Source organism: Alkalicoccus chagannorensis DSM 18086, from assembly GCF_000429725.1.
In the GTDB taxonomy this organism is placed as follows: Bacteria; Bacillota; Bacilli; order Bacillales; family Salisediminibacteriaceae; genus Alkalicoccus; species Alkalicoccus chagannorensis.
Window position 1 is genome coordinate 1 of sequence record NZ_AUCK01000032.1, and the last position, 46,966, is coordinate 46,966.

Genomic DNA, 46,966 nt, shown 5'->3' on the forward strand with positions numbered 1-46,966 from the left:
CTCAGAGATGATGAGGTAGATAGGTCTCGTGTGGACGCGTGGCGACACGTGAAGCTGAGAGATACTAATCGATCGAGGACTTAACCAAGTGATTTTGGACGCGGAAGACTAAGACACCGATCATGCACGATTCGCGGCGCGTTATCCAGTTTTGAGCGGACAGCTCAAGATTCAGCAGCAACAGCGGAGAGGTCACACCCGTTCCCATGCCGAACACGGAAGTTAAGCTCTCCAGCGCCGATGATAGTTGGGGGCTCTCCCCCTGCGAAAGTAGGACGCTGCTGGATACCGAAGGCCGTTGGGCCGCCCGGAAGGGCGGTGCAGCGGTCTTTTTTTTAGTATAGGAATGTATAAGTTTTCATACAGTGTGACGGCGGCTCCATGCGCTGCTCGGGAAGAAACAAAGAACGTTTTCTTCCCTCAAAAAGCTTGCAGCGCTTCCGCACGCCGTTCCGGCCAAAAGGCGCTTTGCGCTTTTGTTCTGCTTCTAAGATAGAAATGTAGACGTTCTCATCCAGGGGTTTCGGCGTGCGTCGACAAGGTTCCGCGCATACCGCGATGTACCTATCGCCTCGTATGGCGGGAGAAAGCCATTTAACGCACTTTTTCCCCGGGACGACAGGCTTTCGCCACAGGGCGTCGAGGTTTAGGGGTTCGGGCGACCATTGTTTCCTGTCGCGTAGACCAGTTTTTGCCCGCCATCGGCCCGGAGACCAAGACACCAGGCCGACATCCGTAAAAACGCTCCCGGTAGTCCATGGAGGACCGCCGGGAGCCGTTATTTGTTGATATGAATCATGAAAGCAGCACACAGCGGGGAACGTAAAAACGTTGCCCGCTGTCAATCTGTTTCATGCGGGAGGGGCACTGCCTGAAGCGGAGCGATCCAGAGGCCCTTCTTGTCTACAGGAGCCCGGTTCGTTGCAGCAGCCCCTATAATAACTGCATAATCAGAGACGCTGCTACGACAACGACGATGATCAGGGCAATGGATTTAATGAGGCATCCGATGCCCTGCATGATCAGCGGGAAGAAAAAGATAACGAGTACAATAACAAGAATAAGTGTGAGCGGATCCAACGCGGTCCCTCCTTTCGATAAACAACGTGTGTCCGGTGCCGGGCATCTTTTCTACTCTTTCCCTTCCGGCAGGGGGACGCAAACAATCGGCTCATGCTGCACGTTTCTGCCGGCGGCTGAACGTATGCCATAATAAGAGCAGTACTGGTCCGAGCACGGGCAGTAGGGCCGGCCAGACCGGGCGGATATTCCAGTCCCGGCGCAGAATGTCGTACGTCAGCCACAGCACGACGAGCAGATCAATGCTCATGACGCTGACAAAATGGCTGGCGGTAAAGGCGCTGGTAAAAGCCCCCCAGCTGCCGGCGAGAGCCGTCAGCCAGGTGAGCAGCCCGAGCAGCAGAATCAGGATGTAGAACAGCCGGTTCTGCAGGGCCTGCTGCAGAAAGCCCGGTCCGCGCGGGGTGTCTCGTTTTCTTTCTCCCCGGAATGCCAGGTACGGGAGGATGCTGAAAGCACCGAGCCCGAAGGAAATCAGCACAAACGGCCACGCCGGCAGCCAGTACCGGTCGTTCGGCAGCAGCAGCAGAGCGAAAATGACGGGATAGATCCCGAGGGAAGCAAAGACAGCCGTCACGAGCGGGTCCACTTCATGGAACTGTCCGGTCACCAGCTGTATTAAATAAGGATCTTCGTTGTTCGCCGCGCCGGGAGCGAAAAAAACGGCATAGGCAGTGAGGAGCAGAAAAACAATGATATAACGTGTCACGGGAAACGCCTCCTGTCTTCTGCTTTTAGTATTTCAGAGCCTGGACTGTAATTCAAGACTCAGCTGTGTGTGATTTTTCGTTATAATGAAACGAGAGAGGAAAGGAGTGCCGATGTGTTGGATCAAACGCGGATGCCAGTGGTAGACGGACTGCGGCAGCATCAGGAAACGCTGTCGCTGCATGTCCCCGGTCATAAAAATGGACGAGTGCCGGCCCCCGGGCTCGATTGGTGGAGCGCGGCTGCGGCCTGGGACCTGACAGAAGTAGAAGGATTGGATGACCTGCATGCTCCTCACGGCATGATTCAGGCAGCGCAGGAGCTGCTCGCGGATCTGTATGGTGCGAAGCGGAGCTGGTTTCTCGTCAACGGGTCGACCGCCGGCAATCAGGCGGCCATTCGTGCAGCGGTGGCTCCGGGCAGGTGCGTGCTCGTTCAGCGCAGCTGCCACCAGTCCGTTCTCGATGCACTGGAGCTCGCTGGTGCGGAGGTAGTCTGGCTGGAACCCGACCGGGAAGCAGCGACGGGGATACCGCTCGGTGTTTCGGCCGACGTGCTCACAGCAGCACTGCGGGCGCACCCGGAAGCCGAAGCGGTCCACCTGACATCGCCTTCGTATGAAGGCTACGTCACGCCGCTCCGGCTGCATGCCGCACTCTGCCGCCGTCATGACGTCACGCTGATCGTCGATGAAGCTCACGGGGCACATCTGCTGCCGGGAAGCAGAGAGGCTTTTCCTGAAGGAGCCGTGGAGGCTGGTGCGGACCTCGTCGTGCAGTCGGCGCATAAAATGCTGCCGGCACTCACGCAGGGCGCGTGGCTGCACGGCGTCTCCGACCGGGTGGAGCCGGATCGGGTCCAGCGGATGCTGCGGGCTGCACAGACCAGCTCGCCTTCCTATCTGCTGCTCGCGTCGCTCGACAGTGCACGGGCCTACGCAGCGGCATTTACGGAATGGAAGGCTCTTGCAGCCGCCGCCGCTCGGGATGCGCTGATGCCGACCGAACTCGGAGGCTATCGACGTGATCCGCTGAAATGGACGGTGCGTACGGACGAGGTACAAGCAGTCACCGCCGGCCTCCGGCGCGCCGGGCTTTATCCGGAATTGACCGGCGCAGCACACGTGACGATGACGCTGCCCCTGCACGTGGCCGAAGCGGTGCGCACGGCAGACGTTCTCACCCGGCAGGAGCTTCTGGAGAAAGCAGGCGCCTCCCTTGTCACCCCGACGGTACCATGGCGGAAGCCGGTGCTTTCTCCAGCGGAGGCGGCCCGTCTCCCTGTAGAGGAGGTCGACAGGCATCAGGCTCCGGGCCGCACGGCGGCAGTGGACTGGATTCCGTACCCGCCCGGCATCCCCCTTTTTACGAGTGGCGAAGAGGTGACCGAGGCGCACATGGCGCAGGCGGCAGCGCTGGAGCAGCAGGGCGTCCGCGTGAAGGGTGCCGGGGCGCGGGTACGGGTGTTTCGAGATCATGAATGAGGATAAAGGAGACGAGGTACATGTTTATTACGTTTGAAGGTGGCGAGGGTGCCGGGAAATCGACGGTGCTGCGCGCACTGGCAGAAGAGATGGAGCAGGCAGGAAAGCCGGTGCTCGTGACGCGGGAACCGGGCGGAAATGCCGTCGCGGAGCGCATCCGCGGGATTGTGCTGGACCCGGCGCATCCGGAATTGGAGGCACGGACGGAGGCACTGCTGTATGCAGCAGCCCGGCGGCAGCATTTGGCAGAAACGATCTGGCCGCACCTGGAGGCGGGCGGTGTCGTTCTGTGCGACCGGTTTGTGGACAGCAGCATCGTGTATCAGGGATTCGCGCGCGGCCTCGGCGTCGACGTTGTACGGGAGATCAACCGGTTCGCGACGGAGGATACGGCCCCTGATGTGACGCTGTATTTCGATATTGCTCCCTCGGAGGGACTGGCGCGTATTGCTGCGGATGGAAAACGGGAGAACAACCGCCTGGATCAAGAGTCGCTCGATTTTCATGAATCGGTCCGGCAGATGTATCTGCAGCTGCAGCAGGAGGAGCCGGAACGGATTGTGCGGATTGATGCTTCCGGGACGCTGGCGGACGTGACCGATGCGGCACGAAACGCGGTGCAGAAGGCGGTCCGGAAGAAATAGACGGAGGACCCACACACCGCGTTTTCCTGTTATAATACATATAACCCCTTTTTAAAATGGAGGAGATGAAGATGAAGCTGATCGTTGCGGTCATTCAGGATAAAGATAGTGCCAGACTGTCCGATGCCCTTGTAGAGAAAGAATTTCAGGCGACTAAGCTGGCAAGCACCGGTGGGTTTCTGAAAGCCGGGAACTCGACGCTCATGATCGGTGTGGAGGATGACAAAGTCGAACAGGTACTGGATATTATCAGGGAGAACTGCCAGGCGCGGGAGCAGCTGGTCGCGCCGATTTCGCCGATGGGGGGCAATGCGGACTCCTACGTGCCCTATCCGGTGGAAGTCCAGGTCGGCGGTGCAACGGTGTTTATTCTACCAGTTGAACAGTTTGAAAAGTTTTAAGGAGATGGCATCATGAACCACTGGCAGGACCTTGAAAAGACGCAGCGGACGATCGCCCGCGTCCTGCAGAACAGCGTCATGCGGGAGCGTCTGGCACATGCGTACGTATTCGAAGGGGGCCGCGGAACTGGCAGACAGGAGGCAGCACTGCTCTTGTCGCAGGCGTTTCTCTGCAGCCACCGGGACGGCGCGGATCCGTGCCGTGCCTGCTCCGACTGCCGACGGGCTGCGAGCGGGAATCATCCGGATGTGCATCGTATAGAACCGGACGGCGCATCGATCAAGGTGGATCAGATCCGGGCGCTGAAAAAAGAATTCAGCATGCGCGGGATGGAGACGCAGAAGAAAGTGTATCTCGTACGCGAAGCCGATAAGATGTCGGCCAGCGCGGCGAACAGTCTGCTCAAGTTTCTGGAAGAACCGGAAGGAGAGGCGCTGGCGGTACTGATGACGGTCAATGCGCATCAGATGCTGCCGACGATTCTCTCCCGGACGCAGGTAATGAGCTTTCAACCGCTCTCGCCGGAGAGGGTCATCCGTCACCTGAAGGCGGAAGGATACCCGGAAAAAGAGGCCGCGACGGCGGCCCGTCTCACCTCGGACCTGGAAGAAGCCGCCGCCTTATTTGAGGAGGAATGGATTTCACAGGCCCGGGCGAAAGTGATACAATTGATGAACGACGTCATGCACCGGCCGTCTGACGCCTACATTACGCTGCATGAAACGGTGATGCCGTTTTTTCCCGGCAGAGAACAGGTGGAGCGTGCGCTCGATCTGATCATGCTCTGGTACCGGGATGTGCTGCGCATGCAGGTAGGTCAGTCAGAGGCCATTGTTTATATAGACCAGGAAGACCGTCTGGCTGAACAGGCGTTCCAGCTCTCTCAAGGCAGGCTCGGCAGAAACCTCCAGGCAGTGATGGACGCGAAGCGGCGCGTACACGCAAACGTGGCGCCCCAGCTGTTGATGGAACAGCTGCTTCTTCGTTTACAGGAGGGATAAGATGCATCGGGTCATAGGAGTACGATTCAAGAAAACCGGGAAAATCTATTATTTTTCCCCTGGTGATCTTTCGATAGAAAAGGACGATTATGTTGTGGTGGAGACCGCCCGCGGTACCGAGTTCGGCAAAACGGTCATCGGCGTGAAAGAAGTCGGTGAAGACGATGTCGTGCTGCCTCTGAAGAAGGTACTGCGTAAAGCGGATGACAAGGACAAACAGACGATCTTAGAAAATAAAGAAGAAGCGCAGGAAGCGTTTGACGTCTGCCTGAAGAAAATCTCCGAGCATAACCTTGAGATGAAGCTGGTGGATGTGGAATATACATTCGACCGCAGCAAGATCCTGTTTTATTTTACAGCGGAAGGACGAATTGATTTCCGCAGTCTCGTGAAGGATCTGGCTTCGGTGTTCCGAACCCGGATTGAACTGAGACAGATCGGCGTGCGCGACGAAGCGAAGATGCTCGGCGGTATCGGTCCATGCGGCCGGATGCTCTGCTGTTCGACGTTTCTCGGCGATTTTGAGCCGGTGTCGATCAAGATGGCAAAAGATCAGAACCTGTCGCTCAATCCGACGAAGATTTCCGGACTCTGCGGGCGGCTCATGTGCTGCCTGAAGTACGAGAACGACATGTACGAAGATGCGAAGAAAGAACTGCCGGATCTGTATCAGAAGCTCGATACCAGCTACGGCAGAGGCAAAGTAGTAGGACTGAACATGCTGGAGCGTCTCGTTCAGGTAGAGATTTTCGAGACGAAACAGGTGATAGAATATACGCTGGATGAACTCCTGGAAGAAGGAGCGATCGCCGCCGAAACAACGAAGTAATGAGGTGGAGGGACCGTGAATAAAAACGAACTGTTTTCCCGGGTGAGTCAGATGGAGGAGCGGATCGGCGGTCTTCATCACGAACTCGGCGAGCTGAAGGACCAGCTGGCGCAGCTGCTGGAAGAAAATACACACCTGCAGCTCGAAAACGAACATCTGCGGGAGCGGATGAACCGGGAGGCCCCGGTGGAAGAAGTCAAAGCAGAAGAGGGCCCCCGGGTGAAAGCAGGGTTCGGGGAAGGGTACGACAACCTTGCCCGGCTGTATCAGGAAGGATTTCATATCTGCAACCTGCATTACGGCAGCATCCGCAAAGACGGGGACTGCCTGTTCTGCCTCTCCTTCCTGAACCGGTCTGAATAACGCGGAAACCAAGCACGTGCCGTACCGGTGAAATGCCGGCTGCACGTGCTTTTTCCTGCAGGGAAAGAAGCGTCGGCCTGCCGCTGCGCACGTTCTTCACGGCAGAGAAGGGATCCCTGAGGAACAGAAAAAGAACGAAGGACAAGGAGGGACTACGATGACGGAGCTGAGACTGGATGACCTGCCGGGGTTCGAACGGCGTATTTATCAGCACAGCGGGATTTTTGCCTATTCGATGGATGCCGTGCTGCTCGGCAGATTCGCACGCGTGGACGGGGCGCGCCGGATGCTGGATCTCTGTGCCGGCACCGGTGCCGTCCCGCTTGTCCTCAGTACGCGGACGAAGACACCGATCGATGCCGTGGAAGTGCAGGAGCAGCTGTGCCGGCTCATGGAGATGTCGGTGGAAGAAAACGACCTGCAGACGCAGATCCATCCGGCGCAGGCCGATCTGCGGACGCTCTCCCCGGACACGTGGGGACGCTACGACGTCATCACCTGCAACCCGCCCTATTTTCCGGTCCAGGAAAAGGAGAAGTACCGGGAGGACGCCAAAGCGATTGCCCGGCATGAGCTGCTCTGCACATGGGAGGATATCGCCCGTGCCTGCCGGGTGCTGCTCCAGTCAAAAGGACGTGCGGCGTTTGTCCACCGTCCGGAGCGGACGGCGGAGTTGACCGCGGTACTCCAGGCGCATCAGCTGGAGCCGAAACGGCTGCAGTTCTGTCATCCGCACGCGGAAAAAGAAGCCAACATGGTTTTGATCGAAGCGGTAAAAGACGGAAAGCCCGGACTCCACGTGGAAGCCCCGCTGATCGTCTACGATGAGCACCGGCAGTATACAAAAGCATTCGAAGCCCACTATACGGGAAAGGAAGAGACGCATGCGTGAACAGAAAACGTACCATGAACCGGGAGGACGACTAACGATGGTGCCGACACCGATCGGCAACCTGAATGACATGACCTACCGCGCCGTGACAACCCTGCAGGAAGCAGATATTATTGCAGCCGAAGACACCCGGCACTCGAAGAAGCTCTGCCAGGTGTTCGACATTCATACTCCCCTCATCAGCTATCACGAGCACAACGAGCAGAGCCGCGGGGAAGAACTGCTCGGCCGCCTGGAAGAGGGAGCGCACATCGCGCTCATCACGGATGCAGGAACGCCGGGCATCTCGGATCCGGGAGCAGTGATTGCGTCACGCGCAGCCGAAGCAGGGTTTACCGTGACGGCGCTGCCCGGTGCCAGTGCTTCGGTTACCGCTCTCAGTGCCTCCGGTCTCCCATCCGACACGTTCGCTTTTATCGGCTTTGTCGAACGAAAAAAGCAGAAGCGGCTCGAGGAACTGCAGCGATGGAAGCAGACACCGGCCACGCTGCTTTTTTATGAATCGCCGCACCGGACGGCGGTGCTCGTGCAGGCTGCGCTGGATGTGTTCGGCAACCGCAGGGCTGTCGTCGTCCGGGAACTGACGAAGCAGCACGAAACGTTCCTCCGTGGAACCCTCGAGGAACTGGCGTCGTCGCTGGAAGGCGTGACGTTAAAGGGAGAGTGCATGCTGCTGGTCGAAGGGGCTTCCGCTGCAGACATGGGAAGTGAAACGACGTGGTGGCAGGAGCTGACGATGAAGGAACACGTCGAAGCCCTCGTTGCGGAAGGAGAGAGTTCGAAGGAGGCCGTGAAAACGGCCGCGAAAGAACGCGGCGTCCCGAAGCGGGATGTGTATCAGGCGTATCACGTGGAAGACGGGGAATAATCGAGGCGCCCATACAGAAAAGCCCGCCAGAAGATACATGCTTCTGGCGGGCTTTTGCTGAGGAGGAGAAGAATCTCCCCGTTTTTCCAGGCGTTTCGCGCTGCTTAGTTTTCCTGCTTGGAAATATACTCTTCCAGTTCTTTGACGATTTCCTTCGCACCCATTGGGCTCAGGATGATTTTGCCGTTGGCGAGGGAGAGGTTATCATCGGATACTTCGCCTGTCACCTGGCACGTCATGTTCGGCTTGTACTTCTTGAGGACGATGCGGTCGTCGTCGACATAGATCTCCAGGGCATCCTTTTCAGCGATGTCCAGCGTACGTCGGAGTTCAATCGGGATAACAACCCGGCCTAGTTCGTCGACCTTTCTTACAATACCAGTAGATTTCATAATGACAATCTCCTTTCGTTTATACGTGTATTTTTTGAACGTCAGAAGCTCTCGAAACGTCATGATTCGACAAATTTCTGTTATTAATAGGATACCAAGGCTTCCAAAAGAAGTCAATTAGAAAGTTGTAATATTTTCTACTTTTTTCAAATTGCCTTCATGACAGTGTTTGCAGCATGCGAGAGCAGAAACGACCGGACAGACAAGGGTTTCCAGACATGGACGTCATTCGACTTTCTACGACAAAGATGTCGATTTACTAGCAGTATACCCGATTCCGTCAATATTGTAACAATAATACAGAAATTTTTTTGTTTTATATAATGTTTGTACATGTTTTGTCCACATTTCACGAGCGCGGCGCAAGTCGCTTCCGGGCCCCGTACTCCGTTGACAATTCCCGATTTCTTCGGTATATTGCTTGGTGGACAGATAAATCGACAGGCTTCAATGACAGGATGAGTAAAAAGGAGCGCGCATCGACAGAGAGCCGGGGGAGCTGAAAACCGGCATGACGCGGACTTTTGAATATGGTCTTTGTGGAAGCTGCCCTGCGAGCGCCCGGCGCGTAAGCAGCGGCACGGCTGCAGCCCGTTACGCTGCCTGAAGCGGCCGGCTTTCTGCCGGCAACACAGGGTGGTACCGCGTGAGCTGCGCTCTCGTCCCGGATTGGGATGGGGGCTTTTTTTAGGTGATAAGAAAGGATGAGTTTTCATCAAGGGAGACGGCGGACTCGTGCGCTGCACGGGAAGAAAGCTTGCGGCACACGCCGTTCTGATCAAAAACCGTAATGGAGGGAATACAGGATGACTGAGAAGAACAACACGTTCTATATTACAACCCCGATCTATTACCCGAGTGCGAAGCTGCATATCGGGCACGCCTATACGACCGTAGCAGGGGATGCGATGGCCCGCTACAAGCGGCTGCGCGGCTATGACGTCCGCTACCTGACTGGAACCGATGAGCACGGCCAGAAAATCGAAACGAAAGCGAAAGAGGCCGGGGTGTCTCCTCAGGCGTTCGTCGACGATATCGTAAAAGACATTCAGAGTCTATGGGAGAAACTCGATATTTCCTACGATGACTTCATCCGTACAACGGAGGAGCGGCACAAGAAAGTCGTCCAGAAAATTTTCGACCAGCTGCTGGAGCAGGGCGATATTTACCTGGATGAATATGAAGGCTGGTATTCGATTTCAGACGAAACGTTCTACACCGAACTGCAGCTGGAGGATAAAGAATTCGACAGCGACGGCACCGTCATCGGCGGCAAAAGCCCGGAGAGCGGGCATCCGGTGGAGAAAGTGCGCGAGGAATCGTATTTCTTCCGTATGAGTAAATACGCGGACCGTCTGCTGCAGTACTACGAAGAGAATCCGGAGTTCATTCAACCGGAATCACGTAAAAATGAAATGATCAACAACTTCATCAAACCAGGGCTGGAGGATCTGGCCGTATCCCGGACGTCGTTTGACTGGGGCGTCAGTGTGAAGAGCAATCCGGAGCACGTCGTCTATGTGTGGATCGATGCGCTCTCCAACTACATTACCGCGCTCGGCTATGGGACCGATGACGACCGGCTGTACCAGTCCCACTGGCCGGCGGATGTCCACCTGGTCGGAAAAGAAATCGTCCGGTTCCACACGATCTACTGGCCGATCATGCTGATGGCACTCGACCTGCCGCTGCCGAAAAAAGTATTCGGTCACGGCTGGCTGTTGATGAAAGACGGGAAGATGTCGAAGTCCAAAGGCAACGTCGTGGACCCGGTTCCGCTGATCGACCGGTACGGCCTCGATGCGGTCCGCTACTACCTGCTCCGCGAAGTGCCGTTCGGCTCGGACGGCGTCTTCACACCGGAAGCGTTCGTCGACCGCATCAACTATGACCTCGCCAATGATCTCGGCAACCTCGTGAACCGGACGATTGCCATGATCAACAAGTACTTCGACGGGGAGCTCCCGGCGTATGTGAAAGACGCGACCTCCTACGATGCTTCCCTGATCGAACTGATCGAAGCGACAGTGGACAAAGTCGAAGACGCGATGGAAGACATGCAGTTTTCCATTGCGCTGACGGCGGTCGGACAGCTTATCAGCCGCACGAACAAGTATATTGATGAAACCCAGCCGTGGATTCTCGCGAAAGACGGAGAAGCCCGCGAACAGCTCGGCTCCGTGCTGCACCACCTCGTCGAATCGATTCGGCAGACGGCTGTCATGCTGCGCCCGTTTTTGACGAAAGCACCGGACCAGATGGCCGAACAGCTGCGCCTGCCGCAGGAGCTGCAGACGTGGGAATCGCTGAAGAAGCCGGGGCAGCTCCAGCACGGCACGAAGATCATTGAAAAAGGGGAGCCGATTTTCCCGCGGCTCGATGTCGAAGCAGAAGCAAAAGCAATCGTCGAAATGATGGGCGGCTCCGTGAAAGCGGAAGAGGAAGAAAAAGCCGAGACGGAAGCGCCTGACGTCGATGAAATCACGATCGATGATTTCTCGAAAGTAGACCTCCGCGTCGCGCAGGTCATCGAAGCGGAAAAAGTGAAGAAAGCCGATAAACTGCTGAAGATCCAGCTCGACCTCGGCTACGAGAAGCGGCAGGTCATCTCCGGCATTGCAGAGCACTACGCTCCAGAAGAGCTCAAAGGGCAGAAAGTCGTCTGCGTAGCCAACCTCAAGCCGGTCAAACTCCGCGGCGAACTGTCGCAGGGCATGATTCTTGCCGCTTCACACAAAAAAGAACTGACGCTGGCGACCGTGGCGGAAGGACTGCCGAACGGCGCCCAGGTAAAATAAAGGAGACCGACGTATGCTCATCGACACACACGTGCATTTGAACGCCGACCAGTTTGCCGAAGATGCAGAAGAAACGATCGAACGCGCCCGGGAAGCGGGTGTGGAGAAGATGGTGGTCGTTGGATTCGATACGAAAACGATCAACCTGGCGATGGACCTTGTCGAAAAACATGAGGATCTCTATGCAGCAGTCGGCTGGCATCCGGTCGATGCCGTTGACTGCGACGACGAGAAGCTGGCCTGGATCGAAGAACTGGCGGGCCACCCGAAAGTCGTCGCTATCGGGGAAACCGGGCTCGACTATCACTGGGATAAGTCGCCTGCCGACGTGCAGAAAGACATTTTCCGAAAGCAGCTGCACCTCGCCCGCCGTGTCCAGCTTCCGATCATCATTCATGACCGGGAAGCGCACGAGGATATCGTGGAGGTGCTCCAAGAGGAAAACGCTGGAGACATCGGCGGCATTATGCACTGTTTTCAAGGTGATCAGAAGATGGCAGAAGCCTGCCTCGATATGAATTTCTATATTTCTTTCGGCGGGCCGGTGACGTTCAAGAATGCGAAGCTCCCGAAGGAAGTAGCCGTCACGATTCCAGACGACCGGCTGCTCGTGGAAACCGACGCCCCGTTCCTCGCGCCGCATCCTTACCGCGGCAAACGAAACGAACCGGCCTACGTCAAACTGGTGGCGGAACAGCTGGCCGAACTGCGAGGGGTTTCCTACGAGACGCTCGCCGGACAGACGACAGCCAACGCAGAAGCGCTCTTCCAATTTGACCGCCGCTGACAATCGCTTGATGATAGAGGAACTGAACTACGCCTGCCGGCAGGAGCGGGAACGTCTCAGGAATCGCTGAGACGTTCCTGCTTCTGTCGGCTTCTTTTTTTACATGATAGGAATGGACGCGTTTTCATGTAGGGTAACCGCGCAGACGGCTGCGCGGGAAGAAAGAAAACCCTTTTCTTCCCTCGAAGAGCATGCAGCGACGCCACACGCCGTTCCGACCTAAAGGCGCTCCGCGCTTTCGTTCGCCAAGCAAAGATCAAATGGCACAGGAGAAGTCGGCGGCTTCGTGTGCTGCAGCGGCAGCGAAACGTCTTCTGCTGTGCCCGGTGCAGTGCCTCTTTCCGGCTGGAGGCATGAAGCAGCCCTCTCCCTTCTTCGCCCGGGATGCGTTTGTGACCGCCTGTCATGAAAACGTAATGATTTGTAATGTGGATGCATCGAACGGCACTCCCATGGGATTTTCGATGCATACAGAGGAGTGATGGACGCCAGAATCAGGAGATAAGGCGGGAGGGACGTTGACATAGGCAAAGGGCGTGGGTATAATTTCGTTCTTGAAGGAGAGTGAGCAATATGACATCAAGGATCAAAGCCTGGTTTTCGTACATGACGCAGAGACCGGTGCTTGCATCCAATCTGGGGCTCCTCCTTACCTCCGTTGTATTGGCTTTTGTCATTTATGACGTCACGAAAGCAGAAGTAACGCTTCATGCTGAAGATGACGAAATGACGTTCGCCACCCATGCAGCGACGGTAGAGGACGTACTGGAAGAACAAAATGTAGACGCAGACGATCATGATTTGGTCATCCCCGCCCCTGAGACTCAGGTAGACAGTGAAATCATCATACATTATACGCCTGCCCAGCAGGTCAGCTTGTCCCTCAACGGGGAAGACGAAGAGATCATGACAACAACCGAAACGATCGACGAACTCATGGAGGAACTGGCGGTTGATGTGGCCCCTCATGACGAGGTGGAGCCGCCGCTGGAAACGGCGATCGAAGACGAGATGGAAGTGTCCTATCAGGAAACGTTCCCGGTCACGGTGGAAAAAGCAGACGAAACAACAGAACTCTGGACCGTTCCAGCAACAGTGGAAGACGTTCTGGAAGAAGAAGACATTGAGCTGGATGCATTGGACCAGGTGGATCCGGCGCTGGAAGAAGTCATCGAGGAAGAAACCGAGATTGGCATCGTCCGCGTCGAAGAAGAGACAGACGTGGTCTCTGAAGCCATCGAGTACAGCACCATCACGGAAGACGACGATACGATCCTCGAAGGCGAGGAAGAAGTTCGTCAATCCGGATCGGAAGGCACGCTGGAGAAGCATTACGACGTGGTCTATGAGAACGGCGAAGAAGTCTCCCGCGAGCTCGTGAAAGAAGAAACGACAGAAGAGAGCAGCGACCGCATTGTGGCGGTCGGGACGAAAGAGCCGGAGCCGGAACCGGAACCAGAGCCGGAGCCGGCATCGGAACCGGATCGAGAGGAGAGCACATCCTCCGCGAGCAGCAGTGGAAGCAGTTCATCCGGCGGAGACAGCGGCGGCAGCTGGATGACGTTTGAAGCAACGGCCTACACGGCCCACTGCACTGGCTGTTCCGGTGTCACTGCTACCGGCGTAGATCTGCGGGCGAACCCCGACAGAAATGTGATTGCCGTGGATCCATCGGTTATTCCGCTCGGCTCCCGCGTGGAAGTGCAGGGGCACGGCGTCTTTACCGCAGCGGATACCGGCGGTGCCATCAACGGCCGTATCATTGATATTTTCATGGCGGACCAGGGCGCGGCCGAGTCTTTCGGACGACAGTCCGTCCAGGTGCGGATTCTCGATTAATCCAGGCAGGCCCGGGAAAAGGAGTGTCGCTCCATGCGCGCTCCTCCAGGGACACAGGCAGACGTCTCAGCAACCAGCTGGGGCGTCTTTTTTTCTTTGGCAGGAAAGCAGGATAAAGGCGGCGTCGCGCCCTGCGCGGGGAGGTGTTGCGTAGTGGCGGGATTTTGGCCTGCGCCGACACGGGTGGGAACATTCCTCAGCGGAACTCCAGCATCTGCCGGAAATCCTGCCGAACCGGCCAGCCGCAGGTGGGATGACAGCCGCTTCTGCAGTGTGTATGATAAAACAAGCAGCAGGAAAGGAATGGGACGCTTGGAGCAGATACAAGAAGTGATCGTCGTGGAAGGCAAAAACGACACCCACGCCCTCAAGCGGGCCGTGGACTGCGATACAATAGAAACGAATGGATTCGGCATTACGAAGGCTACCATGGAGAAGATCCGCCTCGCTCAGGAGCGGCGCGGGGTCATCATTTTTACCGACCCGGACTTTCCCGGTCAGAAAATCCGCCACGAAGTCGATCAGACCGTGCCCGGATGCCGGCATGCGTTTCTGCCGAAGCATGCTGCGGTGGACCGCAGGCGGAAGAAGGTCGGCATCGAGCATGCCTCGGTGCACGATATCCGGGAGGCGCTCGCCGGCGTGCAGACCTCGATGCCGGAAAAAATCACAGAAGAAGTCCCGGACTGGATGGAACTGCACGAAGCCGGGCTGCTGGCAGGCCCCGGTGCCCGTCAGAAGCGGGAGAAGCTTGGAGAAGAGCTGCATATCGGATACGCCAATGGCAAGCAGCTGATCAAACGCCTGCAGCAGTTCCATATCCGTCGACGGGAATTTTATGAAGCGATGCAGAGAGTGGAGGAAAAAGAATGAAAGATATCGCCTCACCAGCAAGGACGAAAGCAATATTAGAGAAGTACGGGTTCCGGTTTAAAAAAAGCCTCGGACAGAACTTTTTGATAGACCCGAACATTCTCCGAAACATTGTCGAAGCGGCCGGGGTCACGAAAGACAGCGGCGTCATTGAAATCGGTCCGGGCATCGGTGCCCTGACAGAACAGTCTGCCCGGCAGGCCGGCCGCGTGCTCGCTTTTGAGATCGACCAGCGGCTGCTGCCGATTCTGGAAGAGACGATGGCTCCGTACGAGCATGTGGAAGTCGTGCATGAAGATGTCCTTCAGGCAGATCTTCATGAGAGAATCCGTCGTCATTTTGAGCCGGGGCAGGATCTGGCGGTCATTGCGAATCTGCCTTACTACGTCACGACGCCGATTTTGATGAAGCTGCTGGAAGAGGAGCTTCCGATCCGCACGATGGTGATGATGATGCAGACGGAAGTAGCAGAGCGCATCAGTGCGGCACCAGGCTCCAAAGCCTACGGCTCCCTTTCCATTGCGGCCCAGTATTACGCCGAGGCGGAGACGGTCTTTACGGTGCCGAAAACAGCCTTCGTGCCCCAGCCGAACGTCGGTTCCTCGATCCTCCGGCTCACCCGCCGTGCTCACCCGCCTGTCTCGACGAAGCAGGAAGCCTTGTTTTTCGAGCTGGTGCGCGCGTCTTTCGTCCAGCGGCGCAAGACGCTTCATAATAACCTGGCTGCCTACTGGAAGGACACGTTCACGAAAGAAGCCATAGGCGGAAACATCCGTGAAGCGGGAGTGGAGCCGTCACGCCGTGCCGAGTCCGTCACGATGGTAGAATTCGCTGCGCTGGCAGACGTATTCGCGGCTGCGCTCGAGCATGCGGACAGCAGTCATGACGTCTGACTTCTCTCGTAAAGCGGTTTTTTTGCGAAAATCGACTGCAGACTAATTGACACCGTTCACGTTCGTTGCTATAATTTTAAGTTTTCCTTGACAAAACCCGTCACGCCGCGTATACTTGGGGTTAAGTGAGGTGTCGTGGATGGCGAAAACGCTGGCAGAAATCAAACAAGCTCTAGAAGCTAATGTTGGGAAACAAGTCACGATTCAGGCAAACGGCGGACGAAAGAAAACGATTGAACGTTCTGGTCTGCTGGAAGGTATTTATCCTTCTGTATTTACCGTGAAGCTTGATAAGGAAGAGTACTCCATTGAGCGGCTCTCCTACAGCTATACGGATGTACTTACTGAGACTGTCAAGTTGACCGTACCCGAAGACACTGTTGATGCGGTGCAAGCACCGTAACCGAAAAAAAGAGCCTGCTCAGAAGCGCGTGCTGAGCAGGCTCTTTTTCATTCGTTCGAAAGAAAGGGGTTACAGGAAGAAGGCGTCGCGGCCCTTCCCTCCTGAGAAGGGTTCGTTTTTTCTTTTCAAAGAAAATCCCAGATGCCATGTGAAAAGCGTCTGAGCCTGCCTGAGGCTGTTCAACGTGTGAATGAAAACCAAGAAGACAGCGGCTCTATCTGACGCGCGCTGCCGGGGAGCATCGGGAAATTGCGGCCGGAAAACCAGGCGGTTATTCTTTTTTTTCTGCACAAGTGGTAGAATAACCAGAGCATAGTCGAACAAAGAGGTGACAATCGTGAATGGAATGATCGTGAAAGCTCCGGCTAAAATCAACTTGACGCTCGACGTGATCCGCAAGCGCAGCGATGGCTATCATGAAGTCGAGATGGTCATGACGACGGTGGATCTGGCGGACCGGGTGTATCTGGAAGAGCGGGAGCACGGAATACATATAGAATCGGATAATGGCTTTCTGCCGCTGGACCGGTCCAATCTGGCCTGGCAGGCAGCGTCTCTTCTCATCAAGCGGTGTGGGGTGAAGAAGGGGGCGGATATTTATATTGAAAAACGTATTCCGATGTCGGCAGGCCTTGCCGGGGGCAGTACGGATGCAGCAGCCGTGCTGCGCGGACTCAATGAACTGTGGCAGCTGGGGCTGACGCTCGATGAGCTGGCGGAGCTCGGTGCTGCCATCGGATCGGACGTTCCTTTCTGCGTCTACGGAGGAACAGCGGTAGCCCGCGGGCGCGGCGAGGAATTGGAATTTCTTCCGGCCCCGCCGGCCTGCTGGGTCGTTCTGGCAAAACCGAAGAACGGCGTGTCGACGAAAGAAATCTACAAACGTCTCCGCTTCAACCAGATGACACATCCGGATACACAGGGGATGATCGACGCGGTCAAAGCAGCGGATCTGGACGGCATCTGTTCCCGGCTTGCAAATGTAATGGAGCCGGTGACGTTTGAACTGGAGCCGGAAGTCCGTATGATCAAAGACCGGCTGGCGCAGTATGGTGCGGACGGCACCGTGATGAGCGGCAGCGGTCCGACGGTGTTCGCGCTCTGCCGTTCGGAAAGCAGAGCAGAACGGCTGTACAACGGCCTGAAAGGATTCATGGATGAGGTGCATATCGTCCGCATGCTCGGGGAAAGAAGCAGCGAGCACATCTAAAACGGACAGGACGGGGATCTGACTGCCACACACCTTGTTAAATCCGTATAAAAGTGATATATTACTGGTTGAACATTCGGATTTAGAGGAGGTCCTTGCATGAAATACCGCCGCAGCGGGCGGCTGGTGGATATGACGGAGTATCTGCTGCAGCATCCGCATCAATCGGTTCCGCTCACCTACTTTTCGGAAAAGTACGGGTCGGCGAAATCGTCCATTAGTGAAGACATCGGAATCATTAAAGAAGTATTTGAATATAAAGGCATCGGCCGGCTGGCGACCTCAGCCGGAGTCAGCGGTGGTGTGACGTACGTCCCCACGACGAGCCGATCGGATGCCGGGCGGATGGTGGACGACCTCTGTACACTGCTGGAAGAGCCGGACCGGCTGCTGCCGGGCGGCTATCTGTACATGATGGACATCATCGGCGATCCGGCGCTGATGCAGCGGATGGGCCGCATCTTCGCTTCGGTGTTTCAGGAGGAAGGGGTGGATGTTGTCATGACGATGGCAACGAAAGGGATCCCGCTCGCCTACGCTGTCGCCTCGCATCTGCATGTCCCCGTCAGTATCGTCCGTCACGAGCAGAGGGTGACAGAAGGATCGCTCGTCAGCATCAACTACGTATCCGGATCCTCCCGACGAATCCAGACAATGTCGCTCTCGAAACGGAGCCTGAAGCCAGGATCCAGGGTGCTCATCATCGACGATTTCATGAAAGCCGGCGGCACGCTGCGCGGCATGATGGATCTGATTGAGGAATTCCAGGCAGAAACCGTCGGCGCGGGTGTTCTTGTCGAAGCGGTTCATGAAAAGAAAAAACTCGTGCAGGATTATGTTTCGCTGATGAAACTGAGTCAGGTAGATCCAGAAGCCCGCAGAATCAGTGTAGAAAAAGGAAGTTTGTTCGCTGATAAAAATGTATAAGCTTTCCTACAGGGGGACGGCGCAGCCGGCTGCTCGGGAAGCAGGAAGCATCCATGCTTCCCTCAAAGAGCCTGCGGTACACGCCGTTCCGACCAAAAGACGCTCTGTTCTCCACCTAAAAAGGAATCCAGAAAAGTCTGTCAATAAGGGCAGACTTTTTTCTTTGAAAATGATATGATGATTTTATGAATATTTTTCGACATTTCTTTGCTCCGCAGGAAGGTATCTGGAAACATTTGTCGAAGTTGGGGCACAGACATAAATTTTCATAAGAAAAGGTGGTGGCAGACATGGAAGTGACGGACGTTAGACTGCGCCGCGCCCAGTCAGACGGGCGGATGCGTGCAATTGCCTCAGTGACTTTCGACCAGGAATTCGTCGTCCATGATATCCGTGTCATTGATGGGAATAACGGGCTGTTTGTAGCAATGCCGAGCAAGAGAACGCCGGACGGAGTGTTCCGGGACATCGCGCATCCGATTTCTTCTGGAACGCGGGATAAAATTCAGCGGGCGGTGCTGGAGGCTTACGAGCAGGCAGACGAGCCTTCTGAAACATACGAAGGTGCAGGGACGACCTGATTCACCCATAACGCCATGCAGCAGAGGGGGAAAGCCCGTTTTCACACGGGTGCTCTCCGCATCGATAAAAAAGAAAGCAGAACGGAGTTGGTTGTACAGGATCAGCTCCTCTTCGTATGGAAAAAAAGACGCCGATCCAACGGACGGACAAATGCCATCAGAGACGGTTCTGATGGCATTTGTCCGGTGATGAGAATGTAAAAGGCTGCATTTTGGGAGTCGGCAGCTCTGTCCGCTGAACGAGAAGGACCAAGAGCTGCTGCTCCGGGGTCGGCCGGGAAGTCAGCGGGGATTGCCGGCAGTGCTTGAAATAGCACCGGATATAAGATATATTCATAAGGGAATTCAGGCCGTGGAGGGTACCTACTATGACAAACCGATATGCCGTAGTGATGGCTGCGGGTAAGGGAACAAGAATGAAATCCAAGCTTTATAAAGTGCTGCACCCAGTAGCTGGCAAGCCGATGGTACAGCATATCGCGGACCAGCTCGAGTCGTGTGGCATAGACGAGATCGTCACGATCGTCGGGCACGGTGCCGAACTGGTGAAAGAGCAGCTCGGCAGCGGCATCAGCTATGCGCTGCAGGAAGAACAGCTCGGCACGGGCCATGCGGTGATGCAGGCAGAGGAAGCCCTCGGTGGCAAAGAAGGAACGACGATCGTCGTCTCCGGTGACACGCCGCTTTTAACTGCGGCGACAATGGATAAGCTACTGGAACACCACGAGAAGCAGCAGGCGAAGGCGACCATTCTGACCGCCCATGCAGAGGACCCATCCGGATACGGACGAGTGCTGCGGGAACGAGATGACAGCGTGTTGAAGATTGTGGAACAGAAAGATGCGGATGAGCGGGAAAAGCAGATCCGCGAGATCAACACCGGGACGTACTGCTTTGATAACCGTACATTGTTTGAGACGCTCAAACAGGTTGGCAACGACAACGCCCAGGGAGAATATTACCTGCCCGACGTTGTCGGAATTCTTCATGATAAGGGAGAGGAAATCCACGCCTATCAGAGCGAAGACTTCAACGAAACAATGGGAGTCAATGACCGGGCCGCCCTGTCAGCGGCAGAAAAGCAGATGAAGCTGCGCATCAATGAGCACTGGATGCGGGAAGGCGTTACCATCGTAGATCCGGAGCAGACGTACATTGGAACAGACGTCACCATCGGAGCGGACACCGTTCTGGAACCCGGCACCATCCTTCGGGGAGAAGTGTCCATCGGTGCGGACTGTCATATCGGTCCTCATACGGAAGTCAGCGAGAGCCGCATTGCAGATGGAACGACGATCCGCCAGTCGGTTGTCCACCAGAGCAGCATCGGTGCCCGTGTCCAGATCGGTCCATTTGCGCACCTTCGTCCGGAAACGTCGCTCGGAGATGATGTGCGCGTCGGCAATTTCGTCGAACTCAAGAAGATGACGATGGGGAACAAGAGCAAAGCGTCCCACCTCAGCTATCTTGGCGACGCGGAGATCGGCAGCGGGGTCAATGTCGGCTGCGGATCGATTACCGTCAATTATGATGGAAAAAACAAGTTCCTCACGACAATCGAAGACGATGCCTTCATCGGCTGCAACTCAAACTTGATTGCGCCGGTGACCGTTGGGGCCGGATCCTATGTCGCTGCAGGCTCCACCATTACCGACGATGTACCGGGGGAGTCCCTGGCGATTGCACGAGAGCGCCAGACGATCAAAAACGGGTACTTGAAAAACAAGGATTCACACTAAGAACTTTAATTGGAGGCTTCCTAAATGGCGCAGTATCAAGACAGCAACCTGAAAGTATTCACGTTAAGCTCCAACCCGGACCTCGCATATGAAATCACGGAAAAAATCGGTGTCCCGATGGGAAAAAGCTCCGTTCAGCGTTTCAGCGACGGAGAAATCCAGATCAACATTGAAGAAAGCATCCGCGGGTGTGACATCTATGTCATCCAGTCCACCTCCTCGCCGGCGAACGAACATATCATGGAACTGCTGATCATGATCGATGCGCTGAAGCGGGCATCCGCCCGGACGATCAATGTTGTCGTTCCTTACTACGGCTATGCCCGTCAGGACCGGAAAGCGCGCTCCCGTGAGCCGATTACAGCGAAGCTCGTGGCAGACTTGATTGAAACGGCGGGAGCGACGCGTGTCATTACACTGGACCTGCACGCCTCCCAGATTCAAGGCTTCTTTGACATCCCGGTAGATCAGCTGGTCGGCGTGCCGATTCTCGGCGACTACTTTGAACAGAAGGAACTGGAAGATGTCGTCGTCGTATCTCCGGACCACGGTGGTGTTGTCCGGGCCCGGAAACTCGCGGACCGTCTGAAAGCTCCCATTGCGATTATCGATAAGCGTCGTCCGAAGCCGAATATGGCCGAAGTGATGAATATCGTCGGGAACATCGACGGAAAAACAGCGATCATCATTGATGATATTATCGACACAGCGGGAACGATGACGCTCGCTGCCAATGCGATGGTGGAAAACGGAGCGAAGGCGGTTTACGCCTGCAGCACCCATCCGGTTCTGTCCGGTCCTGCGGTGGAGCGGATCCAGAACTCGAAAATCGAGGAGCTCGTCGTGACGAACTCGCTGAAGCTTCCGGATGAGAAGCTTATCCCGAAAATCAAGCAGCTGTCCGTGGCGCCGCTGATCGCGACTGCGATCATTCACGTGCATGAACAGCGCTCCGTCAGCCGCCTGTTCGATTAACGATTCTTCCACCCGGAAGCTGGAAAAGGAATGGATTATCACAGTTCCCCTTGAAAAAGCACGTTTCACTGCATTATACTAGGGGAAGGTGCATTTAGGATCTGAAAAAATTGATGAGGTGATTTAGACATGGCTACAGTGCTGAAAGCAGCTGTAAGAGAGGATCTTCGCGGATCCCGTATAAAGCGACTTCGTAAACAGGGCAACATCCCTGGTGTCATTTACGGACGGGAGAAGCAGAGCCAGCCGGTTGCAGTAGAAACGGTTGACTTTATTAAAACGATGCGCTCCGAAGGTAAAACAGGCGTATTCAAGCTCGATGTAGACGGTACACAGACAGATGTCATGATTTACGACATCCAGTTCGACACGCTCAAGAACGAAGTCGTACACGTGGACTTCTATGCAGCAGACATGAACAAAGAAATGGATGCCGATGTACCAGTATCTGTTGTCGGCGAAGCTGTCGGTGTAAAAGAAGGCGGCGTGATGCAGCAGGCAGTCTACGAACTCTCTGTACGTGCCCTTCCACAGCAGCTTCCGGATCAGATTGAAGTGAACGTAGAAGAGCTGGACGTCAACGATTCCGTTCAGGTAAAAGACCTGAAATCCGGTAAGAACTACGAGTTCAACAACGATCCGGAAGAAGTGGTTATTTCTATCACACCACCGGACGAAGAACCAGAAGAGCCGGAAGTAGAAGTAGACGAAGAGCCTGCTCTTGTCGCAGACGAGACAGAATCTGAAGATGTGCCGGAACCAGAAGAGAACTAAAGCAGTACCCTGAAAGCACGATCAACAAAATGCGCCCGGACCACCGTCGGACGAAACCGTTTTTCGGTGGAAGGCGATGTGTTCAAACGAAGCCCGTTGGAAGCAGTATCTTCTGACGGGCTTACGTTGTCAGCGGCCGCAGACAGGAGGAGCCTATGTGGAAAAAGCTTTTCCGGCGCAGAGAAGACGAAGGAGCGACCAGCATGAAAGTAGTGGTCGGCCTGGGCAACCCGGGCCAGCAGTATGATCGCACCAGGCACAATATCGGCTTCGATGCCGTAGACCGCCTGCAGGACAAGTGGACGTTCGATTTCGATGAAAAGAAGTTCAAAGGAGTGTACGGCGTCGAACGGCACGGGACGGAGAAAATTTTCGTCCTGAAACCGATGACGTACATGAACCTCTCCGGGGAATCCGTCGGCCGGCTCATGTCGTATTTTGATATCGGGCCGGAAGACCTTGTCGTCATCTACGACGACCTTGATCTGGAACCGGGACAGATCCGCCTCCGCCAAAAAGGTGGTCACGGTGGTCATAACGGCATCAAGTCCATCATGGAGCACCTCGGTACCAAGGAGTTCAACCGGATTCGGATCGGCATCGGCCGTCCGCCGTCGGGAACGCCGGTGACCGACTATGTGCTCGGCCGATTTTCTCCAGAGGATCAAGAGAAAGCAGCCGCATCGATCGACAAGGCGGCGGAAGCCGTGGATGCCTGGAAAGATGAGCCGTTTCTGCAGGTCATGAATAAATTCAATTAAGCCGGGCCGCAGGTATGCGGCGGTAAGGGTGGGTCCCCGCACAGACGGGGCCGACCCTCTACCTGCTGTGCATCGCTCCGGATACAAAGGTGGGAAAACCGCGTGAAAGGTTTGCTTAATACATTACAGACATCTGAAGAAGTACAGGCGGCGGCATCCGGCCGCGGGGATCAGCTCATTACCGGTGTTACCGGATCAGCCAGAGCGGCGCTCCCGGCAGCGGTATTTAAAGAAACGAAAGCGCCGCAGCTCGTCGTTGCGCATAATCTGCTGCAGGCGCAGAAGCTTTATGATGACCTCGTCACCTTTCTGGGAGAAGACGACGTCTACCTCTATCCGGTGAATGAACTGATTTCTGCTGAAGTGGCTGTAGCCAGTCCGGAGCTGCGGGGCCAGCGGATCGAAGCGTTAAACCACTGGGCGGAAGGACACGGCGGTATCATCGTCACACCGGCAGCCGGGCTGCGCCGCCTGCTGCCGCCTCCTGGCGTCTGGAAGGAAGCCCAGCAGCATCTGACGGTCGGTTCGGACATCGACGTGGACCAGCTGCTGGAAGATTTGGTTCGCTTCGGCTTTCAGCGGTCCGGCATGGTTGGTGCTCCCGGGGAATTCAGCGTCCGCGGCGGCATTATCGATATTTATCCACTGACCGAGTCCCATCCGCTCCGGATTGAACTATTTGATACAGAAGTCGATTCCATCCGCCGCTTCGACATGGAGACGCAGCGTTCCCTGGAACAGGTGGAGGCCGTTTCGTTCGGTCCGGCCCGTGAAATGATGCTCACCTCGGAAGAGTATCAGCAGGCCGCAGCACGGCTGGAGAGCCAGCTCGGCCATACGCTTTCGCATATGCAGGAGGAGACGCTTCGAGGAAAGCTCTCCGATTACCTGGGAGAAGAGATCGACCGGCTCCGGCAGGAAACGCCGTTTGAAGCGATGTACAAGTATATGTCCCTTTTCTACGACAAAACCTATACGCTGCTGGATTACCTTCCGGAGGGCGGTTCCGTCATGATTGATGAGCCGTCCAGGGTACACGAAGTGATCCAGACGCTCGACAGAGAAGAGGCCGAATGGCACACCACCATGCTTTCCGAAGGCCGCATTCCGAGGGACATTCCGCTTTCCCAGTCGTGGGAAGATGTGATGCAGGCCCAAGTGCGCCGGGTGTATTTCTCTTTCTTTGCCCGTAAGCTGCCGGGGACGAATGTGCAGGGAAGCAAAAACCTGCAGGCAAAGTCCATGCAGGAGTTCCACGGGCAGATGAACGTGCTGAAAACCGAGCTGGAACGGTGGAAAGAAGCCGGTCAGGCCGTCGTGTTCGCCTGTGCTTCTGCCGATCGTGCCCAGAGACTGAAAAGCGTCCTCGATGACTATGAGATGGAAGCAGCTGTTACTGCCGAACATACCGAGCCCACGGCGGGCCAGGCACAGATTGCTGCGGCGCCGCTGACTGCCGGCTTCGAACTGCCGCTGCAGAAGCTGATCGTAGTCACCGAAGAAGAAGTCTTTTCCAAGAAGAAACCGAACAAGCCGAAGCGGCGCACGCAGAAAATGTCCAATGCCGAGAGAATCAAAAGCTACTCGGAGCTCCACGTCGGAGACTGGGTTGTTCACGTCAACCACGGTATCGGCAAATACCTCGGGATGGAGACGCTCGATCTCGGGGAGATGCACAAGGACTATATGCACATCTCCTACGCGGGCAACGATAAACTGTATGTCCCCGTCGAGCATATTGACCAAGTCCAGAAATATGTCGGTTCGGAAGAAAAAGAGCCGAAACTGTACTCCCTTGGAGGCAGTGAATGGAAGAAGGTCAAGCGGCGGGTCGAATCGTCCGTGCAGGATATTGCCGATGATCTTATCAAACTCTACGCAGAACGGGAACGCTCCCGCGGCCATGCCTTCTCCCCGGATGGCCCGGAGCAGCGCGAGTTTGAAGTGGCCTTTCCCTATCAGGAAACCGAGGACCAGCTCCGTGCCATTGAAGAAATCAAGGAAGATATGGAGCGGGACCGCCCGATGGACCGACTGCTCTGCGGCGATGTCGGCTACGGCAAGACCGAAGTGGCTCTCCGCGGCGCCTTCAAAGCATTGATGGACGGCAAGCAGGTGGCGATTCTCGTGCCGACGACGATCCTCGCGCAGCAGCATTTCGAGACGATCCGCGAACGGTTTCAGGATTTCCCTGTAAAAGCAGGCCTCCTGAGCCGCTTCCGCAGCCGGAAACAACTGAAAGACACCGCCCAGGGGCTGAAGGACGGCAGCATCGACATCGTGGTCGGCACGCACCGGCTGTTATCCAAGGACATTCAGTTTAAGGATCTCGGCATGCTCGTCGTCGATGAAGAACAGCGCTTCGGGGTGACCCATAAAGAGAAAATCAAGCAGCTCAAGGCGAACGTGGACGTGCTGACCCTGACGGCAACGCCGATTCCGCGGACGCTGCATATGTCGATGCTCGGTGTCCGCGACCTGTCGGTGATCGAAACACCGCCGGAGAATCGTTTTCCGGTGCAGACGTACGTGGTGGAGTACAACGATGCCCTCACGAGAGAAGCAATTGAACGCGAAATGGCCCGGGGCGGCCAGGTCTTCCTGCTTTATAACCGGGTGGAGGATATTGAATCGATGGCCGACCGGATCGACATGCTCGTCCCGGATGCCAGGGTCCGCTTTGCCCACGGCAGAATGACCGAGACCGAACTCGAATCGGTGATGATGGACTTCCTTGAAGGGGAAGCCGACGTACTCGTAACGACGACGATCATCGAAACCGGCGTCGACATTCCGAATGTGAACACGCTGATCATCTCCAATGCGGACCGGATGGGTCTCTCTCAGCTTTATCAGCTGCGGGGGCGGGTCGGCCGGTCGAACCGGATTGCCTATGCCTACTTCACCCATCAGCGCGACAAGGTGCTCACCGAAGTAGCCGAACACCGGCTGCAGTCGATCAAGGAATTCACCGAGCTCGGCTCCGGCTTTAAAATTGCCATGCGTGATTTGTCCATCCGCGGAGCCGGCAACCTGCTCGGCGCCCAGCAGCACGGCTTCATCGCTTCGGTCGGGTTCGATCTGTATTCCCAGATGCTCAAAGAAGCTATCGATGAGCGCAAAGCCGTCATCGACGAGCAGTCCGGCCACCCGGAACCGGAAAAAGAAGCACCGGATATCGAACTCGATGTGAAAGTGGATGCGTATATTCCGCAGGACTACATTGCTGATTCGAGGCAGAAAATCGCAATGTACCAGCGTTTTCGTGCGATTCGGACAGAACAGGAGCTTCAGGATCTGCAGGATGAGATGATCGACCGCTTCGGAGAATACCCGGAAGAAGTAGACCATCTGTTTTCCATTTCGAAAATCAAAATACTGGCCCGGGAGCACAGCGTGGAAAGCCTGTCGGAGAAAAAAGAAGTGTGTACCTTTGTATTAAACGAAGCAGTGACAAAGGCGGTCGACGGCTCGGCGCTGTTCACCCTCGCCAACAAGCTGTCGAAGCACGTCACGCTTTCTCACGAAAACAACCGCATCTCTGTTCATATCAAAACGAAGCAGCTGGATGACGGTCAGTACATGACGCTTCTCATTCAGCTGCTGGAAGGGCTGCGGAAAGTGCGTGAAGATCAGACCGTCCAGTCGTAGCCGTGTCTATTTCCCGGGAAATAATCAGAAGGAGCGCGGTCCGGTTTGAGTAGTCAGACGAAACAATGGATGGAGGCGGCCCTGCTTTTTTCTGCCGCTGCGGCGGTGGCAAAAGGGCTGAGTGCCCTGTATAAAATTCCGTATCAGAACATGACCGGAGACAGCGGCTTCTATGTGTATCAGCAGGTGTATCCGCTGTACGGCATGATGCTGACAGCGGCGGTCTATGGACTTCCGCTTGTCATTTCCCGGGAAATGACGCTCAATCAGGAGCCCGGCATGCAAGGAAGGGTGCTCTCCGGATATGTGACGGTGCTGATGGTGCTCTCCTTGACGCTTGCCGCTGCGGTAACCTTCGGAGCAGGCTGGATCGCCGGCGCGATGGGGGATCCCCTGCTGACCGAGCCGCTCCGCTGGATGGGGCTTCCCTTCCTCTTTCTGCCGTTCCTGTCTGTCCTGCGGGGATATTTCCAAAGCCGGCACAAGGTCGCACCAACGGCCGTCACGCAGGTCGTGGAACAGTTTGTCCGGGTGGGCGTTATTCTGCTCGCTGCCTGGATCGGCATGCAGGCTGGAAATGTCTATACTGCCGGTCGTTCTGCCGGAATCGGCGCAGCTGCAGGAGGAGCGGCCGGAACGGTTGTGATGCTGCTGTATGCCAGGCGGAGCGGCCTCCGGTTCGGCTGGGTCCGTCCGGATTTAGCGCCGGACCGGATCCGCCGGCTGCTTGTGCAGGGGCTTTTTGTCTCTGCGGCGGCGATGCTGCTGCTCGTCATGCAGGTCATCGATGCCTTCACGATGCCGGAACGTCTTGGAGAGCAGGCAGCTGCACAAAAAGGCGTTTATGACCGGAGCTGGCCGCTGCTGCAGTTCGGGGCGCTCGTGACGACGGTGTTCGCCTATGCCTCGCTTCCCCTCGTGACGAAAGCGTGGGAACGCGGGGACCGGGAAGAGGCAGCCATGTACGCCACTGCAGCCGTTCGTTTCTGCCTCGTGTTCGGCAGCGCTGCAGCGGCCGGACTGGCAGCGGTCATGCCGGCCGCAAACCCGGCGATGTTTCAGACGCCGGACGGAACCGGTGTGCTGCAGGGCATGGCGTTTATTGCCGCAGCCGGCAGTCTGTATATGACAGGAGCGGCGCTGCTGCATGCGGTGGGCAGCGCCGGTACGGCTGCTGCTGTTCTCGGCGGAGCGGCGCTGATCAAACTGGCAGGCAATCTGCTGCTCGTCCCCGTCTATGGCACAGCGGGAGCCGCGGCTGCCGGTGCCCTGGCGGCAGGGACCGCTGCACTGATCGTCCTCTGGCAGCTGGCAATGAAAGGCCTGTTCCGCATGCCGGACCGCCGTTTTATAGGGAAGCTTGGTGTCTCGCTGCTTGTCATGAGCGCTGCTGCTTACCTCTTTACCGCAGGAGGAACGACCTTGACGGACGGGCGCCTCATGGCGGCAGCATGGACCGGCACCGGAACAGCAGCTGGTGCGGCCTGCTTTATTCTGCTGATTCATAGAAACCGGCTGTTCACCGAAAAAGAATGGGAACAGCTGCCGAAACTGCCGAAACTGCTGCCTTACCGCAGCAGCGGCTGACGATAGAGGAGGAACGGTACGATGACAAAACCGGTCATACGGATATACGGCCTTGGCGCCGGTGATCTCAACCAGCTTCCACTCGGTGTCTACCGGGCGCTGATGCAGGAGGAGCATGTCTACGTCCGCACAGCCGACCACCCGGTCCTGGAGGAACTGAAGGCGGAAGGCCTGAACAGTCACTCGTTCGACACGGTGTACGAACAATATGATACGTTTGAAGAAGTGTATCCGGTCATTGCCGAGAAAGTCATGGCAGCAGCATCTGAAAAGGGAGAAGCTGCCTACGCCGTCCCGGGGCATCCCCTGACAGCGGAAATGACGGTGCAGCTGCTGCTGCGCCAGCCTGTAGCAGACGTCGAAATCATTGGTGGACAGAGCTTTCTTGATGCTGTCTTCACCTCGCTGCAGGTAGACCCGAACGATGGCTTTCAGCTGCTCGACGGCACGGCTCTCGACCCGGCAGACATCGTCATGACCCAGCATGTCCTGATCTCGCAGGTATATGATGCAGTCAGTGCCGGCAACGTCAAGCTGAGTCTGATGGAGCGCTATCCCGATGATTATCCGGTGACCGTCGTGACTGCAGCTGGAAGCAGCGCAGAACAGGTGGTCAGCATTCCGCTCTATGAGCTGGATCAAAGCGTGGCTCTCAGCAGTCTCACCGCTGTTTACGTGCCGCCGGTCGAGACACCGGCCTACCTGTACCGGGATTTCTCCACGCTGCGGGACGTGATCCGGACGCTCCGCGGACCGGAAGGCTGTCCGTGGGACCGGAAACAGACGCACGAATCGTTGAAGCGCTATGCTGTTGAGGAAGTATATGAACTGCTGGAAGCGATTGACGAAGAAGACGATGATCATATCGTCGAAGAGCTCGGAGATGTGCTGCTGCAGGTCATGCTGCACGCACAGATCGGCGAAGATAACGGCTACTTTAATACGGAAGACGTGATCGAGAGTGTGACGGAAAAAATGATCCGCCGCCATCCGCACGTGTTCGGCGACACCGCAGCAGAAGATGCAGAAGACGTTCTCCGCAACTGGGAAGCGATCAAGCAGGAAGAAAAACAGGGAAGCACCCGGGATTCGCTGCTCGATGGCATTCCTGCCTCACTGCCGGCCCTGCTCCGCGCCGAGAAGATGCAGAAGAAAGCGGCGAAAGCCGGTTTCGAATGGGAAACCGAAGGGCCGGTCTGGGAGAAGATCCAGGAGGAAATTCAGGAGTGGAAAGAGGCCGATCAGGCAGGAGACGAAGAGGCCGCTGCCGAAGAGTTGGGAGACGTGCTGTTTTCCATCGTCAATGCGGCCCGGACCCGGAAGATCGATCCGGAGGAAGCGCTGCAGCAGACGAACCGCAAATTCCTGCGCCGTTTTCGATACATCGAGGAACAGCTGGAGAAAGAAGGGCGACGTCCGGAGCAGGAAACGCTGGAAGCACTCGATGCCCTCTGGGAAGAAGCAAAAGGGAAGGGAAGGTGAGACGATGCGTCTCGATAAATTTTTGAAAGTTTCCAGGTTGATTAAACGCCGGACCATGGCCAAAGAGGTAGCCGAACAAGGCCGCGTCACGGTCAACGGCAACAAAGCGAAAGCCGGAACGGAAGTGAATCCGGGAGATGAGCTCCAAGTCGTATTCGGTCAAAAAACGGTGACGATCAAGGTAAACCGGACAGAGACCAGCGCCCGTAAAGAGGAAGCAGCTACGTTTTATGACGTAATTTCGGAAGAAAAAAACAACGAATAACGCTCGGCGGCTTGCAATCCGACGCTCAGCTGATTATGATAAAGACAACTTTCGTTGTAGGGAAGAGGTGAATCTCTCCCCTGTAACACCGGCAGGCAAGCTGCTTATTGCTGCAGCAGGAGGAAAGGACCCACGGCTCGTTGAAGGAAACGGTGCTGCTGTCCGTGTCCGGAATGAACAGAGGGAGGATGCCTCCCGTAGAAGCCGGCCGCGGATCCGCACACCATTTCAAACAAAAGGAGGCTGACTGATGAGAGAAGATCGGTTGAAGGAAGTACGTCGTCTGAAATCCGAATATGCCGAACGCCAGAAAGAAAAGCAGGAAGTTGAGGACCGCCGCCGACGCGGACTGAAACGACGCCTTTCTGTGCTGGGCAGTGCCATGGGGATCATGGTGATCATCCTCAGCGCGGTTCTTTTCCAGCAGCAGCAGGCCATTTCCCAGCATGAGACCGAGAACCTGCAGCGGGAAGCTCAATTGGAAGAGATGCAGGCCGACGCCGAGGCACTCGAAGAGAAGATCGACCAGCTGCAGGACCCGGATTACATAGGAGAGATTGCGCGCCGGGATTACTTCCTCTCCAAGCCGGGAGAAACGCTGTTCCAGCTGCCTCGTTCCGAGGAGCGGGACGAATAGATGGTGCGTCGGATTGAAGAAGGAAAAACCTATACAGGGACGGTGACCGGCACCGCCCGCTTCGGTGCGTTTGTCACGCTGCCGGACGGCTCGACGGGGCTCGTGCACATCAGCGAACTCTCGGATGGGTATGTCAAGCGGGTACAGGACGTAGTGGAGAAAGGCGATGAGATTCCGGTGCTCGTCGTGGAACGCGGAGAGGAAAAGACCGCGCTTTCCCTGCGCCGGTCCGGGCGTCCGCAGAAATCGGTGAAGCCCGACTTCCAGGAAGCGCCGGCCGCGGAGCTGGAAGAAAAAATGGAAGCGTTTCTTGAAGACAGCCGGAAGCAGCTGGATGAGCTGGACAGCAGACTCCGCACCCGGCAGAGCCGGAGCTGGGTGCAGGAACAACAGACAGAAAACCCGCCGGGCGGTCAGCGCTGAAGGCGGGTTTTCTGCTGAAGGAAAGGAGGAACGGCTGTGGGAGCAAAAGCAGATAAAGTCATGGACGTCTGTCTCCGGGCGGGGGAGCTGATGCTCACCTATGGCGCGGAAACGTACCGCGTGGAGGAGACGATGGAGCGGATGGCGAAAGCAGCCGGCTTCCGGAACGTCCAGTGTTTTACGACCACGACGGGGGTGTTCTTGTCGTTTGAAGAAAAAAAAGGCAACGGAGATCTAATGCAGATGGTGCGCGTCAAAGACCGCATGCAGGATCTGAATAAAGTTGCCGAAGTGAACCAGGTGTCCCGGGAATTTACAGGTGGCGGCCTGACCGTTCAGGAAGTGGAGCGGCGTCTCGAAGAAATCTTTGCACAAAAAGTAGAGTATCCGATTTACGTCATTCATTTCGGCGCCGGGATTGCCGGCGGCGGCTTCTCCTATTTGTTTGGAGGGGGACTCTTTGACTGGATTCCTGCTTTTGCAGCCGCTGTCCTTGCCTCCATCACCCTGCTGGAAATCGAAAAACTGCTCAAAGTACGGTTTGCTTCGGAGCTTGCCGCCGCTTTTATCGGGAGCAGTGCCGGCATCGCCCTCGTCACCCTGGGTTTCGGGAACAACGTCAATCAGATCATCATCGGCTCACTGATGCCGCTGGTCCCCGGGGTCCCGTTGACGAACGCCGTCCGGGATCTTCTTTCCGGAGACCTGCTCGCAGGTATGAGCCGCGGGGTGGAAGCCCTGCTGACCTCGTTATCGATCGCCAGCGGAGTTGCCTTGTCAATTTCTATTTTTATGTAACAACAAGAAAGGAAGAGACCTATGCAGCTGATCACCGAAATTCTGCTCACCATTCTTGCCATTGTCGGTTTTGGCATCCTGTTCAGTGTCCCGAGGCGCGTGCTGTTTATCGGTGGCGCTATCGGAGGGTGGACCTGGTTTGCGCTGCAGATGGGGCTGGAGGCAGGTGTAACCAACGTCGTTTCCACCGTCATCGCTTCTTTTACTGCAGCCAGCATCTCGCATTTTCTGGCCAAGCGGCTTCAGATTCCGGTCACCACACTCTCGATCCCGGGCATTCTGCCGCTTGTTCCGGGAAGCCTTGCCTACTTTACGATGCTTGATTTCGTGGAGGGCGACTACCTCGGAGGGCTGGAAAATGGGGTGCAGACCATGCTGCAGGCAGGAGCCATTGCTGCAGGCCTGGTGCTCGGCCTGGCTGTTTTCTCCTTCGGCGTAGGAAGAGGAAACCGTTATGAAGCAGGAAGTTGAATCGTTCATCCGCCAACATGATCTCCTGCAGGGAGGGGAGCGGGTGCTCCTTGGTGTCTCCGGCGGACCGGACAGCATGGCTGTGCTTGCCCTGTTCGGCGAATGGCAGAAGACATGGCATCTTCACGTCGAGGTCGTCTACGTTCATCATCACCTCCGTGCAGAAGCAGAAAGCGAGGTCGCTTTCGTATCGGAACAGGCAGCGGCACGCGGCATGCTGTTTCACGTGAAACATGTTTACCCGTCAGCCGGACAGATGGATGCGCGACGCCTCCGCTATGAAGCTTTTGAGGAACAGATGACGGCCTCGGAAGCAGAAATCCTCGTCACTGCGCACCATGGTGATGATCAGCTGGAAACCCTCTTGATGCAGATAATTCGGGGCGGGGTGCTTCCGCCGGCAGGTATGCCGGTGACGCGGGCGGCTGGTTCCGGCCGGATCATCCGGCCGCTGCTCGGGGTCGACAAGGAGTCGATCGTCTCCTGGCTCGATCAGGAAGGTATTCCGTGGCGCGAGGACAGCTCCAATCGTTCTCATACATATCAACGGAACCGACTGCGTTCGGTCGTGATTCCAGAGCTCAAAAAAGAAAATCCGAAAGCACACGAAGCTGCAGGAGCCACGGCGGCGGCTGCCCGTCGGGAGCAGGAGTACCTGGATGCCTGTGCAGCTGCCTGGCTCGATCACGTTACCTGGGGAGATGCGTCGGCCGCCCTTTCCCGTGAGCAGATGAAGCAGGTACCGCAGGGGCTTGCCGACCGGACGGCCCTTCGTCTTCTGCAGCGGCTGGACCGCACGGCACCGTGGGGGAGGGCGCATCTGGATGTGTTCTGGGAGCATGTTCAGACAGCGGCGGCCTCAACATCACGGCACTTAGGGCACGGCTGGTTTCTGGATGTCTCCTACGACGACCTCCACCTCCGCCGTGCTGAAGAAACGAGCAACCCTTTCGAGGAACGCCGCCTGCCTGAGGCCGGTGCCATCCAGCTGCCTGGAGGGTCGCTCGTTATTTCCCGGGAAATAACCCCGGAAGCTGAGAAGATCGCCGTTACGCCGGATCAGATGCCGCTCCTGGTACGGGGGCGGCGGGATGGCGACCGTGTCGAAGGGAAAAATGGGACGAAAAAGCTTAAGAAAGTGATGATTGACGCAAAAATTCCTCGAAAAGTGCGTGATGATTATCCCATCATCACGGATAGACATGGTACAATACTATGGGTGCCTTTTTTGTTCAGAAAAGAAGCGGAAACGACAGAAACGCCGCTCGTTCTGTATATGACTTATCATACGCACAAGCATATTCATTAGGAGGAATCAGCCGGTTATGCATGAAGACATTCTGGAAGTATTAATATCTGAGGAAGAGCTGCAGACGAAAATCGCCGATCTCGGGGCGGAACTGTCAGAAGAATATGGGGATCGATTCCCTCTGGTGATCGGGATTTTAAAAGGATCCCTGCCGTTTATGGGGGATTTAATGCAGAAGATGGACATTCATCTGGAATACGATGTGATGGATGTATCCAGCTACGGCAAAGAATTCGTTTCCTCGGGAGAAGTCAAGATCGTCAAGGACTTGAATACTTCCATTAAAGGACGCGATGTCATCATTCTGGAAGACATCATCGACAGCGGGAATACGCTGAAGTATCTCACGGACCTGTTCAAGCACCGAGGAGCAAACACCGTCAAGATTGTGACGCTGCTGGATAAACCGGACGGGCGCCAGGTGGACATCTACCCGGATACAGCCGGATTCACGGTTCCGGACAAGTTCGTTGTCGGCTACGGCCTGGACTATATTGAGCGCTTCCGCAACCTTCCTTATATCGGAGTTCTGAAGCCGGAAGTGTACCAGAAGTAAATTGATTGTAGGACAAACAACGTTTGTGATACGATGTGTGAAGTGTATTTGACGTGGGAGGAGGTCCAGGATGAACCGGGTATTTCGTAATACAATGTTTTTCTTTCTAATCTTTCTTGTCATCATTGGTATCGTAAGTGTGTTTCAGCAGGATACGGATGATACAGAGAGAATTTCGTTCAACGAATTCCAGCAGGAACTCGATGACGAAAATATTGAATCACTCAATATTCAGCCGACACTGGATGTATATGAAGCAAGAGGGCAGCTCCAGGACCGGGAAGCAGACGATGAGTTCTTTGTCGTCAACGTGCCGGATCTGGATACATTCCTCGAAGAAGTTGTGACAGCAGCAGGGACAGAATCCATAGGGGAACTGACCGTCGAACAGGCGGAAGAACCGAGCGGATGGCTGAACTTCCTTGTCGTCGTCATTCCGTTTGTGATTATCTTTATTCTCTTCTTCTTCCTGATCAGCCAGGCGCAGGGAGGCGGCGGAGGCCGCATGATGAACTTCGGTAAGAGTAAGGCGAAGCTCGTCAGTGAAGAGACGAAGAAAGCCCGCTTTAAGGACGTTGCCGGAGCGGATGAAGAGAAGCAGGAGCTCGAGGAAGTTGTTGACTTCCTGAAAGATCCGCGTAAATTCGCAGAAATCGGTGCCCGTATTCCGAAAGGGGTGCTCCTTGTAGGACCTCCTGGTACTGGTAAGACACTCATTGCCCGTGCCGTTGCCGGTGAGGCCGGCGTGCCGTTCTTCTCGATCAGTGGTTCCGACTTCGTGGAAATGTTCGTCGGTGTCGGTGCATCCCGTGTACGTGACCTGTTCGAGAATGCGAAGAAGAACTCACCGTGTATTATCTTCATTGATGAAATTGATGCAGTCGGACGACGCCGCGGTGCCGGTGTCGGCGGTGGACACGACGAGCGGGAGCAGACGCTCAACCAGCTCCTCGTAGAAATGGACGGGTTCGGTGTCAACGAAGGAATCATCCTCATTGCCGCTACGAACCGTTCCGACATTCTGGACCCGGCGCTCCTGCGTCCAGGCCGTTTCGACCGTCAGATCACGGTCGGCCGTCCGGACGTCAAAGGCCGGGAAGCCGTCCTGCACGTGCATGCCCGCAACAAGCCGCTGGATGATTCGGTGGACTTGAGAGCTATTGCCCAGCGTACGCCTGGCTTTGCCGGTGCGGACCTGGAGAACCTGCTGAACGAAGCAGCGCTTGTAGCAGCACGTTCGGATAAGAAGAAAATCGACATGGCTTCGATTGATGAAGCAATCGACCGTACCATTGCCGGACCGTCGAAGAAGAGCCGGGTCATTTCCGAGAAAGAGCGGAACATTGTGGCCCACCACGAAGCCGGTCATACTGTCGTCGGCGTGCGGCTTGAAAATGCCGATATCGTACACAAAGTGACGATCGTTCCGCGAGGCCAGGCCGGCGGGTACGCGATGATGCTGCCGAAAGAAGACCGTTACTTCATGACAAGACCTGAGCTGATCGATAAGATTATCGGACTGCTCGGCGGTCGTGTCGCAGAAGAAATCATGTTCAACGAAGTCAGTACCGGCGCGCACAATGACTTTCAGCGTGCAACCGGCATTGCCCGGAAAATGATCATGGAATACGGGATGAGCGAAAAGCTCGGTCCTGTACAGTTCGGTAGTTCCGGTGGAGAGGTATTCCTCGGACGGGATATCAACAACGAACAGAACTATAGTGAAGCGATTGCGTACGAGATTGACATGGAAGTGCAGACGCTCCTGAAGAACGCGTACGAAACATGCCGCGAAATTCTGACAGAGCACAAGGACAGCCTGAAACTTGTAGCAGAAACGCTGCTCGAATACGAAACGCTCGATGCCAAGCAGATCGAGTCCCTTGTCTACGACGGAAAGCTGCCGGATGACCACCATGCGACGCAGAATGGTCCTCAGTCAGAGCAGATTACGACAGTAGAAGAAGGAAAAGGAACGGATGAAGAAGAGGTTACGGACGAAGGGGAAGAACAGACCGGAGAAGAAACGGACCATCCTGATACAGACGATTCGTCCGGCGATGACGACCGTCGTTCGTAAGGTCATAGTCAAAGCTGATGGGGCACTGCCCGGAGCTGCTGCAGCGCAGCCTCCGGCAGGCCTCTTTTTTCTAGGGGCAGCCCAGTGCGGGTCGATGCCGCCGGGCGCAGGAAAGGGGAGGTACGATGCATCTTGTTATGGATATCCGCAATGCGCAGGTACACTCCGGCGTGTATGATGACGAAGGAAATCGTCTCTGCAGCTGGCGAATGAAAACCGATACGCGTCAGACTGCCGATATGTACGGCATGTGGATCGGTCAGCAGCTGCACAGCTTTGGGATAGAACCAGAACAGCTGGAAGGGGCCCTGCTTTGTTCTGTCGTGCCGGAAGTGGAAGGTGCCCTGGAGGACGCAGTGTCGGATCACCTCCACCTGCCTGTTCTGTTTGTAGGTCCGGGGATCCGTACCGGGATCAATATTCTGTACGACAATCCGCGCGAAGTGGGGGCAGACCGTATCACGAATGCCCTCGCCGGACGGGAGCAGTTCGGCAGTCCGCTCATCATTGTTGATTTTGAGACGGCGATTACGTATGGTTATGTTAATGAGCAGGGACAGTTTGCCGGCGGGGCTATTACGCCCGGCATGGATTTGGCTATGGAAGCCTTGTCTACGAAAGCTTCCCGGCTCCCGCGGATCGATCCGCGCCGCAGCGAGCCCGATGTGATCGGCCGCAGCACAGCGGAGGCACTCCACGCCGGGTGGCGCTACGGCATCATCAGCCAAGTGGAGGGAATGATTCACCGTATCCGCCGCCGTTCCGGCAGCCAGGTGAAAGCGGTGGCCTCGGGAGAGCATGCTGACTGGATGACAAGGGAGATTCCACAGCTGGAGGAAGCCGCCCCGTTTTTGACGCTCGATGGACTGCACCTGTTATTTGAAAAAAACCGGACGGCCTTCCCGTCGTAACTGACGGCATCGGCCCCGGACATGGAAAAAGGAGAAGATAGAACATGAACGACTATATTGTCAAAGCACTGGCCTACGAAAAGCAGGTCCGCATTTATGCAATGAAATCAACCGATATGGTGAGCGAAGCAGCCCGACGTCATCAGACATGGCGTACGGTTACTGCTGCGCTGGGACGATCGCTCACAGCCGGAGCGATGATGGGAAGCATGCTCAAAGGAGACGAGAAGCTGACGATCAAAATCGAGGGAAGCGGTCCTGCCAGCCCGATCATTATTGATGCTGCGGCAGATGGGAGCGCACGCGGATACGTCAACCGCAGCGCAGCCGATCCGGAACGTCATGCTGACGGAAAGCTCAACGTGGCCGCGGTCGTTGGAGAAGAAGGCACCTTGTCGGTAGTGAAGGACCTCGGCATGCGCGACCACTTCACCGGCAGTGTCCCGCTCGTTTCAGGAGAACTCGGCGAAGACTTCACGTATTACTTTGCAACCTCGGAACAGACGCCATCCTCCGTCGGTCTCGGCGTTGTGGTTGGCGAAGAAGACAAAGTCGAAGGTGCCGGAGGCTTTATTCTGCAGATCATGCCGGATGCTTCCGAAGAGGTGCTTGATGAAATCGAAGCAAGGCTTCACGCACTGCCGCCGGTGTCGGCGATGATCCAGCGCGGCGACACGCCGGAGCAGATCATCATGCAGCTGGCGGGAGAAAGCAATTACCAAGTGCTCGAAACCCAGGAAGCGCGCTTTGAATGCAACTGCTCCAGGGAGCGGGTGGAAAACGCGCTCTCCATTATCGAAGAATCGGAGCTGCATGCGATGATCCACGAAGATGAAGGGGCAGAAACGACGTGCCATTTCTGCAGCGAAGTGTACCTGCTTTCCAAGCAGGAACTGCAGAATATCATGGACCGACGGCAGGCCGAATAAGCGGGCGCAGCTGTTTGCTTTTTTTTCCGTTATCTGCTAAAGTGACAGTATAATATATTAAACACATTAAAATAGTAGGGATTAAAGGAGGCAGCACCATGGTAAAGGTAGTCAACTCTATTAACGAACTGATCGGGGGGACGCCCCTCGTTAAACTGCAGCGGATGGTATCAGATCAGCACGCAGACGTATATCTCAAGCTGGAATTCATGAATCCGGGCAGCAGCGTGAAAGACCGCATCGCGCTGTCGATGATTGAAGCAGCCGAAGAACAGGGGAACCTGAAGCCGGGAGATACTATTATTGAGCCGACGAGCGGCAATACCGGCATCGGCCTGGCCATGGTAGCCGCTGCCAAAGGATACAGCAGTGTGCTCGTTATGCCGGACACAATGAGCATGGAGCGACGGAACCTCCTGCGTGCCTATGGCGCCGAGCTGGTGCTCACACCGGGAGAAAAAGGCATGAAAGGCGCCATTGCCCGTGCCAACGAGCTGCAGCAGGAGCATGGCTACTTCATGCCGCAGCAGTTCGAAAACGAAGCGAATCCGAAAGTGCACCGTGAAACGACAGGGAAAGAGCTGCTGGAACAAGTCGGCGATCAGCTGGATGCCTTTATTTCCGGCATCGGCACCGGCGGGACGATCACGGGAGCCGGGGAAGTACTCAAAGAGAAGTTCCCGGACATGCAGATCGTGGCGCTCGAACCGGAACTCTCTCCTGTTCTGTCCGGAGGCGGACCGGGTCCGCATAAAATTCAGGGGATCGGTGCCGGCTTTGTCCCAGGCATTCTCAACACCGACATTTACGATGAAGTGATGCAGGTCACGACGGAACAATCGTATGAATACGCACGACGTGCAGCGAGAGAAGAAGGCATTCTCGGCGGCGTGTCATCCGGAGCAGCCATTTATGCGGCGCTGCAGACCGCAGAAAAGCTCGGCAAAGGAAAGAAAGTCGTGGCCGTCATCCCTAGTAACGGGGAACGTTACCTCAGCACCCCGCTTTATCAGTTCGAAGACGAGTAAACACGAAGAGCTGATCCCGATCGATCAGTCTGCCTTCCCCCTCCCGTCCGAAGCAGCCGCTTCCGGCGGGAGTTTTTTTTGTTTTGTAGGAAAGCATAAAATGTCATAGCAGGAAGACGGCGGCTTCTTCCCTCGAAAAACTTGCGGTACACGCCGTTCCGATCAAAAGGCACTTGGCGCTTTTGTTCTCTGCTGGGAGTGGATACGCTTCTCTAGAGGACGACGGTGGTTGTGTCTGCTGCCCGGAAAGAACGACGAACGCTTTCTTCTGCAAGCCTGCAGCGGCGTCCCTCGTTTCGGCCGCAGGATGCTGCCCGCTTTTGTCCAGGGTAGAAACATGTGCATGGTGTTCCGCCTTTTTCGTGCCCGGCGGAGAGCCGGAAGAGAGGGCGCTTTTTCCTCTGCACGCCGGCATTTGCGATATTTGCGTCGGCGATCATTGCCCCTTATAATGAGGGGAGCTTACTACGACGCAGAAAAGGGGACAGGCCGGCTCCTTGCCGGTCCGGTTGTCAGGAGGAAGAGGGCATGAGACACATCAATGCAGTCTCGGCTGCAGCGGAACCGCTCCAGGGAGAGGCCTGGTTCGACCGGTACGAGACGCTCGCAGCAGATGAACAATATCATATTCTGATGGAAAGCGGGAGAGGTGGCCGGTACTCCTTTATCGGACTCCGGCCCTTCGCGGTTCTCACCGGGAAAGATGGGCGCTTGACGGTGGAAGAAGACCGGGAAACGAAGGTTCATCACGGTCCGCTGCTGGAGACGCTGCGCACCTGGCTGGCCCGTTTTGACCTCCCGCACCGTCCGGATCTTCCTGATTTCCAGGGAGGACTGGCCGGCCAGTTCAGCTACGACTTGATCCGCAGCATTGAAAAAATACCGGAAGCAGCCGCAGATGATTTAGCTGCAGAGGATCTGCTTCTGCTCGCTTTTGACGAAATCGTCGTCATCGATCATCAGAAGGACCTGCGCTGGATCATTGCGCTTGGAGAAGACGACCGCGAAGCAGCAGCAAAGCGGGAACGGATGGCCGAGCGCTGGGAGAGCGCTGCTGGAAGCACTCCCGACTATGCCAGAGTGGAGGCAGACGACGAGACGGTTCGTTCTTTTTCGGAGGAGGCGTTCGCTGAGGCAGTGGAGAGGACGAAGCAGTACATTGCCGACGGGGATGTGTTCCAGGTGAATCTGTCCGTGCGCGAAAGCCGGCGGCAGACGACCCCTCCGCTGCATATGTATCGATGCCTGAGGGAAGTGAATCCGTCGCCGTACATGGGCATGATGCACACGCCGGAAAAACAGTATGTCAGCGCGTCCCCGGAGCTGCTTGTCAAAAAGGCGGGAAGTGACGTCAGCACGAGGCCGATTGCCGGCACGCGTTCACGCGGCAGAGACGAAACGGAAGACCAGGCGCTGGCCGAGACGCTTTTATACAATGAAAAGGAACGTGCCGAACACATCATGCTCGTTGATCTCGAAAGAAACGACCTCGGCCGGGTGTGTGAGTACGGGACGGTGGAAGTAGATGAACTGATGGTTATCGAGAAGTATTCCCACGTGCAGCACATCGTCTCCAACGTCCGCGGCCGGTGTGCCCCGCAGCACGATGCCGTGGATGTGATTGCAGCGGCTTTTCCCGGAGGGACGATTACCGGAGCTCCGAAAATCCGCACGATGGAAATTATCGAAGAGCTGGAACCGGTCCGCCGCGGGGCGTATACCGGGTCGATGGGATGGATCGGCTTCAACGGCGATATGGAGCTTAACATCACCATCCGGACCATGGTTGTCCAGGACGGCTGGATTCATGTCCAGGCCGGAGCCGGGATCGTGATTGATTCGCAGCCGCGGGCGGAATTCAAAGAAGCATTGAAAAAGGCCCGTGCGCTGTGGACGGCAAAAGAGCAGAGCGAAGCAGAGCTTTATGAGCAGAGGAGGATGAAACAATGATTCTAATGATTGATAATTACGATTCGTTTACGTACAACCTGGTGCAGTACCTTGGAGAGATGGGACAGGAGCTCGTGGTCAGACGCAACGATCAGATCACGACGCAGGAGATTGAAGAGATGGACCCGGACTATATCATGATTTCCCCCGGCCCGTGCTCACCGGATGAGGCCGGGATGTCGATGGAAGTGATCGAAGCTTTCGCCGGACGCATTCCGATCTTTGGAGTCTGTCTCGGTCACCAGGCCCTTGCACAAGTGTTCGGCGGAGATGTGGTGCGGGCAGAGCGGCTCATGCACGGAAAAACGTCGGAAGTCTACCATAATGGCGAGTCTGTCTTTGCCGGACTGCCGGATCCATTCACGGCTACACGGTATCATTCGCTCATCGTCCGTCGGGAAACCCTGCCGGATGTGCTGGAAATCACAGCGGAAACAGATCAGAACGAAATTATGGGCCTTCGTCACCGGGAGCTTGCTGTGGAAGGTGTGCAGTTCCATCCGGAATCGATCATGACCGGTACCGGCAAGCAGATCCTCCGAAATTTCCTGGATACGTACAAGGAGCACAAGCGATGCATCACTACGTAAATGGCAGGATCCGTCATGAGCGGCACCTGTTCGTTTCGCCGCTTGAGCACGGATTTCTTTACGGGGCAGGTTTGTTTGAAACATTCCGCACCTACAGCGGGGTCCCTTTTCTGCTGGATGATCACTTCGCCCGGCTGGAGGCCGGAGCGGAAGAGCTCGAAATCGTGCTGCCGGAGGACTGGCGCCATTCGATCCGCAGAGCGATTCCGAAGCTGCTCCGCCGAAACCGCCTTGCGGATGCCTACATCCGGCTGAACGTGTCGGCCCGCGGGGAAGGGATCGGCCTCCCGGCGGCTCCCTATACGGATCCGCTGCAGCTCATGCTGATGAAAAAGCTGCCGGAGGCGATGCCGGCATCACGTCCGCTGGTCACCCTCCAGACACGCCGCAATCGACCGGAGGGCAGCGTCCGGCGCAAGTCGCACCATTACGGGAATAATATTATTGGAAAAAGGGAAACGAATACGTACGACGCACAGGCAGAAGGATTGTTTCTCGACGATCGGGGAGCGGTCAGTGAGGGCGTGACGTCGAACGTCTTTTTTGTTCATGGCAGCACCTTGAAGACCCCCGATGCTTCCTGCGGCTGCCTGCCGGGTGTGACGGCTGTCTTCGTCCAGGCATTGGCAGAGGAAGCCGGCTGGACGGTGCGTACCGGCCGTTTTTCACCGGGGGAGGCAGCAGAGGCGGACGAAGTCTTTTTGACAAACTCGATTCAGGAGATCGTCCCCGTATCTTCCTGGGACGGCAGTCCGCTGCCAGGGGCAGCCGGAACTGTCACAGGATCCCTGCAGCAGTTGTATCAGCGCGCGCGACATTCATTCAAAGAAAACAGGTGATAGACATGCATCGTATGCAATGGGGCAGACATGAGCTGGACTTTGCCCGGAAAACCTACGTCATGGGCATCCTGAACGTGACTCCTGATTCCTTTTCGGACGGAGGACGTTGGAACGAAGAGGAGGCGGCCCGAATGCAGGCACGCCGGATGGTCGAGGACGGTGCCGATATTATTGATATCGGCGGCGAGTCTACACGCCCGGGCGCGGTGCCCGTTCCGGCAGAAGAAGAGAAGAAGCGGGTTCTCCCGGCTGTCCGGGCCGTCCGCAGCGCCGTGGATGTCCCGATTTCGATTGACACGTACAAGGCATCCGTTGCGGAAGCGGCAATAGAGGCAGGGGCAGATATCATCAACGACGTCTGGGGTACTTCCGCTGATCCTGACATGGCATCGACTGCTGCAGCTGCCGGTGTTCCGATTGTCCTGATGCATAACCGGCGCGAGGCCGCTTATCTTGATTTGATTCCGGACATGAAGCGGGATCTGGAAGCATCGGTAGAGCGCTGTCTGCGCGCCGGGGTCAAAGAGGAGCTCATCCTGCTCGACCCGGGAATCGGCTTTGCGAAAAGCTACGAAGAGAATCTGCTTGTCATGCGGCACCTCGATCAGTTTACTTCGATGGGATACCCGGTTCTTCTCGGAACCTCCCGCAAATCCCTGATTGCGAAAACCCTGGACCTTCCGGTGGAAGAAAGAATAGAGGGAACTGGAGCCACCATCTGCCGCGGCATCGATCAGGGCATTACGGTTGTCAGGGTGCACGACGTGCGCGAAATGGCTAGAATGACAAAAATGATGGACGCGATGCTCGGCAAAGGCGGAGCTGGCATTCCAATAACAGGAGGCGTACAGCATGGATAAAGTGTATGTAGAAGGCATGCAGTTCTGGGGATATCACGGCGCTTTTAAAGAGGAGAATACACTGGGGCAGCGGTTTTATGCGGACGTCATCATGGAAATGGATGCGGACAAGCCCGGCCGCACGGATGACCTGGATGATACCGTCAACTATGCCCATGTATACGAAACGGCGAAGGAAGTACTCGAAGGAGATCCAGTTAAATTAGTGGAAACCCTCACCCATGAAGTGTGCCGTCTTATCCTGGAGCGGTTCGGCGTCGTCCAGGCGGTGACAGTCAAAGTAACGAAACCCGATCCGCCGATCCCGGGCCACTATGACGGCGTGGCGGTAGAGATGCGGAGAGAACGAGGATTTGAGCGGACATGAAGACCGTGTATGTGAGCCTCGGTGCCAACATGGGGGACCGGATCGAGCAGGTGAAGCGGGCCATTCAGCTGCTCGACGGCTGCGGCGGGGTGAGCGTATCAACCGTGTCGTCGTTGTATGAAACAGAACCAGTTGGCGTGACGGACCAGCCGGAGTTTGTGAATGCGGTAGTGGAACTGCACACCGACCTTTCTCCCCTGGAGCTGCTCTCCTGTACGCAGAAAATCGAAGCCGATCTCGGCAGGGTCCGCAGGAAAAAATGGGGTCCCCGTACGATAGACCTTGACATTTTGCTTTATGGCAATGAGAATATAGAGTTGGAATCGCTCATCATCCCGCACCCGCGGATGACGGAACGGGCGTTTGTACTCGTGCCTCTTGCGGAGATTGCACCGGACCTGCAGCTGCCGGATGGCACGCAGGTGCAGAAACTGGCCTCTGCACAAAAGGGAAGTGCGGGCATCCGGCCCGTGTCCAGCCGCGGAAAATCAACATAACGAGCGGCTGGCATAGAGCCCGGGATACCGCCTCATTGCCAGAAAGTAAAGCGATGCAAAGCGGCAAAACGGCATGTATCTTCATAAGAAAACAGGACACTGCTTTCTTTCTATGACAGAGAGGAAGTGCCGTTCGTACACAAGCCGGAGATGACTTTACGACGGAGCGGCCTCCACGCCGGCTCCGCCGGATATGAGCGTCGTCCGCAGGACAGTAAGCACGACCGGAGCTGCAGCAGGTAATCAGGCCGCTGCGCTCCTTCTTTGTATGATAAAACCAGCCTTAACGGCAGAGAACAGGGAGTGGATTGACGTGAGTCAGGAATTTGAAGCATCCGATCAAATGCAGGTACGACGCGAAAAACTGGAACAGATGCAGGAAACGGGACTCGATCCGTTCGGGGGACGCTTTGAGCGGACCCACGATGCCTCTGGTCTTTTCTCCCAGTATGAAGACCAGTCCAAAGAAGAGCTGGCAGAACAGGAAGTGCCGGTTACGATTGCCGGCAGGGTGATGACCAAACGCGGCAAAGGAAAAGCCGGATTCGCCCATCTGCAGGACCTCTCCGGTCAGATTCAAATCTACGTCCGGAAAGATGACGTCGGCGAAGAGCAGTACGATCTCTTCGGACGTGCGGATATCGGCGATATGCTCGGCATTGCCGGGGTCATGTTCAAAACGAAGGTAGGCGAGCTGTCAGTAAAAGCGCAGAACCTGACGTTCCTTTCCAAGTCGCTCCGTCCACTGCCGGATAAGTATCACGGGCTGAAAGATGTGGAGCAGCGCTACCGCCAGCGGTACCTGGATCTCATCATGAACCCGGAAGTCCGGGACACGTTTGTAGCCAGGAGCCGCATTCTGCAGTCGATGCGGCGCTACCTCGACGACCGGGGCTACCTGGAGGTCGAGACGCCGACCATGCATTCCATCCCAGGCGGTGCCTCTGCCCGTCCATTCGTCACCCATCATAATGCGCTCGATATGACGCTGTATATGCGTATCGCCATCGAGCTGCACTTGAAGCGGCTGATCGTCGGAGGCATGGAAAAAGTGTATGAAATCGGCCGTGTTTTCCGTAACGAAGGCATCTCGACCAGACACAATCCGGAATTCACGATGATCGAGCTGTACGAAGCGTATGCTGACTACGAAGACATCATGACCCTGACGGAAGAACTCGTTGCGCATATTGCCCGCGATGTTCTCGGGACGACCAAGGTCGTCTATGGTGACATGGAGATCGACCTGGAACCGGCGTGGAAGAGAGTGCATATGGTAGATGCCGTGCAGGAGCACACCGGGGTGGACTTCCGTAAGGACATGACGGATGAAGAAGCGAGAGCTCTGGCGAAAGAGCACGGCGTTCCAGTGAAAGACACCATGAAATTCGGACATGTCGTCAACGAATTCTTTGAATACTTCGTGGAAGAGAAGCTCGTGCAGCCGACGTTCGTATACGGACATCCGCTCGATATTTCTCCACTTGCCAAAAAGAATGCAGATGATCCAAGGTTCACCGACCGTTTTGAGCTGTTTATCGTTGGACGAGAGCACGCCAATGCATTTACCGAGCTTAACGATCCAGTTGATCAGCGCAGCCGCTTTGAAGCCCAGCTGCTTGAACGGGAACAGGGAGACGAAGAGGCGCATATGATGGATGAAGATTTCCTTGAGTCCCTCGAGTACGGGATGCCGCCGACCGGCGGCCTCGGTATCGGCATCGATCGACTGGTGATGCTGCTGACCAATTCCCACTCGATCCGCGACGTGCTGCTGTTTCCGCAGATGCGTCCACAGCAGCCGGAAGAGAAAGAAGAAGAATAAAACAGCCGGGAAGGTTTTCCGAAGTGTACGGGCGTGCGGGTGTCCGTCCGTGGTGGAGAATGGATATGTGGGAGGCGTCCTGCTCCGGCAGCGGCGCCTCCATTTATACTTGGTGAGTAGTGTCTCTTCTATATAGAGATATCCCGACAGATAGAGGCACGCAGGAGGAATATATTTCAGCATAGAGAAACGAGCGCAGCCGACAACGAATGCCAGAAACAAAAAGTAAAAAAGAATTTGTTTTTTCTGTTGCGTTCATGATTTCTAACGTGCTATATTATTATTTGTCGCCGCGGAAGAGACCGCAGCCGACAACAGCACAAATAACTTTTTTAAAAAAGTTATTGACGGTACAAACGTCCACGTGCTATATTAATAAAGTCGCCGAAAACGAGCGGCGCACGAAACAGCTCTTTGAAAACTAAACAAAAGATGATGAGAAGGAACAAGAGAATAAATCATTCTCTGTCAATTTTTACAGGAATCTTTAGCCAGATTCCGTCTTGAAAGACCGGTTATCATGCCGGTGCTGGAAGATCAATGATCTTCACATTTTAGTGGAGAGTTTGATCCTGGCTCAGGACGAACGCTGGCGGCGTGCCTAATACATGCAAGTCGTGCGCAGGAAGCAGGCGGAACTCTTCGGAGGGAAGCCTGTGGAATGAGCGGCGGACGGGTGAGTAACA

The 46,966-nt window shown here is 56.0% G+C and carries 44 protein-coding genes, 3 rRNA genes and 1 pseudogene; 45 read left to right on the forward strand and 3 right to left on the reverse strand.

Going from position 1 to position 46,966, the window contains the following annotated elements; translation table 11 throughout:
- Positions 1-88 (forward strand): 23S ribosomal RNA (locus tag G477_RS0113530); the annotation flags it as partial.
- Between the two features lie 82 nt (positions 89-170).
- Positions 171-287, forward strand: a 5S ribosomal RNA gene (gene rrf, locus G477_RS0113535).
- 646 nt (positions 288-933) lie between these two features.
- Here rrf and G477_RS21255 read toward each other — a convergent pair.
- Both G477_RS21255 and G477_RS0113545 read right to left on the reverse strand, forming a co-directional pair.
- On the reverse strand, positions 934-1,080 hold the full coding sequence (locus G477_RS21255; RefSeq protein WP_156897359.1) for a hypothetical protein: 147 nt from the start codon (positions 1,078-1,080) through the stop codon (positions 934-936).
- 91 nt (positions 1,081-1,171) lie between these two features.
- Positions 1,172-1,789 (reverse strand): hypothetical protein, encoded by a 618-nt coding sequence (locus G477_RS0113545; protein WP_026698398.1) that lies wholly within the window; start codon positions 1,787-1,789, stop codon positions 1,172-1,174.
- Positions 1,790-1,903: 114 nt separating this feature from the next.
- On the opposite strand from G477_RS0113545, the gene G477_RS19670 reads away from it, so the two are divergent.
- From G477_RS19670 to rsmI, 8 genes are all read left to right on the forward strand, one after another.
- Complete coding sequence (locus G477_RS19670; protein ID WP_156897360.1) at positions 1,904-3,271, forward strand: aminotransferase class I/II-fold pyridoxal phosphate-dependent enzyme; 1,368 nt, start codon at positions 1,904-1,906, stop codon at positions 3,269-3,271.
- A 20-nt stretch (positions 3,272-3,291) separates the two neighbouring features.
- On the forward strand, positions 3,292-3,915 hold the full coding sequence (gene tmk, locus G477_RS19675) for a dTMP kinase (protein WP_084406264.1): 624 nt from the start codon (positions 3,292-3,294) through the stop codon (positions 3,913-3,915).
- Between the two features lie 71 nt (positions 3,916-3,986).
- Positions 3,987-4,316: a cyclic-di-AMP receptor gene (locus G477_RS0113560; protein WP_026698399.1), complete on the forward strand. Its 330-nt coding sequence runs from the start codon at positions 3,987-3,989 to the stop codon at positions 4,314-4,316.
- Positions 4,317-4,328: 12 nt separating this feature from the next.
- A complete protein-coding gene (gene holB / locus G477_RS0113565; RefSeq protein ID WP_026698400.1) occupies positions 4,329-5,318 on the forward strand; it encodes a DNA polymerase III subunit delta' in 990 nt (329 codons plus the stop codon).
- A gap of 1 nt (position 5,319) precedes the next feature.
- Positions 5,320-6,147 (forward strand): PSP1 domain-containing protein, encoded by an 828-nt coding sequence (locus G477_RS0113570; protein ID WP_026698401.1) that lies wholly within the window; start codon positions 5,320-5,322, stop codon positions 6,145-6,147.
- 51 nt (positions 6,148-6,198) lie between these two features.
- Positions 6,199-6,510, forward strand: coding sequence for a DNA replication initiation control protein YabA (gene yabA, locus G477_RS0113575; RefSeq protein WP_415783294.1), 312 nt, complete (start codon positions 6,199-6,201; stop codon positions 6,508-6,510).
- Between the two features lie 157 nt (positions 6,511-6,667).
- Entirely contained in the window at positions 6,668-7,402 is a 735-nt protein-coding gene (locus tag G477_RS0113580) for a tRNA1(Val) (adenine(37)-N6)-methyltransferase (RefSeq protein WP_026698403.1), read from the forward strand.
- Complete coding sequence (rsmI, locus tag G477_RS0113585) at positions 7,395-8,270, forward strand: 16S rRNA (cytidine(1402)-2'-O)-methyltransferase (protein WP_026698404.1); 876 nt, start codon at positions 7,395-7,397, stop codon at positions 8,268-8,270. Before G477_RS0113580 ends, rsmI begins: the two co-directional genes overlap by 8 nt.
- Before the next feature lie 104 nt (positions 8,271-8,374).
- Here rsmI and G477_RS0113590 read toward each other — a convergent pair whose 3' ends face one another.
- Positions 8,375-8,662: a transition state genes transcriptional regulator AbrB gene (locus G477_RS0113590; RefSeq protein ID WP_026698405.1), complete on the reverse strand. Its 288-nt coding sequence runs from the start codon at positions 8,660-8,662 to the stop codon at positions 8,375-8,377.
- Between the two features lie 806 nt (positions 8,663-9,468).
- Here G477_RS0113590 and metG point away from each other — a divergent pair.
- The 35 genes and pseudogenes from metG to G477_RS0113780 form a co-directional block, all read left to right on the forward strand.
- Complete coding sequence (metG, locus tag G477_RS0113595) at positions 9,469-11,460, forward strand: methionine--tRNA ligase (protein WP_026698406.1); 1,992 nt, start codon at positions 9,469-9,471, stop codon at positions 11,458-11,460.
- Between the two features lie 13 nt (positions 11,461-11,473).
- On the forward strand, positions 11,474-12,247 hold the full coding sequence (locus G477_RS0113600) for a TatD family hydrolase (protein ID WP_026698407.1): 774 nt from the start codon (positions 11,474-11,476) through the stop codon (positions 12,245-12,247).
- A 573-nt stretch (positions 12,248-12,820) separates the two neighbouring features.
- Positions 12,821-14,086, forward strand: a complete 1,266-nt coding sequence (locus tag G477_RS0113610) for a resuscitation-promoting factor (protein ID WP_026698409.1) — start codon at positions 12,821-12,823, stop codon at positions 14,084-14,086.
- 312 nt (positions 14,087-14,398) lie between these two features.
- Positions 14,399-14,959 carry a ribonuclease M5 gene (gene rnmV / locus G477_RS0113615; RefSeq protein WP_415783293.1) on the forward strand — a complete coding sequence of 187 codons (561 nt, stop codon included), beginning with the start codon at positions 14,399-14,401 and terminating at the stop codon, positions 14,957-14,959.
- Complete coding sequence (rsmA, locus tag G477_RS0113620) at positions 14,956-15,852, forward strand: 16S rRNA (adenine(1518)-N(6)/adenine(1519)-N(6))-dimethyltransferase RsmA (RefSeq protein WP_026698411.1); 897 nt, start codon at positions 14,956-14,958, stop codon at positions 15,850-15,852. The genes rnmV and rsmA overlap by 4 nt, the downstream gene beginning before the upstream one ends.
- A gap of 139 nt (positions 15,853-15,991) precedes the next feature.
- Complete coding sequence (locus G477_RS0113625) at positions 15,992-16,255, forward strand: Veg family protein (RefSeq protein WP_026698412.1); 264 nt, start codon at positions 15,992-15,994, stop codon at positions 16,253-16,255.
- Between the two features lie 346 nt (positions 16,256-16,601).
- Complete coding sequence (ispE, locus tag G477_RS0113630) at positions 16,602-17,465, forward strand: 4-(cytidine 5'-diphospho)-2-C-methyl-D-erythritol kinase (protein ID WP_035212061.1); 864 nt, start codon at positions 16,602-16,604, stop codon at positions 17,463-17,465.
- Between the two features lie 99 nt (positions 17,466-17,564).
- Positions 17,565-18,392, forward strand: a complete 828-nt coding sequence (gene purR / locus G477_RS0113635) for a pur operon repressor (RefSeq protein WP_026698414.1) — start codon at positions 17,565-17,567, stop codon at positions 18,390-18,392.
- 290 nt (positions 18,393-18,682) lie between these two features.
- Positions 18,683-18,973 (forward strand): septation regulator SpoVG, encoded by a 291-nt coding sequence (spoVG, locus tag G477_RS0113640; RefSeq protein WP_026698415.1) that lies wholly within the window; start codon positions 18,683-18,685, stop codon positions 18,971-18,973.
- 368 nt (positions 18,974-19,341) lie between these two features.
- Positions 19,342-20,712, forward strand: coding sequence for a bifunctional UDP-N-acetylglucosamine diphosphorylase/glucosamine-1-phosphate N-acetyltransferase GlmU (glmU, locus tag G477_RS0113650; RefSeq protein ID WP_026698417.1), 1,371 nt, complete (start codon positions 19,342-19,344; stop codon positions 20,710-20,712).
- Between the two features lie 24 nt (positions 20,713-20,736).
- Positions 20,737-21,687: a ribose-phosphate diphosphokinase gene (locus tag G477_RS0113655; protein ID WP_026698418.1), complete on the forward strand. Its 951-nt coding sequence runs from the start codon at positions 20,737-20,739 to the stop codon at positions 21,685-21,687.
- A 129-nt stretch (positions 21,688-21,816) separates the two neighbouring features.
- Positions 21,817-22,461 (forward strand): 50S ribosomal protein L25/general stress protein Ctc, encoded by a 645-nt coding sequence (locus tag G477_RS0113660; RefSeq protein WP_026698419.1) that lies wholly within the window; start codon positions 21,817-21,819, stop codon positions 22,459-22,461.
- Positions 22,462-22,664: 203 nt separating this feature from the next.
- Positions 22,665-23,222: an aminoacyl-tRNA hydrolase gene (pth, locus tag G477_RS0113665; protein WP_035212063.1), complete on the forward strand. Its 558-nt coding sequence runs from the start codon at positions 22,665-22,667 to the stop codon at positions 23,220-23,222.
- A 102-nt stretch (positions 23,223-23,324) separates the two neighbouring features.
- On the forward strand, positions 23,325-26,873 hold the full coding sequence (gene mfd / locus G477_RS0113670; RefSeq protein WP_026698421.1) for a transcription-repair coupling factor: 3,549 nt from the start codon (positions 23,325-23,327) through the stop codon (positions 26,871-26,873).
- A 45-nt stretch (positions 26,874-26,918) separates the two neighbouring features.
- Positions 26,919-28,460, forward strand: a complete 1,542-nt coding sequence (locus G477_RS0113675; protein ID WP_156897361.1) for an oligosaccharide flippase family protein — start codon at positions 26,919-26,921, stop codon at positions 28,458-28,460.
- A 21-nt stretch (positions 28,461-28,481) separates the two neighbouring features.
- Entirely contained in the window at positions 28,482-29,942 is a 1,461-nt protein-coding gene (yabN, locus tag G477_RS0113680) for a bifunctional methyltransferase/pyrophosphohydrolase YabN (RefSeq protein ID WP_026698423.1), read from the forward strand.
- A gap of 4 nt (positions 29,943-29,946) precedes the next feature.
- Positions 29,947-30,207: an RNA-binding S4 domain-containing protein gene (locus G477_RS0113685; protein ID WP_026698424.1), complete on the forward strand. Its 261-nt coding sequence runs from the start codon at positions 29,947-29,949 to the stop codon at positions 30,205-30,207.
- 250 nt (positions 30,208-30,457) lie between these two features.
- On the forward strand, positions 30,458-30,844 hold the full coding sequence (locus tag G477_RS0113695; RefSeq protein ID WP_026698425.1) for an FtsB family cell division protein: 387 nt from the start codon (positions 30,458-30,460) through the stop codon (positions 30,842-30,844).
- Entirely contained in the window at positions 30,845-31,267 is a 423-nt protein-coding gene (locus G477_RS0113700) for a S1 RNA-binding domain-containing protein (protein ID WP_051288032.1), read from the forward strand. It abuts the gene before it with no gap.
- Positions 31,268-31,327: 60 nt separating this feature from the next.
- Positions 31,328-32,065: a threonine/serine exporter family protein gene (locus G477_RS0113705; protein WP_035212067.1), complete on the forward strand. Its 738-nt coding sequence runs from the start codon at positions 31,328-31,330 to the stop codon at positions 32,063-32,065.
- An 18-nt stretch (positions 32,066-32,083) separates the two neighbouring features.
- Positions 32,084-32,536: pseudogene (locus G477_RS0113710) on the forward strand (threonine/serine exporter family protein); the annotation flags it as partial.
- Positions 32,520-33,845 (forward strand): tRNA lysidine(34) synthetase TilS, encoded by a 1,326-nt coding sequence (gene tilS, locus G477_RS0113715; protein ID WP_026698429.1) that lies wholly within the window; start codon positions 32,520-32,522, stop codon positions 33,843-33,845. The pseudogene G477_RS0113710 and the gene tilS, both read left to right, overlap by 17 nt.
- A 16-nt stretch (positions 33,846-33,861) precedes the next feature.
- Positions 33,862-34,401, forward strand: a complete 540-nt coding sequence (hpt, locus tag G477_RS0113720; protein WP_026698430.1) for a hypoxanthine phosphoribosyltransferase — start codon at positions 33,862-33,864, stop codon at positions 34,399-34,401.
- Between the two features lie 70 nt (positions 34,402-34,471).
- Positions 34,472-36,481, forward strand: coding sequence for an ATP-dependent zinc metalloprotease FtsH (ftsH, locus tag G477_RS0113725; protein WP_026698431.1), 2,010 nt, complete (start codon positions 34,472-34,474; stop codon positions 36,479-36,481).
- A 125-nt stretch (positions 36,482-36,606) separates the two neighbouring features.
- On the forward strand, positions 36,607-37,392 hold the full coding sequence (locus tag G477_RS0113730; protein ID WP_026698432.1) for a type III pantothenate kinase: 786 nt from the start codon (positions 36,607-36,609) through the stop codon (positions 37,390-37,392).
- Positions 37,393-37,436: 44 nt separating this feature from the next.
- Positions 37,437-38,321: an Hsp33 family molecular chaperone HslO gene (gene hslO, locus G477_RS0113735; protein WP_026698433.1), complete on the forward strand. Its 885-nt coding sequence runs from the start codon at positions 37,437-37,439 to the stop codon at positions 38,319-38,321.
- Positions 38,322-38,419: 98 nt separating this feature from the next.
- Complete coding sequence (gene cysK, locus G477_RS0113740) at positions 38,420-39,349, forward strand: cysteine synthase A (RefSeq protein WP_026698434.1); 930 nt, start codon at positions 38,420-38,422, stop codon at positions 39,347-39,349.
- A 528-nt stretch (positions 39,350-39,877) separates the two neighbouring features.
- Entirely contained in the window at positions 39,878-41,299 is a 1,422-nt protein-coding gene (gene pabB, locus G477_RS19685; RefSeq protein WP_035212053.1) for an aminodeoxychorismate synthase, component I, read from the forward strand.
- The gene (pabA, locus tag G477_RS0113750; protein WP_026698435.1) at positions 41,296-41,889 is read left to right on the forward strand and encodes an aminodeoxychorismate/anthranilate synthase component II; all 594 of its coding nucleotides are present in this window, start codon (positions 41,296-41,298) and stop codon (positions 41,887-41,889) included. The genes pabB and pabA overlap by 4 nt, the downstream gene beginning before the upstream one ends.
- Positions 41,874-42,728: an aminotransferase class IV gene (locus G477_RS0113755; protein WP_026698436.1), complete on the forward strand. Its 855-nt coding sequence runs from the start codon at positions 41,874-41,876 to the stop codon at positions 42,726-42,728. Before pabA ends, G477_RS0113755 begins: the two co-directional genes overlap by 16 nt.
- A gap of 5 nt (positions 42,729-42,733) precedes the next feature.
- Entirely contained in the window at positions 42,734-43,591 is an 858-nt protein-coding gene (gene folP, locus G477_RS0113760) for a dihydropteroate synthase (protein ID WP_035212054.1), read from the forward strand.
- On the forward strand, positions 43,584-43,958 hold the full coding sequence (gene folB, locus G477_RS0113765) for a dihydroneopterin aldolase (RefSeq protein WP_026698438.1): 375 nt from the start codon (positions 43,584-43,586) through the stop codon (positions 43,956-43,958). Before folP ends, folB begins: the two co-directional genes overlap by 8 nt.
- Positions 43,955-44,455: a 2-amino-4-hydroxy-6-hydroxymethyldihydropteridine diphosphokinase gene (folK, locus tag G477_RS0113770; protein ID WP_026698439.1), complete on the forward strand. Its 501-nt coding sequence runs from the start codon at positions 43,955-43,957 to the stop codon at positions 44,453-44,455. The genes folB and folK overlap by 4 nt, the downstream gene beginning before the upstream one ends.
- A gap of 313 nt (positions 44,456-44,768) precedes the next feature.
- The gene (gene lysS, locus G477_RS0113775) at positions 44,769-46,280 is read left to right on the forward strand and encodes a lysine--tRNA ligase (protein ID WP_026698440.1); all 1,512 of its coding nucleotides are present in this window, start codon (positions 44,769-44,771) and stop codon (positions 46,278-46,280) included.
- A 554-nt stretch (positions 46,281-46,834) separates the two neighbouring features.
- Positions 46,835-46,966: ribosomal RNA gene (locus tag G477_RS0113780) — 16S ribosomal RNA — on the forward strand; the annotation flags it as partial.

Bases quoted from the DNA above. Each gene is read 5' to 3' on its own strand.
- tmk (WP_084406264.1), top strand. From the start codon at position 3,292: ATGTTTATTACGTTTGAAGGTGGCGAGGGTGCCGGGAAATCGACGGTG.
- G477_RS0113560 (WP_026698399.1), top strand. From the start codon at position 3,987: ATGAAGCTGATCGTTGCGGTCATTCAGGATAAAGATAGTGCCAGACTG.
- holB (WP_026698400.1), top strand. From the start codon at position 4,329: ATGAACCACTGGCAGGACCTTGAAAAGACGCAGCGGACGATCGCCCGC.
- G477_RS0113570 (WP_026698401.1), top strand. From the start codon at position 5,320: ATGCATCGGGTCATAGGAGTACGATTCAAGAAAACCGGGAAAATCTAT.
- yabA (WP_415783294.1), top strand. From the start codon at position 6,199: ATGGAGGAGCGGATCGGCGGTCTTCATCACGAACTCGGCGAGCTGAAG.
- G477_RS0113580 (WP_026698403.1), top strand. From the start codon at position 6,668: ATGACGGAGCTGAGACTGGATGACCTGCCGGGGTTCGAACGGCGTATT.
- rsmI (WP_026698404.1), top strand. From the start codon at position 7,395: ATGCGTGAACAGAAAACGTACCATGAACCGGGAGGACGACTAACGATG.
- G477_RS0113590 (WP_026698405.1), bottom strand. From the start codon at position 8,662: ATGAAATCTACTGGTATTGTAAGAAAGGTCGACGAACTAGGCCGGGTT.
- metG (WP_026698406.1), top strand. From the start codon at position 9,469: ATGACTGAGAAGAACAACACGTTCTATATTACAACCCCGATCTATTAC.
- G477_RS0113600 (WP_026698407.1), top strand. From the start codon at position 11,474: ATGCTCATCGACACACACGTGCATTTGAACGCCGACCAGTTTGCCGAA.
- G477_RS0113610 (WP_026698409.1), top strand. From the start codon at position 12,821: ATGACATCAAGGATCAAAGCCTGGTTTTCGTACATGACGCAGAGACCG.
- rsmA (WP_026698411.1), top strand. From the start codon at position 14,956: ATGAAAGATATCGCCTCACCAGCAAGGACGAAAGCAATATTAGAGAAG.
- G477_RS0113625 (WP_026698412.1), top strand. From the start codon at position 15,992: ATGGCGAAAACGCTGGCAGAAATCAAACAAGCTCTAGAAGCTAATGTT.
- ispE (WP_035212061.1), top strand. From the start codon at position 16,602: ATGATCGTGAAAGCTCCGGCTAAAATCAACTTGACGCTCGACGTGATC.
- purR (WP_026698414.1), top strand. From the start codon at position 17,565: ATGAAATACCGCCGCAGCGGGCGGCTGGTGGATATGACGGAGTATCTG.
- spoVG (WP_026698415.1), top strand. From the start codon at position 18,683: ATGGAAGTGACGGACGTTAGACTGCGCCGCGCCCAGTCAGACGGGCGG.
- glmU (WP_026698417.1), top strand. From the start codon at position 19,342: ATGACAAACCGATATGCCGTAGTGATGGCTGCGGGTAAGGGAACAAGA.
- G477_RS0113655 (WP_026698418.1), top strand. From the start codon at position 20,737: ATGGCGCAGTATCAAGACAGCAACCTGAAAGTATTCACGTTAAGCTCC.
- G477_RS0113660 (WP_026698419.1), top strand. From the start codon at position 21,817: ATGGCTACAGTGCTGAAAGCAGCTGTAAGAGAGGATCTTCGCGGATCC.
- pth (WP_035212063.1), top strand. From the start codon at position 22,665: ATGAAAGTAGTGGTCGGCCTGGGCAACCCGGGCCAGCAGTATGATCGC.
- yabN (WP_026698423.1), top strand. From the start codon at position 28,482: ATGACAAAACCGGTCATACGGATATACGGCCTTGGCGCCGGTGATCTC.
- G477_RS0113685 (WP_026698424.1), top strand. From the start codon at position 29,947: ATGCGTCTCGATAAATTTTTGAAAGTTTCCAGGTTGATTAAACGCCGG.
- G477_RS0113695 (WP_026698425.1), top strand. From the start codon at position 30,458: ATGAGAGAAGATCGGTTGAAGGAAGTACGTCGTCTGAAATCCGAATAT.
- G477_RS0113700 (WP_051288032.1), top strand. From the start codon at position 30,845: ATGGTGCGTCGGATTGAAGAAGGAAAAACCTATACAGGGACGGTGACC.
- G477_RS0113705 (WP_035212067.1), top strand. From the start codon at position 31,328: ATGGACGTCTGTCTCCGGGCGGGGGAGCTGATGCTCACCTATGGCGCG.
- tilS (WP_026698429.1), top strand. From the start codon at position 32,520: ATGAAGCAGGAAGTTGAATCGTTCATCCGCCAACATGATCTCCTGCAG.
- hpt (WP_026698430.1), top strand. From the start codon at position 33,862: ATGCATGAAGACATTCTGGAAGTATTAATATCTGAGGAAGAGCTGCAG.
- ftsH (WP_026698431.1), top strand. From the start codon at position 34,472: ATGAACCGGGTATTTCGTAATACAATGTTTTTCTTTCTAATCTTTCTT.
- G477_RS0113730 (WP_026698432.1), top strand. From the start codon at position 36,607: ATGCATCTTGTTATGGATATCCGCAATGCGCAGGTACACTCCGGCGTG.
- hslO (WP_026698433.1), top strand. From the start codon at position 37,437: ATGAACGACTATATTGTCAAAGCACTGGCCTACGAAAAGCAGGTCCGC.
- cysK (WP_026698434.1), top strand. From the start codon at position 38,420: ATGGTAAAGGTAGTCAACTCTATTAACGAACTGATCGGGGGGACGCCC.
- pabB (WP_035212053.1), top strand. From the start codon at position 39,878: ATGAGACACATCAATGCAGTCTCGGCTGCAGCGGAACCGCTCCAGGGA.
- pabA (WP_026698435.1), top strand. From the start codon at position 41,296: ATGATTCTAATGATTGATAATTACGATTCGTTTACGTACAACCTGGTG.
- G477_RS0113755 (WP_026698436.1), top strand. From the start codon at position 41,874: ATGCATCACTACGTAAATGGCAGGATCCGTCATGAGCGGCACCTGTTC.
- folP (WP_035212054.1), top strand. From the start codon at position 42,734: ATGCATCGTATGCAATGGGGCAGACATGAGCTGGACTTTGCCCGGAAA.
- folB (WP_026698438.1), top strand. From the start codon at position 43,584: ATGGATAAAGTGTATGTAGAAGGCATGCAGTTCTGGGGATATCACGGC.
- folK (WP_026698439.1), top strand. From the start codon at position 43,955: ATGAAGACCGTGTATGTGAGCCTCGGTGCCAACATGGGGGACCGGATC.